Raw genomic sequence first — 55266 nt, forward strand, 5'->3', positions numbered from 1 at the left:
GCCGCGGTCCGTCACCGGTGACGGACCGCGGCGGGTTCCGTCACGGTGGTCGCGCTGTCGGCCGGCGGCGGCGAGGGGACAGGCGGCCCACGGGATTCAGCGGCCCGACTGCTGAATCCGTTCTCATTCCTCTATTGGACCTTCGGCACACGGTCCGGAGAGTGTGGAGGGCGTCCGGCGCGGCCGGGATCACCCCGCCCGGGGCGCCGGACGCCAGCCGTTCCGCACGACAGCCGGAAAGAGGTCACGAGCCCATGCACACCCGCCGTATCGGTGACGTCGAAGTGAGCGCGATCGGTCTGGGCGCCATGCCCATGTCCATCGAGGGACGACCGGACGAGGCGCGCTCCCTCGCCACCATCCACGCCGCGCTGGACGCAGGCGTCACCCTGGTCGACACCGCGGACGCCTACCACCTGCACGCCGACGAGGTCGGCCACAACGAGACGCTGATCGCCAAGGCCCTCGCCTCCCACGACGGGGGCCGGGACGTCCTGGTCGCCACCAAGGGCGGGCATCTGCGCCCCGGCGACGGCAGCTGGACCCAGGACGGCAGCCCCGCGCACCTGAAGGCCGCCTGCGAGGACTCCCTGCGCCGGCTCGGGGTGGAGGCCATCGGGCTCTACCAGTTCCACCGCCCCGACCCGCGGGTGCCCTACGCGGAGTCCGTGGGCGCGATCCGGGACCTCCTCGACGAGGGGAAGATCCGGATGGCCGGCATCTCCAACGCCGACCCGGACCAGATCCGTCAGGCGAACGAGATCCTCGGCGGCCGGCTGGTCTCCGTACAGAACCAGTTCTCCCCGGCCTTCCGCTCCAGCGAGCCGGAACTGCGCCTGTGCGACGAACTCGGCATCGCCTTCCTGCCCTGGAGCCCGCTGGGCGGCATCTCCCACGCCGGTGGACTCGGCTCCGCCCATGCCCCGTTCGCCCGGATCGCCGAGGCCCACGGGGTGAGCCCGCAACGGGTGTGCCTGGCCTGGATGCTCGCCAAGTCGCCGGTGGTCGTGCCGATCCCGGGCGCGAGCCGGCCCGGGACGATCCGCGACTCGGCCGCCGCCCCCGGCCTCACCCTCACCGCGGAGGAGCTCACGGAACTGGACGCCGCCTGACCGGAGAGGAGGGCCGGCGGGCCCGGCCGCGTGCGCCGAAGGCACCCTTCGGCGGCGCGGCGTCCCGGTTTGCCGGGTCATTCGTCGGTGGACGGTCCGTGTGCGGACTGGCATCGGCAAACGTCCGGTCCCTAGGATGGACTCCCTGTCCTGCCAGGCCAGTTGGCGCGGCACGAAGCTGGGGGAAAGATGCAGACCGGTAAGCAACTGTCCACGTCGATCGACGCCACGGTACCCACGGCCGCACGGATGTACGACCACTACCTGGGCGGCAAGGACAACTACGCGGCCGACCGGGCGGCGTGCGAGGAACTCGACAAGGTCGTTCCCAGCACCCGCCACCTCGCCGTGAACAACAGGCGTTTCCTGCAGCGCGTCGTGAGGGTGCTGGCGGCGGAGCACGGCATCCGGCAGTTCCTGGACCACGGCTCCGGCCTGCCCACCCAGGAGAACGTCCACCAGGTCGCCCAGCGTGTCGACCCGGCCTCGCGCGTCGTCTACGTCGACAACGACCCGATGGTGCTGGTCCACGGCCGGGCCCTGCTGGAGCAGGACGACCGCACCGCCGTCATCCACGCGGACATGCGGGAGACCGACGCGATCTTCGCGCACCCGGACACCGAGCGGCTGATCGACTTCTCCCAGCCGGTCGCCCTCCTCTTCAACTCGGTGATGCACTGCATCCCCGACAGCGACACGGACGGCCCCCTCGCGGTGATCCGCCGCGTCACCGAACGGCTCGTCCCCGGCAGCTACCTGGTGATGTGCCAGCTGGTCAGCGAGGACCCCAAGGTCCGTGAGTTCGTCACCGACTTCATGGCACAGGCGACCCAGGGGCACTGGGGCCGGGTGCGCCAGGAGAAGGACGTCGCCGAGTGGTTCGAGGGCCTTGAGATCCTCGACCCGGGCCTGGTGGAGGTCTCCACCTGGCGGCCCGACTCCGAGGTGGCGCCCCGCCAGGCCACGCACGAGTGGATCGAGTTCGGCGGCGTGGCCCGCCTTCCCTAGTCCTGGTGGCCGGCCGCCGGACGTGAAGACGCCCCTCCGGCGACCTCAGTGGTCCCGTGAGGGGCGTTCCGCACATCCGACACGTACTGCCTTGTATCCGCCGTGTGTCCGAGGGGCGCTCACTCGCCGTAGCGCTGCTCCAGGGTCTGGCGCAGCAAGCCCAGGGACTCCCGGGGTTCGAGCGCCTCGTCGGCCAGCCGGTCCAGGGCGAGGCGGTACTCCTCCGTCTCGTCGCGGTCCTCCAGGAAGTTGGCGCTCTTGATGTGCTCCAGGTAGACCACGTCGGGCAGATCGAGACCGCCGAAGCGGAGGTAGGTGATCGGGAAGGACGGCGCCGACGCGTTCGTGACGTCCAGCGGCACGATCTGGACGGTCACATGGGGGCGCTGAGCCATCCTGATCAGGTGCTCGAGCTGGTCCCGCATCACCTCACGGCTGCCCAGGATCCGCAGCAGCACCGATTCGTCGAGGATCGCCCACAGCTGCGGAGCGTCCACCCGCTCCAGCAACTGCGTCCTGCGGGTGCGCAGTTGGACCCGGCGCCGCACCTCGCTCTCGGCGGCCGAGGGCAGACCGCGCTCCACCACCGCCCGGGTGTAGTCCGGCGTCTGCAACAGACCCGGCACGTACTGGATCTCGAACGTACGGATGGCGGCCGCCGCCTCCTGCAGGCCGACCAGACGGTCGAACCACTCGGGCATCAGCCGCTTGTCGTAGCGCTGCCACCACCCTGGTTCACCGGCGCGCCGGAGCAGCCTGAGGAGCACCGACGCCTCGTAGTCGTCGGTGCGGTACAGCGCCAGCAGGGCGCGGACGTCGTTCTCCGCGGGGGGCCGTCGGCCCTTGCCCGACTCGATGCGGGAGAGCTTCGCGGCACTGAACCCGAGCTCCCGTGCCGCCTGTTCCTGGGCAAAGCCGGCATCCTCGCGGAAGCCCGCCAGCTGCACGCCGACCAGCATCTTGAGCAGGGTCGGGGCCGGCTCGGGCCGGTCCAGGTAGGGCTGCAGACGGGAGATGCGATGCGACTCGGCGGACATCCTGACTCCCAGTGAAACCGGCACAGAGACGTCTTAGATTATCGCACTCGGCCGTGTCGCACCGCATCCGTCCGTACACACAAGGGAGTTGACCGCCGCCTCACAGCAGATGGTCGAACTCGCCCTCCTTGGCTCCGGCGATGAACGCCGCCACCTCGGCCGGTGTGTAGACGAGCGCCGGCCCGTCGGGGTCACGGGAGTTGCGCATCGCGATGGCTCCGTCGACCAGTGTGGCCACTTCGACACAGTTTCCCTCGGCGTTGCTGTGCCGGCTCTTCGTCCATCGGGCGTCCAGCGAACTCGCCCGCACCCCGTTCCGTACTGGTGGCATCGCAGTCTCCTTGCTGTTCACGTTCTTCGCCGGGCACGGTGCCCGGCCACCCCCGGTGGAACCGGCCGGGTTCCCCCGACCCCTCGCGTCCCACCCGTCTTTCGTGCAATTTCTCGTGCAATTGCACACGGGCGCTTTCAGCGTGGATAATAGCCACAGCGTCAACCCCACCGATGGCGCCCCGTCTTGACGTCGCATCAGGGAGATGCCGTGTCATCACCTGCGAACCACGTGCTCCGGCAGCCGGACCGGGCTGCGGCCGGAGCAGGTGGTGCGGCGGCCCCGGCCGGTGAACTCCTGCCGCGGCCGCGCTCGGCGGACCACGGTGGGCGCCCGCCCCTCGGACCGGCACCCGCGGGCCACCGCCCGGACGCCGCCGCGCTGCGCATCAGATGCAGCGGGGAGGGTTTCGCCCTGGCCCGGTCCTTCACCCGGGACACCCTGGGCTGCTGGTCGCTCGGCCACCGGAGCGACGACGCCGCCCTCGTGATCACCGAACTCGCGGCCAACGCCGTGGAACACGCGGTACCCCGCGCCCGCGCGGCCGAGGCGGAGGTGTGGCTGGGGATCCTGCTCGACCCCGCCCATGTGCTGCTCACCGTCTCCGACCCCGGTGAGAACCCGCCCGAGCTCACGGCCACCGACTGCTCCGATCTCCGGGAGCACGGCCGGGGCCTGTTCATCGTCGACACCCTGGCCGAGGAGTGGGGCTGGACCCTGAGGCCCCCGGCCGGCAAGACCGTCTGGGCCAGGCTGTCGACCTGCCCGCCCCCTCCGACATGACCGCCGCGGAAAGGCCTCACGCCATGCGCACCGCTCCGACGCATCAGCAGAGCACCGAGCGCACCGACCACCACGAGCCGCCGACCGGGGTGGCCAGGACCACGCCCCTGACGGCTCTCGGCCGGGTGCCGTGGCGCGAGATCCAGGACTCCACCGGCTGCGCGGCCGCCATCCCGCTGCTCCTCAACAGCGTGGCCTGCGGCGACCCCGACACCGCCCGGGCCGCCCTCACCGACCTGCGCACCCGCATCTGCCAGTACGGCTTCGTGGTGGAGCAGGCGACGGCCGCCACCGTGCCCTTCCTGTGGGAACTGGCCCAACTGCCCCACGTGACCTGCCGCGCGGAGATCATCCGCCTGCTCGGGAACATCGCCGACGCCCGGCAGTGGGAGAACACGGCCGCCGTCTATCCGAAGCTGCTCAACCACCGTGAGAACCACGTCGTGTGGGAGCGCAAGGCCCGCCAGGCCGTCCGGGACCGGCGCGGCGCCCTGCGGCGGCTGATGGCCGAGGACGATGCCGAGATCGCCCGCGCGACCAAGGAACTCGCCCGCACACTCGGCGAGTGACGCCTCACGCCGTCCGCGGAACCCCACCGGGGTACGCAGGCGCCTCGCCCCGTCCGCGCGACCTCGCCGAGGCAGGCAGGAGCCCCGCTCCCTGCGCCGTGCCCGCGCCCGTGCCCGTGCCCCGCGGAGCGGGTCTTCCGCTCTCCCGCGCCGTCCCGGTGCGGCGTGGCCCGCGGCCAAGCCCGCACCACCGCGTGGTGTAGTCCTGTCCTCCCAGGGAAGTAAGCGCTTGCCCTGAAGACGGCAACTGGGGAGGACCACCGCCGATGGCGTCGCCGCTCGACAGACCCCTCGACCACCGCTACCGAGGCGAACACCCGATACGCACCCTCGCGTACCTGTTCCGCGCCGACCGGCGCCGCCTGGCCGGAGCGGTCGGCGTGTTCACCGTCAAGCACAGCCCCATCTGGCTGCTGCCGCTGATCACCGCGTCCCTCATCGACACCGTCGTCCAGCACCAGCCGATCTCCCGGCTCTGGACGAGCACCGGCGTCATCCTCTTCATCCTGCTCATCAACTACCCGCTGCACCTCCTGTACGTCCGCCTCCTGTACGGCAGCGTGCGCCGCATGGGCACCGCCCTGAGGTCCGCGCTGTGCACGCGCATGCAGCAGCTGTCCATCGGCTACCACTCCCGCGTCAGCGCCGGCGTCCTGCAGGCCAAGGTGGTGCGGGACGTCGAGACCGTCGAGCAGATGGTGCAGCAGACCGCGGAGAACGGGCTCGGCGCGATCACCGTCCTGATCGGCGGCCTGGTCATCATCGGCGTGCGCACCCCGGAGTTCCTCCCCGTCTTCCTCGTCGTCGTTCCCGCCGCCGCCCTCGTCGTCGCCCGCCTCAGGTCCCGGCTGCGCACCCACAACGAGCACTTCCGTCACGAGGTGGAGACCCTCTCCTCCCGCGTCACGGAGATGACCCGGCTGATCCCGGTCACCCGCGCCCACGGCCTGGAGGGCAAGGCGCTGCGCCGCATGGACGGCACCCTGCGCCGGCTGCTGACGTCCGGGATGCGCCTGGACCTGGTCAACGGCCGCTTCGGCTCGCTGGCCTGGGTCGTCCTCAACGTGGTCGGCGTGCTGGTGCTGGCCGGCGCCGCGCTGGTCTCGTACTACGGCGTCTGGGGCGTCACCGCGGGCGATGTCGTCATGCTCAGCGCCTTCCTGACCACCCTGACCAACTCCACGACAACGCTGGCGGGACTCGCCCCGGTCATCACCAAGGGCCTGGAGTCGGTCCGTTCGGTCGGAGAGGTGCTCCAGGCGCCCGAACTGGAGGACAACGAGGGCAAGTCGCAGGTCTCCTCGGTACGAGGTGCCGTGACCTTCGAGGGCGTGGGCCACGCCTACGACGACAGCGGCCGGCCCGCCGTACGGGACTTCACCCTCTCGGTGACACCGGGGGAGACCATCGCCCTGGTCGGTGCCTCCGGCGCCGGCAAGTCCACCGTCCTCAACCTCGTCATCGGCTTCATCCGTCCGACCCGTGGCCGGCTGCTGCTCGACGGGACCGACATGAACGCCCTCGATCTGCGCACCTACCGGCGCTTCGTGTCGGTGGTGCCGCAGGAGTCGATCCTCTTCGACGGCACGATCCGCGAGAACGTCGCCTACGGCATGGACGACGCCGACGAGGAGACGGTGCGCGCGGCCCTGCGGGACGCCAACGCGCTGGAGTTCGTCGACCGGCTGCCGCAAGGCCTCGACACCCTGGTCGGCGAGCACGGGGCCCGGCTCTCCGGCGGGCAGCGGCAGCGCCTGGCCATCGCCCGCGCCCTGATCCGCGACCCCCGGGTACTCGTCCTGGACGAGGCGACCTCCGCCCTGGACACGCAGTCGGAGGCGCTCGTCCAGCAGGCGCTCGCCCGGTTGCTGCGCGGACGCACCACGTTCGTGGTGGCGCACCGCCTGTCCACCGTGCGGGGCGCCGACCGCATCGTGGTGATGGGGGACGGCCGGATCCGGGAGATCGGCACGCACGAGGAACTCCTGCGCCGGGGCGGAGCGTACACCGCACTGCACAGCGGGCAGGCCGCCTGACGGCGTACGCCGGCGGCGGGCGCGAGGCGAGCGGGTCGCGCCCGTCCACCGGCGTGGCGCGGGCCGCCGGCGCGGACGGCCGGGCGGGAAGTGATGGAATCGCGCCAATCGCCCGCCGGGCTGCGACGGAGATGAATGGTCCGCCGTCGTTCGGGCATACGCGGTGAAAACGCGAGAGAGGGGCGCTACGTGCTCGTTCCGGATCCGAAGGTCGTCAGAAAGCTGCTGACTCGTTACGCATCGCTGCGGATCGCTCAGGCGGAGAGGGAGAAGCAGGCGACGGCACGTGAACTGGAGGATGTCACCTACACGCTCTGCGTGATGATGGGGGCCACCGACATCCACGAGGCGGTCGCCAAGGCGGACAGCCTGCTCATCGCCGCCGGGCGCACGGCCCCCACCCCGTCGGACGCGGACGGGGAGGACGGGCTGCGGCTGGCCGTGTGACGCGCTGCCGTCCCCGAGCCGCCGGGCTCTAGGAGCGCGCCTCGGGGGCCGCGTCCGCCCTGGCGTGGAACGCGGCCCGGTACGCCTGCGGTGTGGTGCCGACCACCCGGCGGAACCGTTCGCGAAACGAGGTCGGGGAACCGAACCCCGCCTGTCGCGCGATCCGCTCCACCGGGTGGTCGCTGCTTTCCAGCAGGTACTGGGCCCGCCGTACCCGGGCCCGCAGCAGCCACTGCAGGGGAGTGGTGCCCGTCTGCTCGCGGAAGCGGCGGCCGAAGGTGCGCTCGCTCATGCCGGAGCGGGCCGCCAGCGCCGGCAGGGTGAGGTCCTGCGCCAGGTTGTCCTCGATCCACTCCAGGAGCGGCTCCAGCGCCGAACCCCGCGGCACCGGCGGGTAGGCGTGCACGATGAACTGGGCCTGCCCGCCCTCCCGTTCCAGCGGCATCACCGACATCCGGGCGGCGTGCGCGGCGACGGCCGACCCCAGGTCCCGGCGGATCATGTGCAGACACATGTCCAGGGCGGCGGCGGCCCCGGCCGAGGTGAGGATCTGCCCGTTGTCCACGTACAGCACGTCCGGCCGTACGTCGACGCGTGGAAACCGGCGGGCCAGCGCGTCGGCGGCCACCCAGTGCGTGGTGGCGCCGAGTCCGTCCAGCAGTCCGGCCTCGGCCAGCACGAAGGCGCCCACGCACACGGACGCGATCCGGGTGCCCGCCTCGGCGGCCTGCCGCAGCGCCGTCAGCACGGCGGGGGACGGCGGCGCGCCCTCCGGGGAGCAGCCCGGCACGATGACGGTGTCGGCGTCGGCCAGCGCCTCCAGCCCCCGGTCGATCCGCAGCCCGAAACCGCAGTCCGCGCGGACCTCCGGCGACTCGGCGCACAGGCGCACCCGGTAGGGACGGCGGCCGTCGGGCAGCCGCGTCCAGTCGAAGGTCTGCAGGGGCGCCGCCATGTCGAACGGCACCACGTGATCGAGAGCCAGGATCGCCACCGTGTGCATGAACGCCACGATAGGCGGATTCCCGCCACGTCCGTGCGCCCGTACGGAAACGGAGAAGTGCGTCCCACCTCACTGTTCAGGGCGTTGGCGGGAATCCGTTGGAACCTGTCGTTTCCGCCTCTGTGTGATCACTCGTCGGCTTCCTAGGGTGGGCCGGGCACCACCGACCGCAGCCCCGGAGGACACACCACCCCATGACCAAGTTCCTGCTGACCCTGCACGTCCTGGCGGCCATCGTGGCCGTGGGCCCCGTCACCGTCGCGGCCAGCATGTTCCCGCCCGCCGCACGCCGCGCCCACACCGGCGCCGACGGACCGGACGCGGTGGGGGTCGGCACCGTACGGCTGCTGCACCGCATCTGCCGTGTCTACTCCGGCCTCGGACTCGCCGTGCCCGTCCTCGGATTCGCCACCGCGGCCGCGATGGGCGTGCTGGGCGACGGCTGGCTTGTGACGTCCATCGCCCTGACGGCCGCGGCCGCCGGCGTCCTGGTCGCCTTCGTCCTGCCCCGTCAGGACGAACTCCTGGAGCAGTTGACCGCCGAGCAGCCCGTCGAGCGGGGCAGCACGGTCCAACTGGGCATGTTCACCGGCGTGTTCAACCTGCTGTGGGCGACCGTGACCGTACTCATGATCGTCCGTCCCGGCTCGACGACCGGAGCCTGAGCGCAGCGTACGTGTGGCGGTCGCGTCAAGACCTCCGCCGGAATTGGCCCTCTTGTGGGTGGGGGCGCCTACACTCGGCAGTCGTGCCCGTGCTGATGGGCAGTGACACGAAAGGCGCGTTGACGGGTGTTCCAGGATTCCCCCATCTACGACCGACTCGTCGCGGAGCGCGGCGACGTCCCCGCTCAGACCCGCAGGGAGGCCGAGCGCGTGACCAGGGAACTGGAGTACGTCATGCGCCCGCTGCAGTCCTTCGGCCCCGGCCCGGGCCTGCCCGCCGAACGACCGGCGTCCCCGGGCGCGGGATGGCAGCGGGCGGCCCTGCCCGGCCCGCGCCCGTACTGACCGGCACCCGCGCGCACCCCTGACCGCAGCCGTCCCGGGAAGCCGGGCCACCGCCGGCCCAGGCGACCGCCCGCCCTCCCGCCGGCCTCAGCGCACCGCCGTGTCCGCGCCGCCGGCCCGGGCCCGCGGCCTGGCTCCGGGACGCGCCAGCCACTGCGCGACGCTGCGCGCGATCGGCTGGCCCGTGTCCACCTCGACGAAGCCGAACTGTCCCGACTGATTGCACTCCAGGAACCACCAGGTGCCGTCCGCGTCCTCCGCGAAGTCGAAGGCACCGTAAGCCAGTTCCGCGTCCCGGACGTACGCCCGGACGGCGTCGGCGACGCGCTGCGGAACATCGGCGGGCCGCCAGGGCGCGGGGTTCACGGCGAACCGGACGTCCACCTCGGCCGGATCCGCGTCCTCGGCGGTCGCCTTGCGGGCGGCCAGCAACCGGTCGCCCACCACGGTGAGACGGATGTCGGCCCGCTTGGCGATCCGCCGTTGCAGCAGCGTGGGACCGTAGGCGACGGCCGAGAAGTCGGCGTCCGGAGCGATCCGGCTGGTCGGGACCGCGCGGGGCGGATCCTGCGGATGGGCGCCGGAGACCGGCTTGACCACCAGGTCCGGGTAGCGGTCCGCGAACTCGCGGGCCGCCTGCGGGAACGTCGTGATGAGCGTGGCCGGCACGGGCAGGCCCGAGCGCTGCGCCAGACGCAGCTGCCAGGGCTTGTACCGGGCCCGGCGGGCCGCGTCGGGGTGGTTCATCCAGCGCGCGTCGCTGCCCCGGAGCATGCCGTAGAGCGCCTGGGAGGCCTCCTCGGTCAGCCAGGAGGAGGGCGCGGCGGCCCGGGCGGCCGGCGCGCCGGGCCTGCGCACCCAGACGGAACGCAGCCCGTCGACGCTCACCAGGCGGCCCGCGGCCGACAGATGGCCGCGGAACGCTCCGTGCGCGTACTCGCCGGACAGCCCGACCCCGCCGGTCAGGTCGGCGGGATCGAGCCGGACCACCGGAGTCGCGGACGCGTTGAGGTGCACGACCACCATGTCCGCGGTCACGTCCTCTTCGCTGGTCAGAATCAACACGGTCATCGTCGCGAGCCCGTGTTCAGTCGTCGAAGTGCGTCTTGGAGCCCGCGGTGGACGTCGTGGTCCCCAGGTCCCTCATCAGGGCGCGGTCGCAGGCCGCGATCCGCCCGTCACGGAGCACGTTCAACTGCAGCCCGGAGTCGTAGACATACGGGGTGGTGGTCTCCCACTCCGCTGCCGGACGTGCGTAGTTGAGCGCGAACGGTTGCATCGTCTCTCCCTCACCGGTGCTGCTCGATCGGAACGGCGGTCGCCCCGCGGCCCCCCTTGGTCCGCCGACTTCTCGGGCTCCCAGAGACTTATACGAATCGAACGGGTGAATGGTTTCGTCACGGTGCGTCATCACATCCGGCTGGGGGCCTCGGAGCCGGCCTTGCCGGGGGAGGCGCGCAGGGTACGCAGCGCCAGAAGCAGTACGCCGATGTCGTCCAGGTACACCGGGTCGGGCAGCAGGTCGACCGGCAGTACGAAGTACGCCAGGGCACCCCAGAAGACCCAGCGCGGGCCGGTGGGGAGTCCCGCTCGCCGCAGACCGCGCCGGGCCCGTACCAGCCGCACCAGCAGGACGATGGCGGCGGCCAGTGCCAGGGCGGCGAGGATCGCGACGCCGACGAGCACTGCGGTGGTCGTGTCCACGGGCGGATCCTCCTCGTCAGGGCGGGCCGCGTGGTGCGTCCGCCTCTTCCCGGATTCCCGCTCCCGGCCCCGGTATTGCCTGCCGAACGCCGTCCGGTCCGCCGAAGGGGGAGCGGCCGGCGTGTGACGCGCCGGCGGGCGCCGCCCTCATACCGGTGGGTCACCCGAGTGGCACGCCGGGTCGGGGGCGCCTAGTAATGGTCAACGTAACGTCGTGTGTCGCACGTCGGGGGTGTCACACGCGGCCGCACCCATCCCCTGGAGCGACCCATGACCACCGGCCCTTTCTCACCCGAGTCGAATCCCACCGCCATACCCCCCTCCGAATCGACCGGCACCACCGGCCGGGCCGTTTCCGAGCACGGCGACCCGGTCGACGAACTGGTGCGTGCCGCCGTGGCCGACCGGCCCCTGGAGGACATCGCCCACCTCATCACGCTGCTGGAGCAGTCGCCCGAGTACGCGGAGGCGACGGTCTCCGCGCTCCGCGCGGTCGGCGTGGACCGGTCCGTGGAGGACGTCACCCGGCTCGTGACCCTGCTGACCCGGCCGCCGCGGGACGTGGCCAGCGCGGACGAGGCGATCCGCGCGGCGGCCGAGTGCCGCCCGGTCGGAGACGTGACCCGGCTGCTGGCGCTGCTGCACCGGACCCCGCTGGAACCCCACTGCGGCGAGGAGGCGGTGCGCGCGGCGGCCGCCGGCCGGCCCGTGGAGGAACTCGTCGACCTCATCGGGCGGCTGGCCGAGGAGCGGCAGACCGTCGCGGACCTGCCGACGTCGGAGCAGCTGCTGCGGGAGGAGCCCGCGCAGCCGTCCGGCGTGACCGGCGGCCCGCTCGGGCTCGGCGTGATGGCCGCCCGGCCCGCACGCCCGGCCGACTCCCGCCGGGCGGCCCGGCCCGCCTTCCGCCCGACCCGGCTCGCCGTCCTGGTGCTCGTGCTGTGCGGTCTGCTCAGCTTCCCGCTGCACCGGGACGACGCCTCCGTCCGGGTCTACGGATTCGCCCTCGGCGTGTCCGTCCTGTGCGTGTTCCTGGCGCTCCTGCTGGCCGTACGGCCGACCCTGCCCACGCTCGTCGCGGCGGTCGTGGTGCCCGCGGCGCTCGCGGCGGGCCAGTTGTTCGAGGGCAGGCTGGTGCACTCGGCCGGACTGTCCCGGGCCCTGGAACTCGCCCTCGCCCCGGCCTGGCTCGCCGGTACGGCCGCCGTCGTCGCCTCGCTGTCCGCGCTGACGGCCCTGTTCGCCCGCCTCGCGGCGCAGCCTCCGCGCCGCGAACCGGTGCTGCCGCTGGCGGAGGCCAACCGCGTGGCCGACTGACCTCGCCTACCGGTCCGTCGTCCCCTCGCCCCGGTCCGCGAGTGCGCTCAGCACCCGGTCCGGGGTGAGCGGCAGTTCGCGCAGCCGGACACCGGTCGCGTGGTGGACGGCGTTGCCGATCGCGGCCGCGGTGCCGACGATGCCGATCTCGCCGATCCCCTTGCTGCCCATCGGGTTGAGATGGGGGTCGTCCTCGTCCACCCAGTGCGCTTCCACGTCCGGGACGTCCGCGTGCACGGGCACGTGGTACGACGCCAGGTCGGACTCCGGGAAGTCGCCGAACGCGGCGTCCGTCGTGGAGCCCTCGGTCAGCGCCATGCCGAGGCCCATGGTCATCCCGCCGACGAACTGGGACCGCGCGGTACGGGCGTTGAGGATGCGTCCGGCGGCGTACACCCCCAGCAGGCGCCGGACCCGGACCTCGCCGGTCACCGGATCGACGGCGACCTCGGCGAAGTGCGCGCCGAACGCGTGCCGCGCCCAGGGGCTGTCGGCGTCGGCCTTCCCGGCCGTGTCGGCGCGGACCGCGAGCCCCTCCCCGGGCAGCGGCCCGGTGTGCCCGGCCAGGCGTGCCGCCAGCTCCGTGCATGCCTGGTGGACGGACCAGCCCCAGGAGGCGGTGCCCGACGAGCCGCCCGCGAGCGGGGCCGCGGGCAGATCGCTGCTGCCCACCTGGATGTGGACCCGCTCCAGCTCCACGCCGAGCGCGTCGGCCGCGATCTGCGCGAGGACCGTACGGGCTCCCGTGCCGATGTCCGTGGCGTTGACCCGGACCAGGAACTCCCCGTCGGGCAGCGCGCGGGCCTCGGCGGTCGACGGCGACACCATGACGGGGTAGGTCGCGGCGGCCACGCCCGAACCGATGAGCAGCGGCCCGTCGCGCCGGGAGCGGGGGCGCGGGTCGCGCTTGGACCAGCCGAAACGGCGGGCGCCCTCACGCAGGCACTCCACGAGATGCCTGCTGCTGAAGGGCTTGCCGCTGCCGGGCTCGGAGTCGGGTTCGTTGACGATCCGCAGCTCCACCGGATCCATGCCGAGCGCGCCCGCGAGCTCGTCCATCGCCGACTCCAGCGCGTACATGCCGGGCGCCTCGCCCGGGGCGCGCATCCAGGACGGTGACGGCACGTCGAGCGGGACCACGTGGTGGAGGGTGCGCAGGTGCGGTGTGGCGTACATGACGCGCGCGGGTACCGCGGCCTGTTCCACGAACTCCTTCACGCGCGAGGTGTGGGTGGTGACCTCGTGGATGACCGAGGTGAGCCGGCCGTCGGCCCCGGCCCCGAGGCGTACCCGGTGCAGGGTGGGGGCCCGGTGTCCGACGACGGTGGGCAGGAAGCGCCGGGGCAGGGTGACGGTGACGGGCCGTCCGGTGTGCAGGGCGGCCATGACGGCGAGCACCACGTCGGGCCGGGGCGTGCCCTTGGACCCGAAACCGCCGCCGACGTGTTCGGCGACGACCGTGATCCGCTCCTCGGGCAGCCCGAACAGCGCGGCCAGCGTGGCGCGCACGAGCGTCGAGCCCTGGCTGGAGTTGTGCACGGTCAGCCGCTCGCCGTCCCGGTCGGCGGTGGTGGCGTGCGGCTCCATGGGGTGGTTGTGCAGCGGCGGCACCCGGTAGCCGACGTCCACCCGTACGGCCGAGGAGCCGAACGCGGCATCCGGCTCGCCGCTCTCGGTACGGGCCGGGTGGCCGCCGTTGGCCTTCTCGGGGACGTACGCGCCCGGGTGCGCGGCGGTGAGGGTCACGTCGTGGTCCTCCACGGCGTAGCCGACGCGGAGCGCGGCGGCACCGGCGCGGGCCGCCTCCGGGGTCTCGGCCACCACCAGGGCCACGAACCAGCCGCGGTGGGGGACCCGCGCGTCCTGCAGCACGGCGAGCGTGGGATCGTCCGGCTCGGACAGCCGGGGCGCGTTCTCGTGGGAGAGCACGGTCAGGACCCCGGGCACCTCCAGCGCGGCGGCGGTGTCGATGGCGGTCACCCGGCCGCGGGCGATGGTGGCGGGCACCGGCCGGGCGTAGAGCCGGCCGGGCCGGGGCCGCTCGGCGGCATAGCGGGCGGCGCCGGTGACCTTCTCGCGCCCTTCCCTGCGCTCGGCGGGCGCGCCCGCGGCGGTCGGGACGCTGGCCATGGAGTCCTCCTCGGGGTGGAGCGGATTCAGGTCCTGGCCGCCGCGGTGAGCCGGCCCAGGACGTCCAGGGCGAGACCGCGGGCCAGCGGCACCTTGTAGGCGTTGTCCCGCAGCGGCCGCGCGGCGGACAGTTCGAGGTCGACGGCGTGCTCGAAGGCGGCCTCGGTGGGCGCCGCGCCCACCAGCGCCTCCTCGGCCCGCCGGGCCCGCCAGGGCCGGTGCGCCAGCGCGCCGAACGCGATCCCGGCCCGCGTGACGACACCGTCCTCCACCTGCACCACGGCGGCCACGGAGGCGAGCGCGAAGGCGTACGACGCCCGGTCCCGGGCCTTGCGATAGGCGGACGGCACGCCCGCGGTGGCCGCCGGGAGCACCACGCCCGTGACGATCTCGCCGGGCCGGATCTCGGTGTCCCGCTCCGGCCGGTCCCCGGGCAGCCGGTGGAAGCCGGCCGCCGCGACACTCCGGGCGCCCTCGGGGCCGTACAGCTCGACGCGGGCGTCCAGGGCGGCCAGCGCCACCGCCATGTCCGACGGGTGGGTGGCGACGCAGTACGGCGAGTGGCCCAGCACCGCGTGATCACGGTGCACGCCGTCCAGGGCGCCGCAGCCGCTGCCCGGCTCGCGCTTGTTGCACGCCTTGGCCACGTCCTGGAAGTAGGGGCAGCGGGTGCGCTGGAGCAGGTTGCCGCCCGTGGTGGCCGCGTTGCGCAGCTGTCCCGAGGCGCCCGCCAGCACCGCCTGGGACAGCGCGGGCCGGCGGTCCCGGACGGCGGGATGGGCCGCGAGGTCGCTGTTGCGGACCGTCGCGCCGATCCGCAGCGACCCGTCGGGCAGTTCCTCCACCGTGTCGAGCGGCAGCCGGCTGATGTCGACGAGGGCGGCGGGCCGCTCCACGCCGAGCTTCATCAGGTCGACCAGGTTGGTGCCGCCTGCGAGGTACCGGGCGCCGGGCCGGGCGGCGAACGCGTCGGCGGCCTCCTCCAGGCTGCCGGCCCGGACGTAGTCGAAGGTCCTCACGGGATCACGTCCTGGACCGCGTCGACGATGCGCGGATACGCCCCGCAGCGGCAGAGGTTCCCGCTCAGCCGCTCCCGGATCTCGTCCCGGTCCAGCGGCACGGGCCCGCCCGAGGGCGTCGCCGGGTCGGTGACGTGCGAGGGATGGCCGGCCGAGGCCTCGGCGAGCACGCCGAGCGCGGAACAGATCTGGCCCGGGGTGCAGTACCCGCACTGGAAGGCGTCACGGTCCAGGAAGGCCCGCTGCAGCGGATGCAGGTCCTCGCCGTCACCGGCGAGCCCCTCCACGGTCGTGATCTCGCAGCCGTCCAGTGTGACCGCGAGCAGCAGACAGCTGTTGAGCCGCCGCCCGTCCACCAGGACCGTGCAGGCGCCGCACTGGCCGTGATCGCAGCCCTTCTTGGCGCCGCACAGATCGAGATCCTCGCGCAGGACGTCCAGCAGGACACGCCGGTGGTCGACGGTCAGCGTGTGCGGTTCGCCATTGACGCGGAGCGTCGTCTCGGACCGGTGACGGGGTGCTGCCCCGTCACGTGGAGGGTGGTGACTGCCCATGTCGTAGGTGCCTTCCGGGACGGACCGGTGCCGTCGCAACCGCGTATCCAGACCCGGGCGGCTCACACGTCCCGTGGGACTTCTAGGGGGTGCCCTTCGTCTTCGCGGCGCCCTTGAGGCGTTCCAGGGTGCGGGTCAGCTGCTGGAGCGGGGACGCGGCGGGCGTGGCCGGCGGCTGCGGCGGTCCGGGCAGGGCGGCCACGGTCTCGCGGTACGCGGCCAGCGCCTCGTGGGCCCGTTCGGCGGCCTCCCGGTACAGGTCCCGGGACTTCGTCATGGCGTCCAGCGCCTCGGCGTACAGGGCGACGAGCTCCCGCTCGCGGGCCAGCTCCTCCTCCACCGTCAGCAGATGCCACTGCTCCCGCAGTGCGGTCACGGCGTCCTGCGCCCCGTCCGGCAGCGGCCTCGGCGACGCGGCGAACCGGGTCACCGCGTCGACCAGGTCGGACGGCTCGGAGCCGTCGAGGAAGACACTGCGTACGGCGAACTCGTCGGCGTCGCCGCGGCCGGCCGGACCGGGCCCCGCGGGCAGGACCACGGCGCCGCCCCGCGGCACCTGCACGCCGCACTCCTTCAGGGCCCAGTTCACGGCGCGCAGCTGCTGCGGAGCGGCGCGGTGCTCGACCACCCGGTGCCGCAGGCTCTCCGGGAACAGCGGGGTCAGCGGCCTTCGGCCGCGGTCGTCCGGTGTCATCGCCTCGTGCACGACGACGTGGATGTTCCAGCTGCCGCGCACGGCGTCCCGGAACAGCCGCCGCATGGCCTTGTCCTCGGCCGGGAGGCGGTTGACGTCCCGCAGGCGCAGCCCGGTGGGGACGTCGTGGTCCCACTCGGCATCCGGCGTGTCGGGCCAGAACACGGCGGCGGGGGAGGGCCACCGCTGGTCCCACGTGTCTTCCGCCTCCGCCGTCAGCACCCACTCCACCCCGGTGTCCGCCGCTTCGGGGGCGAGGGTGAGTCTGGCCCGGACGGTCACGCCCTCGGGAACCCGCCAGCGGGCTTCGAGGACCCGCTCCGGGGCGGTTTCCGCCTCGGACGGCTCCAGGAAGTCGTCGATGGTGCCCGCGTCCTTGAGCCGCTGCAGATGGCCGCGGAGTGCGTCCAGCGGGGCGGGCCCCGGGTGGCGGCCGCGGGCCAGCCACACCGTGGAGGGAAGGGCGGGACGGACGGTGGGGGAGGTCGGCATGAGTCCATCTGGGGTGGGGGCAGGAGCGCCTTTCAGTATCGCTGCCCACCCGTGCCGACGATCACCCGGGGTCCCCCGACCGGACCGGCCGCGCCCAGCCGCCCCGCGGTTGACTCCGGCGCCCCGCCGAGCCGGCCGGTCACGCCGGCCGGCTGCGCGGCGGGCGTCACCACAAGGAGTGACCTCATGCAGGTGGATCTCTCCGGGCGGACGGCCCTGGTGACCGGTTGCTCCCAGGGCATCGGAGCGGCGATCCCCGCCGGACTCGCCCGTGCCGGCGCCCGGCGCCCGGGTGGGCGACGAGAGCGTGGAACGGCCGCGGACAGAGGTGCCGGGCGGGGAGTTCGTGGCCGTCGCCGCGGACCTGCGGCACCGAGGAGGGCGCGGCCAAGACCGCTGGAGATCAGCGACGACGAGTGGCGGCGCTACTTCGAGACCGACGTCCTGGCGGGCGTCCGGCTGATCCGCGCCGACCTGCCCCGGATGCGGGAGCGCGGCTGGGGACGGATCCAGTGCATCGCCGGCGACTCGGCCGTCGTCGTGCCGGCCGAGATGTTCCGTAGCGCGCCGCATGGGCCGCACCGCAGACGGGGCGTGCGCCCCGCACCCGGGGTGCGCGCCGGTCACTCCAGACGGCGGGCGTTCACTCCTGTCCCTCGGGAGACGGACCCCGCACAATGGCTGACCGAACAGGGCCCGCCCACCATCCGGGGCGGGCCCTGTTCACGGCGCGGGGTTCACCGCGCGGGGCGGTGCGGCTAGTCGCGCGTGAACGTTCCCAGACCGTTCTCGTCGAAGGCCTCGACGGTGACCCGGGCCGCCTTCCCGTCCTTGACGTCGCGGAAGGTGATGCCGGACGGACCGCTCGCGTTCTCGCCCACCGTCTCGAAGCTGAAGGTGTCACCGTCGTAGTGGGACAGCCGGAACGTCGTCGGTTTCGGTCCCAGCCGCAGCGTGAGGGTGTCGTCGGCCGCGGTGACGGTCAGCGGGCCGTAGTAGTCGTTGGCGTAGGTGCCGGTGTAGACGGTGGCCGCGCGGGCGGCGCCGGCGTCCGCCGGGGGCTTGGCGTAGTCGGTGGGGGAGCGGGCCGCCTGCTGCTCCTGCTCGTAGACCTTGCCGGCCAGGTCGAGCCAGTCCGCCGTCGGCCTGCCGTGCTGGGCCGTGTCCAGGAAGTTCAGCGCGATGGAGTCGGCGAGGCCCACCGCCTCGCCGTTGGTGAGCACGACGATGCCGAGTTGTTCGCCGGGCAGCATGGTCACGTTGGTGTTCGCGCCCAGCGCGAAGGCACCGGAGTGGCTCAGCCGCAGGCGGCCGAGATCGTCGTAACTCACGTTCCAGCCCAGGCCGTAGAAGCCCGCGCGGCCGGCGGGTGCGGGCGGCGGATTGGAGACGACGGCGGGGACGTGCGTGTGCTCCAGCGGCTCGGCCGGGATGATCCGCTCGTCGCCCAGCTCGCCGTTCGCCAGCTGCAGCCGCAGCCAGCGCGACATGTCCCGCGCGGTCGAACTCGCCCCGCCCGCGGGCGACTGGGCGTCGGCGTCGCGCACGAACCGGGGCTCCCAGGTGCCGTCGGCGGCCTTGACGTGGGTGACGGCCTTGTTGCGGGCCGCGGCGAAGTCGTCGAAGCGGGAACTGGTGGAGTTCATGCCGGCGGGACCGTACAGCGTGTCCTCGGAGAGCTTCTCCCAGGTCGTGTCCTTCGCGTCGGCGACGGCCTCACCGGCCGCGGTGACCCCGAAGTTCGTGTAGGCGTAACTGTCCCGGAACGGCGTCAGCGGCTCGTACCGCATCCGGCCGAGGATGTACGACCGGTCGTAGCCGAGGTCTTCCAAGAGGTCCCCGGCGTGGTCGGGCAGCCCGCTGCGGTGCGCCAACAGATCGGCGACGGTGACGTGTTCGCTCACCCATCGGTCCTTGAGCGCGAAGCCGGGCAGGTGCTCCGCGACCGGGTCGTCCCAGTCGATCACCTTGTCACCGACCGCGCCGGCCACCACGGTCGACGCCAACGGCTTGGACAGGGAGGCCAGTTGGAACACCGTGTCCGGGTCGACGGGCGCGGACTGCCCGGTCCGGCGCTCCCCGAACCCCCGCAGGTGGACGACCCGGTCCTGATGGACCACGGCGACCGCGACGCCCGGCACGCCCGTCTTGTCCATCCCGTCCCGCACCGAAGCGTCCAACGTGCCGACGGCGGCGTCCACGTCCGCCCGGGTGAGCTGGGGCGGTGGCTGCGGTGGGGGAGCGGCGGCGACGCCGGGCACGGCCTGGCCGATCAGCAGGAGCGGAGCCAGGGCCGCCGCGGCGGCCGCCGTCCCGCGGTGGTGGTGGTTCGTCCCGCGTCGAACACCCATGCAGACCATTGAAGTCCAGGTTCGGGGCGTTGTCCTGTCGGGCCGTCCCGACCTCGGCGGAGGCCGCCGCGTGGCGGTGTGGATGTCCTGTCTGACCGCGTACGGGGCACTCGCCGAGGTCGGCGGGGCGCGCCCCGGCGACACGGTCGTGCTGACCGCCGCGTCCAGCAGCGTGGGACTGGCCGCGATCGAGGTCGCCCACCGGATCGGGGCGGTGCCGATCGCCACCACCCGCACCGCCGCGAAGCGGGACGCGCTGCTGAAGGCCGGGGCGGCCCAGGTGATCGTCACCGACGAGGAGGACGTGGCGGAGCGCGTGCTCGACGCGACCGCGGGACGCGGGGCCGAGTTCGTCCTCGACGCCGTGGCCGGCCCGGGCGTGATCGGCCTGGCCGAGGCGGTCGCTCCCGGCGGCACGCTCTTCGTCTACGGAGTGCTCAGCGGCGAGCCGACCCCCTATCCGGGGATCACGCTCGGCATGCCCGCGCTGAACATGCGGACCTACACCGTGCACGAGACGACCAGGGACCCCGTACGCCTGCGCCGCGCCGAGGCGTTCGTCGCCTCCGGCCTGCGCACCGGCGCCTTCGAACCCGTCGTGGACCGGGTGTTCGGCCTGGACGAGATCGTCGAGGCGCACCGCTCCATGGAGGCGGGCGGCCAGGTGGGCAAGATCGTCGTCACGGTCTGACCGGCCCCGGGCATGCCGGAGGGTCCGGGGCGGACCCCGGACCCTCGGGTGTCATCGGCCGGCGCTCACGCGCCGCTCTCCCGGAGCATGTCCTCGCGCTCGACGATCTTCACGCGCTCGCGGCCCTGCGGCTCGCCCAGCGCCTTCTCGGCGGCGTCCAGCTTGTACCAGCCCTCCCAGGTGGTGAAGCGGACCTCGCGCTCGGCGAGGAACGCCTCCACGGCCTCGGGGGCGGGCGAGGCGGGCGTCTGCAGACGGCCGTTCGCGTAGTCGTCCAGCAGGTTCGACACCGTCTCGTTGGCGTCGCCCTTGGTGTGCCCGATCAGGCCCACCGGACCCCGCCGGATCCAGCCGGTGACGTACGTCGACCGCAGGTGCTCGCCGTTCTCCTGGACGACCCGGCCGCCCTGGTCCGGGACCGTGCCCGAGTCGAGGTCCCAGGGCAGCTTGGGCAGCTTGTCGGAGAGGTAGCCGACCGCGCGGTAGACCGCCGTGACGTCCCAGTCCTTGAACTCGCCGGTGCCCTTCACGTTGCCGGTGCCGTCCAGGGCGGTGCGCTCGGTGCGCAGGCCGACGACCTTGCCGTCCTCGCCGAGGATCTCGGCCGGCGACTCGAAGAAGTGCAGGAACAGCTTGTGCGGGCGGTCGCCGACGTCCCGGATCGCCCAGTTCTCCAGGGTCTTGGCGACCATGTCGGCCTGCTTGTTGCCGCGCCGGGTCGCGATCGAGCCCTCGTCGTAGTCGATGTCCTCGGGATCGACGATGACCTCGATGCTCGGGGAGTGGTCCAGCTCGCGCAGCTCCATCGGGCTGAACTTCGCCTGCGCGGGGCCACGGCGGCCGAACACGTGGACCTCCAGCGCCTTGTTCGCCTTCAGGCCCTCGTGGACGTTCGGCGGGATCTCCGTCGGCAGCAGCTCGTCCGCGGTCTTGGCGAGGATGCGCGCCACGTCCAGCGCGACGTTCCCGACGCCGAGCACCGCGACCTTCTCCGCCTCCAGCGGCCAGGTGCGCGGCACGTCCGGGTGGCCGTCGTACCAGGACACGAAGTCCGCGGCGCCGTACGAGCCGTCGAGCTCGATACCGGGTATGGACAGCTCACGGTCGGCCGTCGCGCCGGTGGAGAAGATCACGGCGTCGTAGAACGCGCGCAGGTCGTCCAGGCTGATGTCGGCCGGGTAGTCGACGTTGCCGAAGAGACGGATCTGCGGCTTGTCGAGCACCTGGTGCAGGGCGCTGACGATGCCTTTGATGCGGGGATGGTCGGGAGCGACACCGTAACGGATCAGGCCGAACGGGGCCGGCATCCGCTCGAAGAGGTCGAGGGACACACCGGGTTCGGCGGCCACGTCGGACTTGAGCAGTGCGTCGGCGGCGTAGATCCCGGCGGGGCCGGCTCCGACGATGGCTACCCGCAGGGGGCGGGGCATGATCAGTTCCCTTCGAGTGGCGACAGATCGACTCGACGGGAAGCCTAAGCTAAGGCATGCCTTAGTCGGTACGAGGGTCCAGTCTATGAGCTCATAAGGCGAACCTATGAGTGGCGTGGCAGCGTCTGCTCGGCCCAGATGACCTTGCCCGCGGGCGTGTAGCGGGTGCCCCAGCGCTCGGCGATCTGCGCGACGAGGAACAGGCCGCGCCCGCCCTCGTCCGTCATGGCCGCGTACCGCAGGTGGGGCGAGGTGCTGCTGCTGTCGAAGACCTCGCAGATCAGCGTGCGGTCGTACAGCACGCGGACGTGGATGGGGCCGCCGCCGTAGCGGATGGCGTTGGTGACGAGCTCGCTCAGGATCAGTTCCGTGGTGAACGCCAGCTCGTCCAGGCCCCATTGGGCCAGCCGGCGGCTGACCGAGGCGCGGACCTCCGAGACGGCCACCGGGGCGGACGGCACCTGCCACTCTGCGATCCGGTCGGCGGGCAGGGCCCGGGTACGGGCCACGATCAGGGCGATGTCGTCGCTGGGCTTGGCCGGCAGCCGGGAGTCGAGGACCACCCGGCAGGTGTCCTCCGGCGACCGGCCGGCCCGCTCCAGCGCACCCCGCAACAGGTCGAGACCCACGTCGATGTCGTGCTCGCGGTCCTCGACCAGCCCGTCCGTGTAGAGCACCAGCCGGCTGCCCTCGGCCAGTTCGAGGTCCACCGTCTCGAACGGCAGACCGCCGAGGCCGAGCGGGGGACCGGCCGGCACGTCCGGGAACTCCACGCTGCCGTCCGGGTGGATCAGGGCGGGCGGCGGATGGCCGGCGCGGGCCACCGTGCACCGCCGGGAGACCGGGTCGTACACGGCGTACAGGCAGGTCGCGCCGGTGACCGGGGCGTTCGTGCCCTCCTCCGCCTCGTCCTGGTCGATGCGGGAGACCAACTCGTCCAGCAGGGCGAGCAGTTCGTCCGGCGGGAGGTCCAGCGCGGAGAAGTTGTGCACCGCCGTGCGCAACCGTCCCATGGTGGCCGCCGCGTGCAGCCCGTGCCCGACGACGTCCCCCACCACCAGCGCCACCCGGGCCCCCGACAGCGGCAGCACGTCGAACCAGTCGCCGCCCACGCCCGCCTGCGCCGGCAGATACCGGTAGGCGATCTCCAGGGCGTTCTGCTCGGGCAGCCTGCGCGGCAGCAGACTGCGCTGCAGTGCCACCGCCATGCTGTGCTCGCGCGTGTAGCGGCGCGCGTTGTCGATGGAGACGGCGGCCCGGGCCACCAGTTCCTCGGCGAGGGCCACTTCCTCCGTGTCGAACGGCTCGGGCTTCTCCGACCGCCAGAAGTTCGCCATGCCCAGCACCAGACTGCCCGCCCGCAACGGCACCGTGATCAGCGAGTGGATGCCGTACTCCACCACCTGGGCGGAACGTTCGAGGTCCTGTGCCTGCCAGCCCGCGGCCTCGCCCAGCCGCGGCTCGACGACGGCCTGCCCCGTGGCGAGGCTGCGGGCCTGCGGGGCGGAGTCGACGAGGCGGATCTGCTGGCCCACCGGATACAGCGGGGCGTCCCTGCGGATCCCGCTCAGCGCGGTACGGCGCAGGGTGCGCGCCGTCTCCGGCTGGCCCCCGCTCAGCACGGAGTCGAACAGGTCCACGGTGGCGAAGTCCGCGAACCGGGGCACGGCCAGCTCCGCCAGTTCCTCGGCGGTACGGGTGACGTCCAGACTGGTCCCGACGGCCGCCCCGGCGGCGTACAGCATGTTGAGGCGTTCGCGTGCCGCCTCGGCCCGGCCGGAGAGGGCACGCAGCTCGGTGGAGTCGCGCAGGGTGGCGACCGTGCCGGGCGGGCCGCCCTGGCTGTCGGTGGTGCGCTGGTTGATCGCCAGCAGCCGGTCCTTGACCAGGTGCACCTCGTCGGTGGCGACCCGCCCGGAGGCCAGCAGGCCGGCCGTGTCGGGCGGCAGGGCCAGGTCCTGGACGTGCCGGCCCTCGGCGTCGTCGGGCAGGTCGAGCAGCCGGTGCGCCTCGTCGTTGGCGAGCAGCAGGGTGCCCTCGCCGCCGACGATGAGCACGCCCTCCCGCACCGCGTGCAGCACCGCGTCGTGGTGCTCGTACATCCGGGTCATCTCGTGCGGGCCCAGGCCATGGGTCTGCCGCAGCAGCCGGCGGCTCACCAGCGCGGTGCCCGCCGTGGCCAGGACGAGGCCCGCCGCGGCGGCGATCAGCACCAGCGGCAGCTGCCGGTTGGCCGCACCGCCCACGTTCTCGGTCGTGATGCCCGCCGACACCAGGCCCACGACCGAGCCGTCGGCGTCCTTGACCGGGACCACCGCCTGCACCAGCGGGCCGATGGTGCCGTCGATCTCCTCGGTGACGGTGCGTCCGGCCAGCGCCGGCGCGAGGGTGCCGACGAACGTCTTGCCGATGCGGTCCGGCTTGGGGTGGGTGTAGCGGACGCCGTCGGTGTTCATGACGACGATGAAGTCCACGTCCGTCGCCTTGCGGGCCGCCTCCGCGCGCGGTTGCAGGACCGCCGTCGGGTCGGCGCTCCGCAGCGCCTCCACGGTGCCCGGCGCGTTCGCGAACGTCTCGGCGACGGCCACCGAACGGTTACGGGCCTCGGTGGTGCTGTCGTGCCGGACCTGGAGCACCAGCGCGACCACCGCGGCCACGACCAGCAGCAGCACGATCACCACTTGGAGGACGAAGACCTGTCCGGCGACGCTGCGTCCGCCGACCGCCGACCGCAGTTCGGCCGCCGGCCCCTGCCGCTCCCCGTCGGCGCCGCGCCCCACCGCGCCGACGGGCCGCCCCCGGTGTCCGGGCGCCCCCGGAGCGCGGTCGGGCACCCGGCGCGGGCGCGGACCGCTGGGACGACGGGTCGACCGGGCCCCGGATCGACCCACGAGTCGGACCATGTGCCATGTCTACACTGCCGGGCCGCATGAGGCGAGGGGCGTCACACCGCGTGACAGCCGGGCCCCGGTTGCCGCGGGGCGCCCGGCCCCGACCCTGCGCGTTCACCGCGCGGTGCGGCGGGCGGGTGGGCAGCGGGGGTGGTGTGCCGGTCGGTGGCGGGCCGCAGGGCGATGTCGTCGGGGCGGGCGGCGGCGGGCAGCGGGGTGGTGTGGTCGGGGCGGTCGGTGGCGTGCCGGGTGGCGGTGGGCCGGTGGCCGGGCATTCGGGTGGGGCGGGGGTGGGGTGGTTTCGGCCGGGTGGGTGGCAGAGCGCTGGTGGCGTGTCTGCGCGTTCACTTCGTGGTGCGGCGGGCGGCGAGCAGCAGGGCGATGTCGTCGGGGCGGTCTGCGGCGTGCCGGGCTGTCGCGGTGAGCCGGTCGGCCAGGGCTGCCAGTGACCGGCCGCCCGGCCGGGCGGCGGGCGCGCCCGCCTTGGCCAGGGCCACCCGCAGGGCGCTGATCCCGTCGTCGATGTCGCCGCCGGGCCGTTCCACCAGCCCGTCCGTGTACAGCGCCAGCACCGCGCCGATGTCCATCCGCAGCTCCGTCACCGGGTAGCGGGCCCGCGGGTCCACACCGAGCACGACCCCGCCGGGCAGGTCCAGGACGTGGGTGCGGCCGTCCGGCTGGCGCAGCAGCGGCTGCGGATGCCCCGCCCGGGCGGCCCGGGCCACTCCGGTGGCGGGATCCAGACGGACGTAGCAGCAGCTGGCGAACAGCCCGGGGTCGAGGTCGATGAGGAGGTGGTTGGTGCCGCTCATCACCTCGTCCGGCGGCCGGTCGCCGAGCGCGAAGGCCCGTACCGCGCTGCGCAGTTGGCCCATCGTCGCCGCCGCCTGCACACCGTGTCCCTGCACGTCGCCGATGACCAGCGCCAGACCGTCGCCGGCCTCGATGACGTCGTACCAGTCCCCGCCCACGTCCATTCCCTGGGTGCCGGGCAGATAGCGCCCGGCGGTCTCCACCTGCGGATGCGCCGACAGCCGCTGGGGGAGCAGGGCCTGCTGGAGCCCCCGGGCGAGCGCGGCCTCCGTCTCGTAGCGCCGCGCCTTCTCCATGGCGTGCGCGATGAGTCCGGCCAGCGCGGTGAGCACCGTGCGTTCCTCGGTGCTGAAGCTGCGCGGACGGTCGAAGCCGAGGATGCAGGAGCCGACCGGGCGGCCGGAGGCGATCAGGGGCAGGAAGGCGCGGGCGCCCTCCGTCGCGTCCAGCGGCAGGCCGGGATAGGCCGCGGTCAGCTGTTCCATCGAGTCGAAGAACAGCGGGCGGCCGGTGGTCAGCGTCTCGACGCCGGGCATCCGGGCGTCCAGGCCCACCCCCTCGAACGGGCTGAGGAACCCCGGGGGGAAGCCCGACTCCCAGGCCAGGTACAGATGCCGTTCCTGCAACAGGTAGATGGCGAGCCGCCGGCCGCCGAACGCGGGCAGCAGCTCGCGCATGACGACGGCGGACACCTGACGGGCGGTGACCGCCTCGGTGAGCGCGATGGCGAGGACGATGGGCCGGTACCCGGACGCCAGCGAGGCGGGGCCGGACGCGTCCGGCGGCCCGGGCACGAGGCCGCCGGGAGGAGTGTCCGGGGACATGTCCGGGGACATGGCGTCCGCGGGCATGGTGTCAGTGGGAACGGCGTCCGGGGGCACGGCGCCGGTGGGAACGGCGCCGGTGGGCACGGCGTCCGCCACTCGGCTCGCCGGGCGGACCACGCAGGTCAGCCGGTCCTGGCCGGGGTAGACGGAGACGGACAGCCAGTCGCCCTCGGACGGCCGGTCGGCGGGCTCGGGATCGCGTTCCGGCGGCCGGCGGACATGGAAGTGCACCGGGTCCGGCGCCAGCAGGGCCGCCCGCAGATGATCCTCCACGTCGGGCCGGCCGATCCACGGCACGGCCTCCCACAGCGCGAGCCCGAGCAGCTCGGTCCGGGACCGGCGCAGCAACCGCGCGGCGCGCGGATTCGCGTAGACGATCAGACCGGCCCGGTCCAGACAGAACACGCCGTCCGGCAGCAGGTCGGCCGCCGCGTCGGCGGTGGCGCCGGGGCCCGGGTCGAGGACGACGCCCTTCACGATCCCCGTCCCGGCCCACGCGCCCGACAGGACGGCCGCGTCCTCCGCGCTCCACAGGTCCATCAGCCGCAGCGCACCGTCCGTGTTCCGCAGGTACAGCGGCAGGGTCGGCGGGCGTCCGGTGGCCGTGGCGCGCAGCGCGGCCAGCACGAGATGCGTGTCGGAGGGCGCCACGGCGTGCGCGAACTCCTCCGCACTCCCGGGGAAGCCGGCCGGGTCCACACCCAGCAGGGTGTGCAGGCCCTCGTCCACGGTCACCTCCGCCGTGGCCGGATCCCAGGCGAAGCGCCCGAGTCGCTCCACGGGAGGGCGGGTGGCGGACGGACGTACACACAGCGGATCGCCGTCCCAGACGACGGCCTGCTCGCCGCCCTCCAGGGCGCGCAGCGCGGACCCCAGCTCCTGGGCCAGCCGGGTCATGCGGTCCCGGGCGGTCAGCAGGTCGGCGGCGTCCGCGGTGGCGGGCCGCAGGACGGTGAGGACACCGAACGGTTCGGGCCCGTCCCCGACCGGCACATAGAGGGAACCGAACGGGAACGGCAGGCCCGCCGCGAACTGGGGGTAGCGGCGCATCGTCTCGGTGGCGTTCGGCAGGACCACCTGGACGCCCAGCCGATACGCGTCCGAGACGGGGAACGGGCGCTCCACGTGCAGCCGCCACCAGGGGCGGAACAGGGGGCCGGGCAGCCCGGCGAGCACCGCCAGCCGCAGCAGCCCGGGCGTACCGGACCGCAGGTAGATCCCGCCCGCGTGGCCGCCGGCGGCGCTGATCGCCTCCGTCGAGACGTCGATCAGCAGCTCCGCCAGCCGTCCCGGCGTCGGAGATGCGTCCGCGGCGCTCCCAGTCATCGGCCCTACCTCGTCCGTGCGCCGTCACGCGGGCGACGACACAGCCAGAATGCGCCCCCCGGCCCCCGGCGCGCATCCGCTCGGACGGAACATCGGCGCACGACCTGCCCCGGGTGCTCACGTGACACATCCCGCCCCGAGCGAGCGCCCGGTCCGCGCCGGACACGAGTGGGCAGCCGCCACGGTGTGAGCGGACGGCCCGGCGCCGGGACAAGGGCGCCGGGCCGCCGGAGGCCACGTCCTGGTCACGGTGGCCTCACATCTTGATGGCCGCCCGGTGATCCGCTCATGATGAAGGCATGACGACTGGCTTGCGGGCCATGACCCGACTTGCGGACTGGCCGGACCTCGTGGAGGCCCGGCCCAGTTGCGGCAGGGGTCGTGCACTGCGCACCCACGGCGCCGAGATCGCGCACTTCCACTCGGACCGCACGGCCGACGTACATCTGTCGGCACCGGCCATCCGGCGCCTGCGCGGCGACCTGAAGGGCTCGACCGCTCTTCGCCTGATACCCGGCTCCGCCTGGGTGACGGTCTGCCTGGAGTGCGAGTCGGACATCGACCTGCTGATGACGCTGGTGAGCGTCGCCCTCAAGGCCCATCAGGGGAGCCCGGCCGGTGATCCGGCGCCCTCCGCCCGGTGCAACGACCACCGCCATGTGGCGATCACGTGGTGAGCGCCCGGTGACGGCCTGTCAGCCGTGGAAGTTCACGTAGCCGTTGCGGTCGGGATCCGAGCCGCTTCTGGTGTACGCGTGCACGTCGGCCCGGCTGCCGGAGGGTTTGTAGAAGTAGATCGTGTCCTTGTCGTTGTTCCACATGAAGTTGCAGTTCTGCCGGTACACCACGTTGTCCGCGTCGGAGTCGGTGCCCCTGCCGCCGCGCAGCTTCACGTGGTCGCCGGGCTGCAGCGAGTGGCCGGCGGTGAAGGCGAAGCGGTTGCCGGTCGCGTCCTTGACCACATACCCCTTGAGGTTGACGGTCGTCGAGGACGAGTAGTTCTTGATCGTCAGGTACTCGTCCTCGGTGTTGCCGGTCGTGCAGTTGTTGGAGTCCGAGCCGGGCGCGTCGTACTGGACGCCCTTGAGCTTCAGGGCCGAGGAGTACTCGGCGGCCTGGGCCGGCGCGGCCGCCACGGCGGCTATCAGCCCGGCGGTGGCGGTCGCCGCCAGGACATGGCGCATACGCATGGGAAATCCCCCCAGTGGTGCGAGTGGAGCGGCAGCAGCCTACTTCTTCGGTGAACGCCGTATGGCGGATTCGTGCAGAAAGGGTGAAGTGAGCTGATCCGTGCGCTGCGGGATACCCATGGGAGGGAGGAAGGCCGACAGGGAGAGGAGCCCGGGTGAGCACCGAGACGAAGGCGGGCGGCCCGGCGGGAGACCCGGCGGACGCAGGCGAGGGCGCCGACCCCAGGCGGTGGAAGGCCCTGTGGGTGACGCTGGCGGCCGGGTTCATGACCCTGCGGGACGTTCCGGTGCGGATGGCGGGCGTGGCGGGAGGCGCCCTGCAGACCGGGCAGCGGCTGGGCGGAGCCGTCGGTACGGCCGCCCTGCCGGGCCTGTTCTACCTGGTGCTGAGCGCCGGCCCGCACGACTACCGGTCGGCGGTCGCGGTCGCCGTGGGCTGCGGCATCGCGCCGGTGCTGGGCGCCCTCGCGGTGGCGGTGCACGACTGGCTGCGGGACCGGAGGGCGCGACGGGATCCGTGCCCGCCCGAGGTGTCCCACAGTCCCGTGCACGCGAGTCAGGGCTGACCGCCGGCCCGCGCGGGTGCGGCGATAGGGTCCCGGCATGACGCAAGCCGACGTGGGAATCCTGTACCCCGGCTCGATGGGAGCGCGGGTGGCCGCGCAGGCCGTAGCGGCCGGCGCCAGGGTCTGGTGGCCGGCGCAGGGACGGTCGGCCGCCACCCGGGAGCGGGCCGCAGCGCTCGGACTCACGCCCGCCGCGAGCACGGCGGAGCTGACCGCCGAGTGCGGGATGATCCTGAGCGTGTGCCCGCCGGCCGCCGCCCTCGACGTGGCCCGGCAGGTCGCGGCCACCGGCTTCGACGGCGTCTACGTCGACGCCAACGCGGTCAGCCCCCGCCACATGGAACAGATCGCCCAGGTGATGGAGACCAACGGCGCACGCGTGGTGGACGGAGGCATCACCGGGCCGCCGCCGCGCGAGGCCGACACCACCCGGCTGTACCTCTCGGGCGACGACACGGCGGTGGACACGGTCCGGACCCTGTTCGACGGCACCCTGCTGACCCCGGTCGTCCTGGCCGGACCGGCCGGCCGGGCCTCGGCGCTCAAGCTGGCCTTCGCCGCCTACAACAAGATCTCCTACGCGCTCGCCGCCGAAGCCTGCGCCCTCGCCGCCGGCCACGGCGTCCTCGACGACCTGCGCGACCTCGCCGCGCACCTGCTGCCCGGCACCCCGCTGGCCAGCCCGGAGCAGCTGGCGAGCGCGGGCGCGCGGGCCTGGCGGTGGGAGCCGGAGATGCGGGAGATCGCCGAGACCTGGCGGGGCGGCGGCCTGCCCGGCACCTTCGCGGACGCCGCGGCGCACACCTTCGACCGGTGGCAGGCCCACAAGGACGACCGGAGCGTGACGAGCGACCGGCTGATCGCCGACCTCTTGCCCCCGCGGCCGGACCAGGCACCGTGACCGAGAGGGCTTTGCGGGCGCCGGCCGGACGACCGGGCCACGCCCCGAAGCCCGCGACACGGCCGGAACGGACATCCGTACGCACCGATCACCCCGTCGGGTGGAAGGCCGGGCCCGACCGGTCGCCGGCCGCATGGGCACGGACCTTCGGGGGAGGACACCTGAGCGCCACCGCAGCCGAGGGACGAGGAGACCGACGGTGACCCGAGCCGTCTTCACAGCCGATTTCGACTCGCCCCGCCAATGGGTCGCGGGCCGCTCCTGGGCCTATCCCGACGGCGGCCCCGTGAACCCGGACGACGACAAACTGGACCACCTCACGGCCGGCCCCGCGTACTCCCGGGGCGGCACGTTCCGGGCCACGCGCCGGCCCGACGGACTGTGGGACACGGGACTGCTGACCACCGAGGAGAGCGAGGAGGGCTTCACGGTACGGGCCGGAGACCGGCTGGAGACCCGGGTGCGGCTGCCCACCCGGACGGGCGCCTGGCCGGCCGTGTGGACCTGGCGCGACGGCGGCCAGGAGATCGACGTGTTCGAGTACCACCCCGACCACCCCGACCTGCTGGAGTTCTCCAACCACGTACGGGGCGGTCACCTCTACCACCGCGACGCGGCCGTGCGTCCCGGCGGCTGGATCGACCTGGCGGTGCGGTTCGGCAGCGCCGACGTGACGTGGTCCCTCAACGGCGTACCCGTCTTCTCCGACGGGCGCGGGGTGGGCCGGGACTGGTCCGCTCACCTCATCGTGAACCTCTCCGTGTGCGCGGGCCGCTACCACCCGCCGCCCGAGCCGGCCGTCGACGAGATGTCCTTCGAGGTCGCGAGCCTGGTCGTGCACCGCGCCGAGCACCCCTGACGCCGTATGCGGTACGCCGTCGCCCCGGTCAGTCCCACAGCGGATACGTCACCACGGGCGCCAGCCGCTCCGGCCTGCCGTCGGGGTAGGTGAGCGTCATGCGGCCGTAGTGCCGCAGGTCCGGGTCCTTGTCCCAGCGCTCGGGCCGGTCGAGCCGGACGACGACCGGATACGAGCGGAAGGTGCCCTCGGCGCAGTACGGGTCGCAGTCGTTGACGAGGTTGCGGCCCCTGGCCATCGCCTTGTCCGCGTCCCAGTGGGACCAGCGCAGCGAGGTCAGCCGGCTGTTGCCGTCGCCGCAGGCGAGCATGAAGTCGGCCGGACGCACCTGGGCCTGCCAGAAGCAGTCCACCAGCACGGTCCGCGGGGACCGCTGTTCCACGGACCGCGCGGCCGACGGCGCCGCCTCGGGAGCGGCGGAGGCCGGACCCATGGCCGCCACGAACACCACGGCGGCACTGAGCGTCGCCGCCTTCGTCACCCCATGTGTGCGCATGTCAGCTCCCGCTGGTTCCCGCGTCCTGTCGGCCCGCCTGTACCGACGCTACGACCACGCCGGGGGACGCACCACTCGAACGGAGCAACGACGAGAGCCCTGCCGCACCGCGGCGGACGCGGTGCGGCAGGGCTCGGTGTGCGCGAGACCGGGCCGGCTAGCCGGCCGTCACCTCGTCGGTCACGTCCGTGACCTTCCAGCGCTGGTTGGAGCCGGAGTTGGGCTGCCACGTCGTGACGGCCGCGCCCTCGTTCGTGGCCTGGCCGCCGACCTCCAGGAGCCGTCCGGTGGCCGCGTTGACCAGGGTCCAGGTGCCGTCACCGGTGGTCGACATGATCCACTCGGTGGCCGCGTCCCGCTCACCCGTGTCGGGCTCCACCACGGGCACGTCGTTCCGTACGGCCAGCCGCTCGCCCTCCGCGGGGTTGCTGAAGACGTACCGCTGGCGGGCGCCGGTCTCGCCGTACCGGGCGCTGAGCTGCCACTGCTGGGCACTGCTGCCGTTGCCCGTGCCGATGACCAGGTTCGTGCCGTCGGCGCCGACGGTCACCGCCTTGCCGCTCTGCACGCCGGTCAGCGTGTAGGTGTGGCCCTTGCTCAGCAGCGGGGCGTCCTTCGCGACACCGGAGACACCCTTGACGGCGAAGGAGGTCACCGACTGGGCGGGCACGGTGAAGGTGGCCTTGCGGTCGCTGACCTTGACCGGGGCCTGCGGCGCGAGCTTGCCGTCGGCGCTGGTGACGACCGGTGTGACGGTCGCGGAACCGCTGACCTTGCGGAACTTCGACAGGTCGATGGTGACCGTGCGCGGTGCGGTGGTGCTGTTGACGTGGACGAGCGAGGCGCCCTTGCCGTCGGCGGTCACGGCGGCGGCGCTGGAGGTGTCGTCCACCTTGATCAGCTTGTCGCCGGGCTTGATGAAGTGCGTGAAGTTGCGGGCGGTGTCGAACTTGGTGTTCGTGTAGATCGGGCAGGACTCCAGCGTGTCCTTCGAGGTGCAGCTGAACGAGAGCTGGATGCTGCCCCAGTTGCCGCCCTTGGCGGACTCGCCGCCCGGCTTCATGTTGTCGTAGTCCTCGACCGGCTGCCAGAACACCCAGGCGCTGGGCTCCAGTTCACGCAGGTCGTTGACGATCTGCTGGGCCAGCCCGAGACCGGGCCGCATGTCGGTGAAGCTCTGCCCGTCGCCCCAGTCGCCCTCGACCTCGCTCATCCACAGCGGCTTGTCCGCGGCCTTGGCGAGGTCCCGCGCGGTGGTGCGCTGCCCGGTGCCGTAGGTGTGGACGTTCAGCTGGTCGACCAGGTCACGCGAGGCCTGCGAGTAGGCGTTCCAGTTCTGGGCGAACAGGGACGGGTTGGTCTCGTCCATCGCCGAGATCTCCGCCTTGACCTTCGCCTTCTTCAGCTCCGGCGCCAGCGCGGCGAGCACTTTCTGCTGGAGCTCGGGGCCGATGTGCGCGCCCTCCTGACGACCGCCGACCGGCTCGCCGTCCGCGCCCAGACGGGTGCTCCAGTAGCCGGTGTTGGGCTCGTTGAACGGGTCGACGGTGTCGACCTTGATGCCCTCCGCCTTCTCCAGCCGCTTGGTCGCGCCCGCCATGTAGGCGGCGAAGTCGTCGACCGACTCGGTCTTCAGCTGGTCGGCGTTGGCGTCGAACCCACCGGAGACGTAACCGCTCTCGGTCATGAACCAGGGCGGGGAGTTGCTGAACGTCTCCCAGTGCGTGATGTCCTTCTTGATGCGCTCCACCCACCAGCGCTGGGTGGCGTCGGCGTCCTTGTTCCAGTCGGCCGGGTCGTCGGCGCTCCACCAGTCGGTGTCCTCGCGGGTGGTGCCCGCGGGCGCCTTCCACCATCCCTCGACGGCGCCGCCGGCGCGCAGGTAGTCCTTGACGTCGGGGGCGTTGCCGCCGCCGATGTTGTAGCGGGCGATGTTCAGCGCCAGGCCGTCGTCGCCGAAGAGCAGCTTCGCGAGCTTCTCGCGTATCTCCGGCGGGTAGTCGCCGGTGGCGTTGGCGAACCAGACCAGGCTGGTGCCCCAGCCCTCGAACTTCTCCTGCTTGTACGACGGGTCCGGCTGCACGGTGACGGAGGTCGCGGCCTGGGCCTGTGCGGGGACGCTGAGCAGGGCGGCCCCGGTGGCCAGGGCCGTCAGTGCGGCGGCCCCGAGGGACCGTCTGCTGCGGGTACGGCGTGCCATCGTGTGCTCCCAACTGGAGTGTGGTCGCTGTGATGACCCCTCCTGCCACGGGGCGGGAGGGGACGGTCCTCGGACGGATGTGTGCCGTTCGAGGGGTCGCGGGTGCGGGTGCTGTGCGGTGCGGGTGCTCAGCCGGCGGGCTGCCGCAGGACGGCGACGTCCCTGGGACCGAGGGTGAGCGTGCCGTCGTCGGCGCCGCCGACCAGGACCTCTCCGGCGAGCCCGGTCACCGGCACCGTGGCGTCGGTCCGGTTGACCAGGAACAGGAACCGGCTGTCGGCGCTCCGGCGCACGGTCAGCTCGACCAGGCCGCGTACCTCCGCGGGCAGTTCGCTCTCCACGCTGGCCGGTTCGAGCAGGCGCGGCAGCAGGGCGGTGAGCCCCTCGACGCCGAGCCGCGTGGACACGTAGGAGGCCGAACCGCCGCCGGTGGGGCGCCGGGTGACGGCGGGGCGGCCGGCCTGCGCGCCGGTGCGGTAGCGGGCCAGGATCTGCGTCTGCGGGTCGGTGACCGTGATCCGGTCGGTCCACAGACTGCCGGTGCTCGCGTCGTCCAGCTCGACCGTGTCACCGGCGAGCAGCGGCCCGAACTCCTCGATGCGCAGGCCGAGCAGGTCGCGCAGGGCTCCCGGGTAGCCGCCGAGCCAGACGTGGTCGTTCTCGTCGACGACCGCCGAGAAGTACGTGGTGATCAGGTGGCCGCCCTGCTCGGCGTAGCGCGTGAGCTCCTTGGCGAGATCGGCGGGCACCATGTGCAGCACCGGGGCGATCAGCACCTGGTGGCGGGACAGGTCGGCGCGGGTGGTGACGAGGTCGGCGCGGACACCGAGGGCCAGGAGCGCCGAGTACCAGTCGAGGGCCTCCTGGCGGTAGTCCAGCAGGGCCGTGGGGTGGGAGTCCTGCTCGCTCGCCCACCACGACTCCCAGTCGTACACGATCCCGACCCGGGCCGGCTCCCGGTCCGAACCGGCGACGGGGGCGAGGGTCCTGAGCGTGGCGCCGAGCTCCGCGACCGCGCGGAACAGGTCGCTGTCCGCGCCGGCGTGCGGGACCATCGCCGAGTGGTACTTCTCGGCGCCGGCCGCCGACTGCCGCCACTGGAAGAAGCACACCGCGTCGGCGCCGTGCGCCACGTGCAGCAGCGAGTCGCGGGCCAGGTCGCCGGGCCGCTTGGCCACGTTCACCGGCTGCCAGTTGACGGCGCTGGTGGAGTGCTCCATCAGGAACCAGGGCCGTCCGCCCGCGATACCGCTGGTGAGGTTCGCGGAGAAGGACAGCTCGTCGCGGTCCTGCGGGCCGGGGTGGACGTAGTGGTCGTTGGAGACGAAGTCGATCTCCTCGGCCCAGTCCGGGTAGTTCATGCCCTTGGTGCCGCCCATCACCATGAAGTTGGTGGTGACCGGCACGTCCGGGGTGATCTCGCGCAGGATGTCCCGCTCGGCCCGCAGGTAGTCCTTCAGCGCGTCCGAGGAGAACCGCTTGAAGTCCAGCTGCTGGGTCGGGTTCGGGTGCGAGGCGGTGAGCCTCGGCGGCAGGATCTGCTCCCAGTCGCCGTAGCGCTGCGACCAGAACGCCGTGCCCCAGGCGTGGTTGAGCGCCTCCAGCGTGCCGTAGCGGGCGCGCAGCCACACCCGGAAGGCGCGGGCCGCGTCGTCGGAGTAGTCGTAGATGTTGTGGCAGCCCAGCTCGTTGGAGACGTGCCAGGCGACCAGGGCGGGATGGTCCCGGTAGCGGTCCGCCATCGCCCGGACCAGGCGCAGGGCGTGCTCACGGAAGACCGGCGAGGTGGGCCGCCAGTGCTGACGGGCGCCCGGCCACACCGTCTCGCCGTGCGCGGTGACCGGCAGGATCTCCGGGTGGGCGGTGCTCAGCCAGGGCGGCGGGGACGCGGTGGCGGTGGCCAGGTCGACCCCGATGCCGCCCGCGTGGAGCAGGTCCATGACCTCGTCGAGCCAGCCGAAGTCCCAGGCGTCCGCGCTCGGCTGGAGACGGGCCCAGGAGAAGATCCCCACCGACACGATGGTGACGCCGGCCTCCCGCATCAGCCGGACGTCCTCCTCCCACACGTCCCGGGGCCACTGCTCCGGGTTGTAGTCGGCGCCGTACGCGAGGCGGGAGACGGGGGCACCGTCCGCCCCGCGCCGCCCGCGGGACAGGAGGGTGGAGATCATGATGGTCCTTCCGGTGGTGCACGGGGGGCGGCGCGGGGTCCACCGCGCCGCCCGGCGTCCTACTTCTCGACGGTGAAGCCCTGCTCGTTGCCGTACTTGACGGAGGCGTCCTGCCAGGACTTCAGGCCCTGCTCCAGCGTGGTCCCGGAGACGTAGGCCTTGCCGACGGTGTCGTTGAAGATCGAGTTGGCGTACTGCTGGAAGGGCAGGTACGACCAGTCGTCGGCGACGTTCGCGGCGGAGTCGGCGAAGATCTTGTTGGCTTCCTGGCCGCCGAAGTAGTCGAACTTGGTGCTCTGGAACTCCGGGGACTGAAGTTCCGCGGTGGTCGCCGGGAAGGCGCCCTGCTTGACGCGGGTCTGCACGCCGTCGCCGGCGTTCGCGTACTCGGTGAAGGCGTAGGCGAGTTCCTTGTTCTTGCCCAGCGCGGGCAGGGCGAGCGAACTGCCGCCGTTCTCCGCGCTCGCCTTGTCGCCCTTGGTCCAGGCCGGCATCGGGGCCGCGCGCCAGTCACCGGAGGCGTTCGGCACGCCGGTGACGAAGTTGGCGGGCATCCAGGCGCCGCTGGCCAGGGTGGCGATGGTGCCGTCACCCAGACCCTTGTACCAGTCGTCGGTCCAGCCGTTGATGGGCGCGAGCAGCTTCTCGTCGATCAGCTTCTGCCAGGTCTCGGTGTACTTCTTGGCGCCCGCGTCGGAAAAGTCGATCTTCACGTCGGTGCCGTCGACCTGGTAGGGGCGCGAACCGGCCTGCCAGAGAAGGCTGGTGGTGAAGCCCGCGTCGCCGGCGTCGTTGGCGATGTAGACCTTCGGGTCGGCCTTGTGCAGCTTGCGGGCCGCCTCGACGTACTCGTCCCACGTGGTCGGGACGGCGACCTTGTACTTGTCGAAGACCTTCTTGTTGTAGTACAGCGCCATCGGGCCGGCGTCCATCGGAAGGCCGTAGACGGCCTTGTCCTCGGTCACGGCGTTCCACGGACCGGGGCTGTACTTGGAGGCGAGCTTGTCCGCGCCGTAGGGGGCCAGGTCGGTGAGGCCCTTGGTGAGGGCGTACTGACCGAGCGCGAAGTACTCGACCTGCGCGACGTCGGGCACGCCCTTCTCGGCCGATATGGCGTTCGACAGGGCGGTGTAGTGCTTGTCACCGGACCGCTCGCTGACGAGGTTGACCTTGACCTTGGGGTACTTCTTCTCGAAGTCGGCGGCGACCGACTTCAGCGTGGGCTCCCAGGCCCACACCGTGACCGTGCCGCCCTTCTTCAGGGCCGCCTGGATGTCCGAGGCGGAGACCGCCTTCTGGCCGGAGTCCTCGTCGGAGCCGCCGCAGGCGGTGGCGCCCAGGGCGAGGGTGGAGAGGAGGGCGATGCCGCGCAGCAGGCGGCTCGTCTTTCTGCGCATGGAGGTGCTTCCACTTCTTCGTGGGTGGGACGGGGTGAGGGTACGGATGACGCGGTGTGGGGCTGAGGGGCGGCCGGAGGTCCGCGGGGTCACTCCTTGACGCTTCCGGCCGCGAGCCCGGACTGCCAGTACTTCTGCAGCAGCAGGAACGCGGCGATCAGCGGCACGATGGTGAGCAGTGAACCGGTGATCACCAGGTTGAAGATCACGTCACCGCCGATCGTCTCCGCCTGGGAGTTCCAGACGCTCAGGCCCAGGGTCAGCGGATACCAGTCCGAGTCCTTGAGCATGATCAGCGGCAGGAAGTAGTTGTTCCAGGTGGCGACCGTGGTGAACAGCAGCACGGTCACGATGCCGGGAGAGAGCAGAGGCAGGGCGACGGTGAAGAAGGTGCGCGCCTCGCCGGCCCCGTCGATGCGGGCGGCCTCGAGGAGTTCGGTGGGGATGGCCTCGGTGGCGAAGACCCACATCAGGTAGAGGCCGAACGGAGAGACCAGCGACGGGATGATCACCGCCCACGGGGTGTCGGTGAGGCCCATCTTGCTGAACATCAGGAACGTGGGCACCGCGAGGGCGGTGCCGGGGACGGCCACGGCACCGATGACCACGGCGAAGACGCCGCGCTTGCCGGGGAAGTCGAACTTCGCCAGCGCGTAACCGCCGAGGACCGCGAGGAAGGTGGCACCGCCGGCGCCGAGCACCACGTACATCAGGGTGTTCAGGAGCCAGCGGGTGAACACGCCGTCGTCGTACGTGAACGTGTCACGGATGTTGCTCCACAGGGCGAAGTCGTCGCTGAACCAGAGCCCGCTCGAGTCGGCGAGGCCCGCCTGGGTCTTGGTGGCGTTGATGGCCAGCCAGATCAGCGGCACCACGGTGTAGAGGACCACCAGGGAGGTCAGCACCGTCAGCAGCACGCTGCGCTTGGGCCGCCCGGCGGAGTGGGGCTTGCGCGTACCGCGCAGCCGCGGCGCGCTCGTGCCGGGGCCGGCGGGCCGGACCGGCACGGAGGGGGAGTCGGTGGTGACAGGGGTGCTCATCTGGTCACGCTCCCTTGCGCATGCCGCGCAGCTGCACGACATAGGCGATCACCATCGTGATCAGCCCCATGATGATGGCCACCGTCGCGGAGTAGTTGTGCTGCTGGCCGTTGAAGGACAGCGAGTACGTGTAGAAGTTCGGGGTGAAGTCGGTCGTGATGGCGTTGCGGGCCAGCGGACGCAGGATGTTCGGCTCGTTGAAGAGCTGGAAGCTGCCGATGATGGAGAAGATCGTCGCGATGACGAGGGCGCCGCGGATCGCGGGCAGCTTGATCGCGGTGATGACGCGGATCTGTCCGGCCCCGTCGATCTCCGCCGCCTCGTACAGCGACTGCGGGATGACCCGCAGCGCCGAGTAGAAGATCAGCATGTTGTAGCCGACGAACTCCCAGGTGACGATGTTGCCGATCGACGCCAGCACCAGGTCGGGCGAGAGCGGGTCCGGCAGGGTGACGCCGAACGCCTCGTTGATGTCGCCGACCAGCCCGTACTTCGTGCCGTACATGAAGCCCCACATCAGGGTGGCGACGACGGCGGGCACCGCGTACGGCAGGAAGATCGAGATGCGGAAGAAGCTCTTGCCGTACAGCCGCCCGCTGTCCAGCGCCAGCGCCACCAGCAGGGCGATGCCCAGCATGATCGGCACCTGGATGCACAGGAAGAGCGAGACCCGGCCGAGCGAGGCCCAGAACTGGTCGTCCTTGAGGGCCTGCGTGTAGTTGTCGAGGCCGACGAAGGTGTTCCCGCCGATGAGCTGGTTGCGATAGAGGCTCAGATAGACCGAGTACACGATCGGAGCCAGGAACACCAGGGCGAACACGGCCACGAAGGGACCGATGAAACCCCACCCCGTCCAGGAGCGGCGGTCCCGTTTCGCCGGGGGCGGTGCCGGCCGCGCCTGGGCGGCCGCCGGCGGTTGCAGCGTCGTCATGTCGTTCCTCGCTCGTCCACGTCCTGGAACTGGCGGAGGCGGCCTGGCCCCCGTGACCGGTGCCGCGCCCACCGCTGACGTCTACGCGGACATCAAGCCAACCGGAAAAGCGGTGAGCTGTTATGTTTACGTAAACATCCGATGGCGGCATGTCTACACTGCCCCGTTGACGGGGGTCAAGGGTCCCCGGGGTAACGGTGACGTGATCAGCGGTGGAGAGGTGGCGGACGGCGAGTGGACACGGCTGAGGCAACGCCGGCGAGCGTGCCCGGACCGGCCGCGGAAGCGGTCGGCGGGCCCGTGGACGTGAGCGGCGGCGGGCCGAAACGCGCCCGTGGCCGGACCCGGGGCCACGGACGGGCCAGCGCCTCCATGGCGGACGTGGCCCGGCTGGCAGGCGTCTCGTCGCAGACCGTGTCCCGGGTCTCCAACGGCTACGCGGGTGTGAACGAGGAGACCCGCCGGCAGGTCCTCGCGGCGATGAAGGAGCTCGGCTACCGGCCCAACAGCGCGGCCCGCGCCCTCAAGCGCGGCGAGTTCCGCACCATCGGCGTCATCACCTTCTCGCTGTCCACCACCGGCAACGTGCGCACACTGGAGGCCATCGCCAACTCCGCGGCGCACGAGGGGTACGCGGTGACGCTGCTGCCGGTCGCCGTACCGACCCAGGACGAGGTGCGGGGCGCCTTCTCCCGGCTGGAGGAGCTCGCGGTCGACGCGGTGATCGTCATCATGGAGGTCCACCTCCTGGACGCGGCCACGGTGACCCTGCCGCCGCACGTCCAGGTGGTGGTGGTCGATTCCGACGCCGGCGACCGCTACACGGTCGTGGACACCGACCAGGCCGGCGGCAGCCGTGCGGCCGTCCGCCATCTCCTCGGCCTGGGGCACCGGACCGTATGGCACCTGGGCGGGCCCGAGGGCTCGTTCGCGGCCCAGCGCCGCGCCGACGCCTGGCGCGCGGCCCTCGCCGAGGCCGGCCGTGCCGCGCCGCCCCTCGTGCGGGGCGACTGGTCGGCGGAGTCCGGCTACCGCGTCGGCCTCGAACTCGCCGCCCGCGAGGAGTGCACCGCCGTCTTCGCGGCCAACGACCAGATGGCACTGGGCCTGCTGCGCGCCCTGCACGAGCGCGGACGGCACGTGCCGGACGACGTCAGTGTCATCGGCTTCGACGACATCGCCGAGGCGAGTTCCTTCCTGCCGCCGCTCACCACCCTCCACCAGGACTTCGCCGAGGTGGGCCGGCTGTGCGTGGAGGCGGTGCTGCGCAAGGTGCGCCAGGAGGGGCCGGAGCGGGGGACGACGCTGGTGCCGACCCGGCTGGTGCTGCGGGCGAGCACGGCTCCGCCGCCCGGAAACCAGGGGCGGGTTTGAGGGACGGGTTCTGGGGGGCGGGCTCTGATGGGTGGTCCTGGGGGGTGGTCGTTGATGACGGGCTCTGGCGGGCGGCCTTGGGGACGGTCTCCGGCGGGCGGGTCTGAGGGACGGGGGCCTGAGGGGCGGGCCTGAGAGACGGGTCTGACACCCGGGCGGCGTCGGTCGGGGCGGCCGTCGGGCCTGGTCCGGTGTGGCCGAGGCCACGTCACCGACTAGGTCCGGGCCATGCCCGACTGGTCTGACCTCGGGCTACCGTGCTGTGCAGTCTCCCTGTCCCCACCGCAACAGTTCGGACGGCCGTGCTCGCAGATCTCTCTCCTCTCATAGCGGCGACCGCCCAGTGGCTGACACGCGCCTACCCGTCGGGCGGCGGCGCGCTCGCCTCCGCGCTGTGCGAGGTGCAGGCCCGGCAGGCCGTGACCGTCGCCGCCTGGCTGCGGTATCCGACGCCGATGGACGCCGCGCTGGTCCAGATGGCAGGACCCGGCGGCTCCGCCCGGCTGGACTGGATCACCGGCGGTGACCGGACGGGCGCCCTGGACGAGGACGCGGACGAGGACGCCTGGCGGACCTGGGTCGACGAGGTCGTCGCGAGCTGGGCGGCCTGCCTGCTCACCGACCCGGATCTGGCCGCCCTCGCGGTCACCGCGGTCGCCGCGGTCGCCGAGGGCGGCCACACGGCCGCCGGTGCGGCCTTCGAGTTCCGCCGCCTGACCGCACCCGACGAGACGGACCGCCGGGCAGCGGCACTCCTGCGCCACCCCGACCTCCTCGCCCCCGTGGCCGAACTGCACCAGGGGCAGCTTCTGGCGTGCCTGGGGCCGGGACAGGCACTGATCGCTTGACGGCGGGGTGGGTGTGCCGGCCGCTCGACGGCGGGATGGGCCCCTCGCTCAGGTAGGGACGCGTGCTGGTCGCCGGGGTCGGAACGGGTGCCCTGCGCCCTTGTGACGACGCGTTGCCCGGCGCTTGGCCGTGGCGTGGGTCGGCTGTGCCCGGGACCTGGGCCGCTCCGGGGGCCGTGTCTCTCAAGGTCGGACGTGCGTGTTGTCCGCTCTGTGACGGAGCGGTGCTCGGGGCTTGGCCCTGGTCCTGGGGCGGGTCGGCCGTGGCCGGGACCAAGGGGCCGGTGGGGACATGCCCCTGAGGTTGGGACGCGTGTGCTGTCCGCTTCGTGACGGAGCTTGCCCGGCGCCTGGCCCTGGCGTGGGTCGGCTGTGCCTGGGACCTGGGGCCGGTCAGGGGCACGTGCCTGAGGTGTGACGGAGCGGTGCTCAGTGCCTGGCCCTGGTCCTGGGGGCGGGTCGGCCGTGGCCGGGCCAAGGGGCCGGTCGGGGGCATGTCCCTGAGGTGTGACGGAGCGGTGCTCGGTGCCTGGCCTTGGTCCTGGGGGCGGGTCGGCCGTGGCCGGGGGCCAGGGCCGGTCGGGGCATGTGCCTGAGGTCGGGACGTGTGTCGACCGCTTCGGGGCGGAACGCTGCTCGGTGCCTGGCCGCCCATAGGCCCGGAGGTACGCGGGGCCTACGGGCGGCCGGAGCGGGTGTGCGGGGTCCGGGACCCCGGTCGGCCGGGGTGGGCGCGCGGGGTCCGGGACCTGTCGGCCGGGGCGGGCGCCTGCCGGCCACCAGGTGGGGTGACGCCTCTGCGAGCATGCCGCCGTACCGCTCAGGCAGCCGTGCCCAGTGCCGCCCGGACCGGCAGGTCGCCCTCCTCCGTCCTCAGGACCACCGCGGTCGTACGGCGGGCCCGGAGCGCGAAACCCGCTCCGATCGTGCCGGCGATGGTCAGCCCGCCGAGGACGAGGGCGCCGCGGGCGCCGGCCAGTTCCATGAGGAGTCCGAGGGCGGGTGGTCCGCCGAGGCCCCAGACCGTACCGATGCTGCCCCACACGCCGAGGACGCGACCCCGCAGACGGGCCGGCGGGTCGGTCTGCAGGACGGCCGTGCCGGCGGTGTCGGAGACGGACTCCACGACCGCCATCGGCAGGACGAGCACCAGCAGCACGGCGATCGACGGCGACAGCCCCGCCGCCACCTGAAGCAGGGCGCCCGCGGCCGCCAGAGTGCCCACCAGCCGTACGGAGGGCCGGCGCAGGCGGGCACCGAGCACCGCGCCGAGGATCCCGCCGACGGCGAGCACCGTGGAGACCGTCCCGAACGCCTCGGCACCGCCCGCGAGGGGGCCGGTGACCAGCACCGCCAGGGTGAGTCCGTAGTTGCGGCCGAAGACCGAGCTGATCCCGGTGACACCGGCGAGCGCGACCAGGCGGGGCCGGCGGGCGAAGAACACCACCCCCTGCCGTACGGTCATGCCGGAGCCCGTGTCGCGCGGCACCGCGGCCGTACCCGCCGTCGCCCCGGCCTGCCGGGCGGCCCCGGGCGCCGGGCGCAGGAACGGGACGACCGAGGCCACGAAGAGGAACGACAGACCGTTGGCGGCGTACGCGGCGGCCGTGCCGAGGAAACCGATCGTCACGCCGGCCAGGGCCGTCCCCACGAGCCGGCCGGCGCTGTGCACCAGCGCGCCCACCCCGATCGCGGAGGGGACGTCCTCGGGCGGGACGAGGTCGTTGCCCAGCAGGGCGCAGGCCGGTCCGTCGACCGTGGCGACGACACCGGTCACGGCGGCCAGGACGAGCAGCGTCGTCAGGTCCAGCCGGTCCAGCGCCACGAGCACGGCCATGACGAACGCGACGGCGCCCAGCAGCGCCTGGCTGACGGAGGCCGTCAGCTTCCGGGGCCAGCGGTCGACGGCCGCGCCGCCCACCAGGCTCATCAGCAGGGCGGGTGCGGCCTGCACGGACATGGACAGTCCGGTCGCGGCGGCCGATCCGGTGATCTGGAGGACCAGCAGGTTCTGGACCGTGAGCTGCATCCAGGTACCGGCGTTGGACACGAAGTTCGCGACGGACCACCAGCGCATGCTGCGGTGCCTCAGGGACCGCCACGGGGAACGCGAGGGGCCCTTCGGCGACGGGGAGGCGGATTCCGGCGCAGGGGAGAGCGGGGCAGGGGTGAGGGAGGAAGACACAGTGCGGCACTCGGAGACGAGTCGGAGACTCAGGCAGGGGTATCGGCGGGAGACGGGAACGCCGGCTGCGCTGCGCGGTCGGTCCGAAGTGCCGGGACACGGCGCGCTCATGGTGCCAGAAGGGACCGGTGAGTGGACTCCGGCGAGCCCCGCGCCGCTGCCGCTCCCGCCGCCAAACGGCAGCCGACGGGCGGGACTTGGCCCTCCGAGTGTGGTTGATCACAGTACGAGGGGCCCGTCGCCGTCGCGACGGGCCCCTCATCGTGTGCCTCGGGCGCGTCAGCCCTGCTTGCCGCGTCCCGTCAGGGCGTCACGCAGCCGGTCGACCAGCCCGGCACCCGGTGCCAGCAGTTTGTTCGCCGGGGGCTTGTCCGGGGCGGACGGGTGCGGCCGGGTCGGCGCCACCTTCTTGGCCGTCCGCACCTTGTCCCCGAGATCGTTCAGCGCCTCCGCCGAGCAGGCGAGGCGCAGCTCGGGGAAGAGGTTCTCCTCCTCGTCGGCGATGTGGGAGCGGATCTCGCTCATCAGCATGCCGACCAGCCGGTCGAACTCGGGGTCGCCCGGCTCGAAGCCCTCCAGGTCCTTCATGATCTGCTCGGCCTCGGCGTGGTCCTCGAGCTCCCGGTCGGCCAGGGCGTTCCCGTCCGCCAGGTGCTCGCGCACCGCCGGGTAGAGGTAGGCCTCCTCGGCCACCGAGTGCCGCACCAGCTCCATGGTGACCTGGTCCGCGTACACCTTGCGGTCCTTGTCACCCGACGGCAGCGACTCGATCCGGCCGAAGAGCTCCTCGACCTCCCGGTGGTCGGTCACCAGCTCGTCGACGACGTCTCCTCCGTGTCCCATGCCTTTCACCTCCAGCCAGGGGGTGGCGGCTCCGGAGCGGGCCCGCCACCCGGCCCGAGTGCCCCTGACGGGGCGTCCTAGGCCTGGTCACAGCTCACGCCCGGACCGGCCGGAGCCGCCGGGGCCCCGGGTGCCGCGGATGCCGCGGGCAGGGCGCCTCGACGGAGGCATCCGTACGGTGTCCGGGCACCCCGCGCTCGCCGGAGCCGTCACGTACCGGCGCGAGGCGGGGGGTGTGGAGCGGGGCGGTCGTTGGAACCCGGACCGCGACACCGCCGCCGTACGACCCGGGAGGCCCACGTGACCGACGCCGTCGACGAACTGCTCGAACGCGTGCGCGAGGAGGTGGCGGTACGGGCGGAGCGGCTGTGGGAGGTCGCGCGGACGCTGCACGCGGATCCGGAGTACGCCTTCGAGGAGCACCGGGCCGCCGCGCTGCTCGGCGCGGAGCTGGAGCGGGAGGGCTTCGCCGTCGAGCACGGCGTGGCCGGACTGCCCACCGCCTTCACCGCGCGGGCGGGTGCGCGTTCCCGGCCGGCCGTGGCCCTGCTGCTGGAGTACGACGCGCTGCCCGGTCTCGGGCACGCCTGCGGCCACAACCTGATCGCCGCCGCCGGACTCGGTGCCGCGCTCGCCGCGCGGGCCGTGCTGGACGGGCACGAGGGCACGGTGTGGGCCGTGGGCACACCCGCCGAGGAAGGCGGCGGCGGGAAGGTCACCCTGGTGGAGGCCGGACTGTTCGACGGGATCGACGCCGCGCTGATGTTCCATCCCGGCGTGCACAGCTGGCAGTGGGCGCCGCTGACCGCGCAGGCGCAGTACCGGGTCGGCTTCCACGGGCGGGCCGCCCACCCCACCGGAAACCCCGCGGAGGGCATCGACGCCCTCGCGGCGCTCATCCAGCTGTTCAACACCCTCGCCGTGGTCGGCCGGCGGCTGCCGGAGGGCTCGCACGTCCAGGGCATCATCACGGACGGCGGCCGGGCGACGAACATCGTCCCCGAGTACGCGGAGGGCCTGTTCGGTCTGCGCGCGGCGACGACCGAGGCCCTGGAGGACCTGGCGGGGGAGCTGCTCACCTGCGCGCACGGCGTGGCCCGGGCGACGGGCACGACGGCCGCGGTGGAACGGGTCACGCCCCGCTACGAGCACTTCCGCGACAGCGCGGTGCTGTCCGGGCGGTTCGCCCGGCACCTGGAACACGCCGGCCTCACGGTGACGCCGCCCGCGCCGGGCGTGTACCTGGGCTCCTCCGACATCGGCAACGTCAGCGGGCGCGTGCCGGCCATCCACCCGTTCGTGGCGATCATGGATCCGGACGGCTCCGACCACACCCCCGAGTTCGCCGTCGCGGCCGCGTCCGCACGCGGCCGCGAGGTGCTGACGGCGGCGACGGAGGCGCTGGCCCGCACGGCCGTGGAGGTCCTGCTCCGGCCCGACGTACGCGAGAAGGCGTGGGACGACCACGCGGCCGGCGCCGGATGAGGCGGGGCGGCGGCCGTCAGGCGGCGGTGGTGTGCAGCTGGTACACGTTGAACGCCCGCCGGATGACCGGCTGGGCCACGTTCCGCACCCGGACACCACCGGCCGTCATCCCGTGTTCGGTGCCCGCGTGGGCGTGGCCGTGGACGGCGAGGTCGGCGCCGGCCGTGTCGATCGCCTCGGCCAGCAGGTAGCTGCCGAGGAACGGGTAGATCTCCGGCGGCTCACCGGCGAGCGTGTCGGCCACGGGGGAGAAGTGCGTCAGCGCGACCCGCACTGCGCACCCCTGCCCCGCCAGATCCTCCAGAGCGGTGCGCAGTCCGTCCGCGCTGCGCCGGGTGCAGCGGACGAACTCCTTCATCAGCGGCTCGCCGAACTCCCCGGCGCTGCGGCCGACGAACCCGCCGCCGAAGCCCTTGGTCCCGGCGATCCCGAGGCGGGTTCCGCCGCACTCCACGACCGTGCCCTCGCCCTCCAGCACCGTCACACCCGCCTCCTGGAGGATGCCGGTGACCTTCTCGGGCTGCTCGTCGTGGTGGTCGTGGTTGCCGAGGACGGCGATCACCGGCACCGGCAGCCCCGTCACCTCCTGGGCCACCACCCGTGCCTCCTCCGGTGTGCCGTGCCGGGTCAGGTCCCCGGCCAGCAGCAGCAGGTCGGCGCATTCGGGCAGGGTGTCGAAGGCGGGCCGCAGCAGGCCCTGGCTGTCGGGCCCCATATGGATGTCTCCCACGGCGGCGACGCGGATCACGACAGCTCCTCGGCATGATCGGGGGAGGCGTTGTCCGCCACCACGACGTCGGTGTGCACGGCGAGTCCGGCCAGCTCCTCGTGGACGGTCCGCAGCAGCGTCTCCCGGCACTGCGCGGACGGGACCGTGCCGGTGACCACGACCGCTCCCGCCCGCACTTCGGCCCGTACGCCCAGCTCACCGAGTTCCTCGGCGGCGAGCCGGTCGCGCAGGTGGGCGACCCGGTATTCGACGTTCTCGACGTTCTCGGTGCTCACGGTGCTCACGGTGTTCTCGGTGTTCTTGGCGTTCTCGGTGTTCACGGTGTTCTCGGCCACCCCGCCCGGGTCGCCGGGGCGGGGTACGGCGGGCCGGGGCTCGCTCATCGCTGCTCCTCCTTCGGCCTGGGCTCGATGACGCCCAGCCGTTCCAGGAAGTAGAAGAACGCGTCGGGCATCGGGGCGTCCCCGCAGGCCTCGCGCACCGCGTCCCAGTCGACCTTCTCGCGCAGGGTGCGGGCGATGGGCAGGACGGCCCCGAAGTCGCAGTGGTGCTCGGAGAACGCGGCCAGCAGGCTGTGCACCAGGTCGGTCGGTGCCAGTACCGGCATGAACACCGAGTCGACCGACAGTTCGTGGGCCCGGTCCAGCATCTCCGTCGTGACGGGCTGGTGCGCGAGTTCGAAGATGAGGTCGACCTGCTGGCCGAGGCAGTTCGCCTTCAGCAGCCAGTCCTCCGGCGGTGTGAACACCTGGAGTCCGGCCTCGCGGAGGGTCTCGGCGACGGCCTCGGCGTCCTCGGGCCGGATGCAGAAGTCGACGTCGTGCTGGAGGTTCTGGGTGCTGCCGTGCGCGTACACGGCCACGCTGCCCGCGAGCGCGAACGGATGCCCCTCCCGCTTCAGGATCGCGCCGACCTGTTTGGCGGCCTGCAGGATCGCCTGGTTGCGGTCGAGGGGCAGATCGCCCGTGAGTACCTGGTTCTGAGGCACGAGTTCAAGATCTCCTGTCGCCAGCCGCAGCTCGGCGACGCCGGCGCGCTGGTCGAAAGCGTTGTCGTCGGCGTGCGGCGCCATCGCTGTCCCCTTTCTGGTCGTCCCGTCGCCCGGCCCGCGTCCGGGGCCGCGGGCGCGGGACCATGACGGCGGGCCCCGGGTACCCGGCGTGCCGCCTTCGACACGAGCACGGTGGCGCGGAACGTCCCGTACACCCCGCGGCCACGGCGGCGCGGACGTCCGGAACACCGCGCGAGGTGCCGGGACCGGCCTTTCGGGACGGAGGATCCGGGCACCCGGACCGTATGGACAGCACGGACAGGAGCAGGAGCAGAAGCAGGCGGCAGCCGGCTTCGCCGCCGGAGGAGTACGCGGTCGTCGAGCGGCTCGTACCGGCCTGGCTGCGGGAGACGGAGCGGCACGACGCCGCGGCGGCCCGCGAGGCCCGCGCCGGGTGGGAGCGGGGGTCACTGCCGGCCGGGGCCGCCGAGGACCTGGCCCACTGGGTCACCGCCCGGGTCACCGACACGGGCTTCAACGAGGACGAGGGTCCCTCCGTCGAGGGTGCCGTCCGGATCACCCCGGCGGACAAGGAAGCGGTCCACCGCTGGCTGACGGCGCAGGGGCACCCGCTCTGACACCAGCCGGCCGGCAGACACGGCACACCGCGCCGACGGAGCACGCGCACGCGGCACACCGCGCCGACGCGGCACGCACACGCGGCACACCGGACGGTTTCGCGCCCTGCGGCGACCGGACGGCTCAGAGATCCCGCGCGGGTGTGACGGACCCCGATGGCCGGGTACTCGGAGTGTCCGGCTGCGACCGGCCGGCCGGCGACTGCCGCACCGTCCGGTCTCCTGTCACCGCAGCCACGAGTCGAAGGAGCCCACGAACATGACGGACGTCTCGAGCAAGGGACCCGCCCCCGACGACGACCGCGAGGTGCTCACCAACCGGCAGGGGCACCCGGTCTACGACAACCAGAACCAGCGCACGGTCGGCGCCCGCGGCCCGGCCACCCTGGAGAACTACCAGTTCCTGGAGAAGATCAGCCACTTCGACCGGGAACGCATTCCGGAGCGGGTCGTCCACGCCCGCGGGGTGACGGCGTACGGCTACTTCGAGGCGTACGGCGCCTGGGGCGACGAGCCCATCAGCCGCTACACCAGGGCCAAGCTGTTCCAGGAACGCGGCAAGCGCACCGACCTGGCCGTCCGCTTCTCCACCGTCATCGGCGGCCGGGACTCCTCCGAGGCCGCCCGTGACCCGCGCGGTTTCGCCGTGAAGTTCTACACGGAGGACGGCAACTGGGACCTGGTCGGCAACAACCTGGGTGTGTTCTTCATCCGGGACGCGATCAAGTTCCCGGACGTCATCCACGCCCTGAAGCCGGACCCGGTGACCTTCGAGCAGCAGCCCCGGCGCATCTTCGACTTCATGTCGCAGACGCCCGAGGCGATGCACATGCTGGTCAACCTGTTCAGCCCGCGTGGCATACCGGCGGACTACCGGCACATGCAGGGATTCGGCGTCAACACCTACAAGTGGGTCAACGAGGCCGGCGAGACCAAGCTCGTCAAATACCACTGGATGCCGAAGCAGGGCGTGCGCAGCATGACCGAGGAGGACGCCGCGAACGTCCAGGCGGAGGGTCTCGGCCACGCGACCAAGGACCTGTACGAGGCGGTGGGGCGCGGCGAGTACCCGGAGTGGGAACTGCTCGTCCAGATGATGGACGACCACGACCATCCGGAACTCGACTTCGACCCGCTGGACGACACCAAGACCTGGCCCGAGCAGGAGTTCCCGCCCAAGCCGGTCGGCAAGATGGTGCTGAACCGGATGCCGGAGAACTACTTCGCGGAGAACGAGCAGATCTCCTTCGGCACCGGCGTCCTCGTCGACGGCCTGGACTTCTCCGACGACAAGATGCTCGTCGGCCGCACCTTCTCCTACAGCGACACCCAGCGCTACCGGGTCGGCCCCAACTACCTCCAGCTCCCGGTGAACCAGGCCAAGAACGCCAACGTCCGCACCAACCAGCGCGACGGCATGATGGCCTACCACCAGGACGGCGCGGGCGAGAACCCCGACGTCAACTACGAGCCCTCGATCAGGGGCGGCCTGCGGGAGGCCGAGTACCCCACGCACGACGAGCAGGGGCCGGAGATCGTCGGGCGGCTCACCCGCAAGCGCATCCCCCGCACCAACGACTACATGCAGGCAGGTCAGCGCTACCTGCTGCTGGAGGACTGGGAGCGCGACGACCTGGTCGGCAACTTCGTCAACCTGCTCTCGCAGTGCGACCGGCCGGTGCAGGAACGTATGGTCTGGCACTTCCTGCTGGTCGAGAACGACCTGGGACTGCGCGTCGGTGAAGGGCTCGGCATCAGCCCGGAGGACGTCGCCGGGCTCGAACCGCTCGCGTCCCAGGACCTGACCGACGAGGACCGCGAACGCCTGGCCAACCTGGGCAAGAACCCGCCGCGTGACGTCGAGGGGCTCACCATGACCCACTGCGTCCCGGACGAGCGGCACGTGGTGACGCGGTGATCTGAGCCGCTGACACGCAGATGCGGGGCGCGGGCCACGAGGGCCGCGCCCCGCACCTGTGGCCGGGTCGCGGTGCGGTGGATCAGACAGGCAGCATCAGACAGGCAGCTTGGCGCGGACCCGGCCGGCCGCGGTGGCGGGCCGCGCCGTGGCGCGGACCGAGCGGCGCACCAGGTGGGCGTCGCGGCGCAGGCCACGGGCGGTGTGACGGCTGCGCCACCACACGGAGGGACGGCCGCCGGTGTCGTCGGCCGCGATGAGCAGACCGCCGAGCATGGAGAGGTTCTTCATGAAGTGGATCCGCTGCTGGGCACGCTCAGAGGGGTCCTCGGCCTCCCAGAAGCGGTGTGCCGCCAGGGTGGTCGGCACGAGCGTGGCCGCGATGGCCAGGGCCGCCGGCCGGGGTACGCGTCCCATCCCGAGAAGGACACCCGCCACCACCTGCACGGCCCCGTTGAGCCGTACCACCTGCTCGGTGCGGTCCGGCAGGGCGGAGACCCGTTCGGTGACCGGGCGTACGACGGGCTCGGCGGCCGGGGCCACCTCCTTGGGGTTGCGTACGGAGTTCAGGCCACCGGTGACGAACATGGAGGCGAGCAGGGGACGGCCGGCCAGGCGTAGGAGACTCATGGGCCCTCCTGGGGCGATCGGATGTCGGACAGGGACAGCGGTGCGGGGGGCCGGGTTCCCCACCGGGACCCGGCTCATTCGACGCCTCTGACGGACACGGACGGCCGACGCGGCCGATCCGGTCGCCACGGGCTCGGTTCCGGCTCGGTCCCGGCTCGGTTCCGGTTGGGTTCCGGCAGACCGGGAACGCGTCCTGCCGAACGCCACGACCGGATGGACGGTGTGCCCCATGACCGAGTACGAACGTTCCCGCACGATGCCGGCCCGGCCCGAGCAGATCTTCGACCAGGCGGCCCACGTGGACCAGCTCGACGAGTGGCTGCCGGGGACGCTGCACGTGCGCGCCGGCGACCTGCCGGCCGTCACGGTGCACGAGGACCGCCACGACGAGGACACCCGCGCCCTGTTGCAGGTCCGGCCCGAGCAGTTGCGTCTCGAATGGGGCACCCGCGACCAGGGCGGCTACGCCGGCTGGCTCCAGGTCGCGGGCCTCGACAGCGGGGCCAGCGAGGTGACCGTGCACCTGTCGTTCTTCGACGACAGCCACGACCCGGGCCGACAGGACGTGCACGACGCCCTCGACAGCAGTCTGCGGCGCCTGGAGGAGCAGGTGCGGCTGCACGTCGACGATGTCGACGACGCGGCGGGCTGACTACGGGTTGACCGCTGACTACGGGTTGACCGGGGCCCGCCCCTACGGATTGACCGAGGCCCGCCCACCGCGGCCCCTCCGGCACCGCCCGCCGTGAGGCTCGCGAGGCGGACAGCGGGTGTCCGGCCCTGCCCGTGCCGCTCACCGGCCGGGGGCGTCCGCCCCTTCGACGGCGGGCCGCCGCTCGTCCTTCAGCGCCCGGTCCATGTGCCGCAGCCGGCGGATCTGGACCCCGCCGAACCAGGCCATCCACCCCAGGAAGCCCCCGCAGAACAGGGCCAGTGCCACGGTCGCCCGGGGCTCGGCCGTCAGCGCCGTGCCCACCACGACGGCGGCGCACAGCGCGCACAGCAGCACCAGGGCGGCCCGGCGGTGACGGGTGCGGTGCAGCCGTTGCCCGACCAGCTCCCGCATGGCCCGCCGCTCCTCGGGAGCCGACGGCACGTCACCCTTGCGCAGCTTGGCGTCCAGGGACACGACGTCCTCGGACGAGCCGCCGATCGCACGCTTCTCCCGGGTCCGCACGACCAGCAGGACGATCACGCCGCCGATCGACGAGAAGGCGACCCGCGGCAGCACCGACGCCGCCGAGTTCCCCGGAAAGAGCACCAGGACGACCGCGGCGGCGCACAGGACGGACAGCACGACCTGGAGCCACAGGTTCCTGGCCAGCAGCACGTTGAGTTTCTCCACGCTGCTCGCCCCGCTAGAGCCGCGTCCGGCGCCGGATCGCCGTGACCCGCAGGGTCAGCGCCACGGCCAGTAGCACCCACGCCACCGTGCAGTACGCCCACGCCGTCGCGCCGCGGGCCAGGCCGACGGAGCTCCAGACCGCCCACAGGGCGAGCACCGCGCACAGGGCGGTCCACGCGATGTCTGCGACGCGGGTACGCAGCTGCGCGCGCTGCCCGGTCCCCGGTTCGAGTGTGCCGAGGCCGGTACTTCCCGGCTCTTCCCTCACCGTCACGAGCCCATCCCTTCCCTCGCACGTCTGTGGACCTTTCGTGTACCCGACAGGATGTCCACCATGCGGACGAGGGCGGGCCGTCGGCTGTTCCACGGGGCCCTCGGCGTACGTCCGTTGTCCCAGACGGGGCCGTCCGCCCCGCCCGGTCGGGCGAGTGGGGTTCCAAGATCTCGTGGAAGGTTTCTGTGAATTCCCGGGATCGTTGAACACCCGGGGGCCGGCGTGCGTATGGGGCGGGGGATGTCCATGTTCGACCGGTCGACAGGCGCAGGAGTTACTTCCGTGGGACGCAACAGGCGCAGACGCCCGACAGGCGCACGACGTGCGACCTCTGCCGCAGTGGCACTCATGCTGGGTGGTGGTGGATTGGTTGCCGTCAATGTGTACGCATCCGCCACCGAGGGAGGCGATGGCGAGGGGCAGCCGAGTGCGCAGGCTCCGAGAGCCGCCACCGTCGACTGCCCGGACGTCGGCGCCGAGTTGACGACTGTGCCGGACGAGGCGCGGGTGGACGTCGACAAGGAACTCGCCTTCCTGGACCAGCAGATCGCCGAGGCCTACCAGCGGCTCCAGGACCCGGCGACGGCCGCGCGGTTCAGCAGTGACGACGCGGTCGCCGAGGGGATCACCGATCCGCTGGGGGAGGAGCGCGCCGCGACGATCGAGCGGATCGCCGCCGCGATCGACCGGGTCGGGGACCGCCCGGAGGGGCTCGACGCCCTGGCGCCCTGCACCCTGCGCAAGGCCGAGAACCAGGACGCCGGAGCGGACGGCGGTCAGGAACAGGACGAGGACGCCCAGGGCGGGCAGGGCCAGGACGGCGGGCAGCCGGGCAACGGCGGTCAGGCCGGCAACGGCCCCGTCGCCGGCGACTACGCCGACATCACCACCGTCCAGCCCGCCGCACAGAGCCCGCAGGCCCAAGGGGGCGGCTCCCGCGGCACCTTCGCCACCAGCTGCGGAGTGAACGAGAACGGCCTGTTCAACTCGGACAACGTGATCGTCGCCCCGGGCGTCTCCAACGGGGCGCACCACTTCCACGACTACGTCGGCAACCAGTCCAACGACGCCTTCGCGAGCGACGACGACCTGGCGAACGCCGAGACGAGTTGCGTGGACCAGGACGACAAGTCGTCCTACTTCTGGCCCGTGTTGCGGTTGCAGAACGGCACCCAGGAGCAGGACGCCGACGCCCCCGGCGGCGGTGTCGAGGGCAACGCCGGTGAGATCGTCACCCCCAAGCAGGCCACCCTCACCTTCGTGGGCAACCCGCGCAGCAAGGTCACGGCCATGCCGCGGCTGCTGCGCATCATCACCGGCGACGCCAAGGCGTTCGTCAACGGACCCGCCAACGCCAACGCGTCCTGGAGCTGCACCGGGTTCGAGGACCGGCAGTTGAAGGACAAGTACCCGCTGTGCCCGCAGGGCAGTGACGTGGTGCGCACCTTCAGGTTCCAGAGCTGCTGGGACGGACGCAACATCGACAGCGCCAACCACCGTACCCACGTGGCCTTCGCGCAGGCGGACGGCTCCTGCCCGGCCGGCTTCCAGGCGATCCCGCAGCTCGTGCAGCGCATCGTCTACGACGTCGACGCGCCGAGCCTGCGGGACGGTGGCCGGACGACCCCGCTGTTCGCCGTGGACTCCTTCCCCGAGCAGCTGCACAAGCCCGTCACCGACCACGGCGACTTCATCAACGTCTTCGGCGACGACCTGATGGGGGAGATGGTCGACTGCATCAACGACGGCCGCCGCTGCGACGCGGGCGCGGACGGAGACGGGGGCGCCGGCGGTGGCGCCGGCGGTGACACCAGCGGGGACCAGGGCTCCGGCCCCGACGAGAAGCCGACGCAGCAGCCGACGGAGCAGCCGACGCCGCCCGCCTCGGACGCCCCGGGCGCGGGGAACGGCGACGCCGGGTCCGGCGGCGCGGGCGGCGAGCAGACCGCGCAGCCCCCGGCCGCCACGCCGAGTGCCACCGCGTCGGAGAGTGACACGCCCGCCGAACCCGCCGGCGGCAACCCCGGCGGCGGCAACCCCATCGGCGACAACCCGAAGGCCGACACCTCGCCCTCGACCGCCCCGACCGTGAGCGCCGCCTCGACCGAGCCCGAGGACCAGGTGGAGGCCCAGGACATCGGCGAGGCGGTCAGCTCCCGGGCCCCGACGGTCGGTGCCGTGGCGCAGCCTTCCGCGGACTCGGGGACCGAACCGCAGGCGGCCGGGGGCAATCTCGCCGAGACCGGTACGCAGTTGTGGCCGGCCGCGGCCGGAGCAGTACTGCTGATCTGCGGTTTCGTTCTGTTCCTGCGCACCAGGCGCGGGTCCGCGTGAGCCGTGGACGGCGGTACCCGTGAGCCGTGGACGGCGGTACCCGTGAGCCGTGGACGGCAGTACCCGTGAGCCGTTGGCAGGAGCGGCGTACGGGAGCGGCGTTCACTCCCACGGATCAGTAGCCCGAGCCGTGGGAGCGGGTCGCGGGTCAGATGGAGTCCGTGCACATATCCATCACCGCGGCCCTGAGCCGCTCCCGTCTCCTGGCGGCCGGCGTCCTGCTCGCCGCCTGTTCCGTCCACCTCACCCCGCCCGCCGCCTCCGCGGCGGGCGAACCCACCCCCGCCCGCGGCTCCGCCTTCATGGGCATGGGCGTCGAGGCCCACGACGGCCGCGGCGGCCTCC

General features: G+C 72.8%; 51 protein-coding genes and 2 pseudogenes (1 of these 53 only partly in view). 23 read left to right on the forward strand and 30 right to left on the reverse strand.

The window, feature by feature from the left end; all coding sequences use genetic code 11:
• Window positions 1-254 precede the first annotated feature (254 nt).
• Together ACWD0J_RS05990 and ACWD0J_RS05995 are read left to right on the forward strand one after the other, a co-directional pair.
• The gene (locus ACWD0J_RS05990; RefSeq protein ID WP_451494535.1) at window positions 255-1112 is read left to right on the forward strand and encodes an aldo/keto reductase; all 858 of its coding nucleotides are present in this window, start codon (window positions 255-257) and stop codon (window positions 1110-1112) included.
• Between the two features lie 189 nt (window positions 1113-1301).
• Window positions 1302-2120 carry an SAM-dependent methyltransferase gene (locus ACWD0J_RS05995; RefSeq protein ID WP_451494536.1) on the forward strand — a complete coding sequence of 273 codons (819 nt, stop codon included), beginning with the start codon at window positions 1302-1304 and terminating at the stop codon, window positions 2118-2120.
• A gap of 119 nt (window positions 2121-2239) precedes the next feature.
• Here the strand turns inward: ACWD0J_RS05995 and ACWD0J_RS06000 are convergent, their stop codons facing one another.
• Both ACWD0J_RS06000 and ACWD0J_RS06005 read right to left on the reverse strand, forming a co-directional pair.
• A complete protein-coding gene (locus tag ACWD0J_RS06000) occupies window positions 2240-3157 on the reverse strand; it encodes a helix-turn-helix domain-containing protein (RefSeq protein ID WP_451494537.1) in 918 nt (305 codons plus the stop codon).
• A 100-nt stretch (window positions 3158-3257) separates the two neighbouring features.
• The gene (locus tag ACWD0J_RS06005; RefSeq protein ID WP_451494538.1) at window positions 3258-3488 is read right to left on the reverse strand and encodes a DUF397 domain-containing protein; all 231 of its coding nucleotides are present in this window, start codon (window positions 3486-3488) and stop codon (window positions 3258-3260) included.
• 210 nt (window positions 3489-3698) lie between these two features.
• Between ACWD0J_RS06005 and ACWD0J_RS06010 the strand changes: the two genes are divergently transcribed.
• The 4 genes from ACWD0J_RS06010 to ACWD0J_RS06025 all read left to right on the forward strand — a co-directional run bounded on the left by ACWD0J_RS06010 (window position 3699) and on the right by ACWD0J_RS06025 (window position 7323).
• On the forward strand, window positions 3699-4271 hold the full coding sequence (locus ACWD0J_RS06010) for an ATP-binding protein (RefSeq protein ID WP_451494539.1): 573 nt from the start codon (window positions 3699-3701) through the stop codon (window positions 4269-4271).
• Window positions 4272-4294: 23 nt separating this feature from the next.
• Window positions 4295-4840 (forward strand): hypothetical protein, encoded by a 546-nt coding sequence (locus ACWD0J_RS06015; RefSeq protein WP_451494540.1) that lies wholly within the window; start codon window positions 4295-4297, stop codon window positions 4838-4840.
• 266 nt (window positions 4841-5106) lie between these two features.
• Entirely contained in the window at window positions 5107-6876 is a 1770-nt protein-coding gene (locus ACWD0J_RS06020; RefSeq protein ID WP_451494541.1) for an ABC transporter ATP-binding protein, read from the forward strand.
• Window positions 6877-7065: 189 nt separating this feature from the next.
• Window positions 7066-7323, forward strand: a complete 258-nt coding sequence (locus ACWD0J_RS06025) for a DUF5133 domain-containing protein (protein WP_451494542.1) — start codon at window positions 7066-7068, stop codon at window positions 7321-7323.
• Between the two features lie 28 nt (window positions 7324-7351).
• Here ACWD0J_RS06025 and ACWD0J_RS06030 read toward each other — a convergent pair whose 3' ends face one another.
• Complete coding sequence (locus tag ACWD0J_RS06030; protein ID WP_451494543.1) at window positions 7352-8326, reverse strand: GlxA family transcriptional regulator; 975 nt, start codon at window positions 8324-8326, stop codon at window positions 7352-7354.
• A 194-nt stretch (window positions 8327-8520) separates the two neighbouring features.
• Here ACWD0J_RS06030 and ACWD0J_RS06035 point away from each other — a divergent pair, with 194 nt between their 5' ends.
• On the forward strand, window positions 8521-8991 hold the full coding sequence (locus tag ACWD0J_RS06035; protein ID WP_451494544.1) for a hypothetical protein: 471 nt from the start codon (window positions 8521-8523) through the stop codon (window positions 8989-8991).
• Window positions 8992-9117: 126 nt separating this feature from the next.
• The gene (locus ACWD0J_RS06040) at window positions 9118-9336 is read left to right on the forward strand and encodes a hypothetical protein (RefSeq protein ID WP_451494545.1); all 219 of its coding nucleotides are present in this window, start codon (window positions 9118-9120) and stop codon (window positions 9334-9336) included.
• A gap of 87 nt (window positions 9337-9423) precedes the next feature.
• Here the strand turns inward: ACWD0J_RS06040 and tgmB are convergent, their stop codons facing one another.
• From tgmB to ACWD0J_RS06055, 3 genes are all read right to left on the reverse strand, one after another.
• The gene (gene tgmB / locus ACWD0J_RS06045; protein WP_451494546.1) at window positions 9424-10407 is read right to left on the reverse strand and encodes an ATP-grasp ribosomal peptide maturase; all 984 of its coding nucleotides are present in this window, start codon (window positions 10405-10407) and stop codon (window positions 9424-9426) included.
• A gap of 16 nt (window positions 10408-10423) precedes the next feature.
• The gene (tgmA, locus tag ACWD0J_RS06050; RefSeq protein WP_451494547.1) at window positions 10424-10615 is read right to left on the reverse strand and encodes a putative ATP-grasp-modified RiPP; all 192 of its coding nucleotides are present in this window, start codon (window positions 10613-10615) and stop codon (window positions 10424-10426) included.
• 131 nt (window positions 10616-10746) lie between these two features.
• On the reverse strand, window positions 10747-11040 hold the full coding sequence (locus tag ACWD0J_RS06055) for a DUF1232 domain-containing protein (protein WP_451494548.1): 294 nt from the start codon (window positions 11038-11040) through the stop codon (window positions 10747-10749).
• 270 nt (window positions 11041-11310) lie between these two features.
• On the opposite strand from ACWD0J_RS06055, the gene ACWD0J_RS06060 reads away from it, so the two are divergent.
• The gene (locus ACWD0J_RS06060; protein WP_451494549.1) at window positions 11311-12357 is read left to right on the forward strand and encodes a hypothetical protein; all 1047 of its coding nucleotides are present in this window, start codon (window positions 11311-11313) and stop codon (window positions 12355-12357) included.
• Window positions 12358-12363: 6 nt separating this feature from the next.
• Here the strand turns inward: ACWD0J_RS06060 and ACWD0J_RS06065 are convergent, their stop codons facing one another.
• From ACWD0J_RS06065 to ACWD0J_RS06080, 4 genes are all read right to left on the reverse strand, one after another.
• Window positions 12364-14487: a xanthine dehydrogenase family protein molybdopterin-binding subunit gene (locus tag ACWD0J_RS06065; protein ID WP_451494550.1), complete on the reverse strand. Its 2124-nt coding sequence runs from the start codon at window positions 14485-14487 to the stop codon at window positions 12364-12366.
• Window positions 14488-14513: 26 nt separating this feature from the next.
• Window positions 14514-15506, reverse strand: a complete 993-nt coding sequence (locus tag ACWD0J_RS06070; RefSeq protein ID WP_451494551.1) for an FAD binding domain-containing protein — start codon at window positions 15504-15506, stop codon at window positions 14514-14516.
• Window positions 15503-16060, reverse strand: a complete 558-nt coding sequence (locus tag ACWD0J_RS06075; protein WP_451494552.1) for a (2Fe-2S)-binding protein — start codon at window positions 16058-16060, stop codon at window positions 15503-15505. Before ACWD0J_RS06075 ends, ACWD0J_RS06070 begins: the two co-directional genes overlap by 4 nt.
• A gap of 82 nt (window positions 16061-16142) precedes the next feature.
• Complete coding sequence (locus ACWD0J_RS06080) at window positions 16143-17246, reverse strand: hypothetical protein (RefSeq protein ID WP_451494553.1); 1104 nt, start codon at window positions 17244-17246, stop codon at window positions 16143-16145.
• A 186-nt stretch (window positions 17247-17432) separates the two neighbouring features.
• Between ACWD0J_RS06080 and ACWD0J_RS06085 the strand changes: the two are divergent.
• A pseudogene (locus tag ACWD0J_RS06085) lies at window positions 17433-17801 on the forward strand (SDR family NAD(P)-dependent oxidoreductase); the annotation flags it as partial.
• A gap of 203 nt (window positions 17802-18004) precedes the next feature.
• On the opposite strand, the gene ACWD0J_RS06090 reads toward ACWD0J_RS06085, so the two are convergent.
• Window positions 18005-19606, reverse strand: coding sequence for a serine hydrolase (locus tag ACWD0J_RS06090; RefSeq protein ID WP_451494554.1), 1602 nt, complete (start codon window positions 19604-19606; stop codon window positions 18005-18007).
• Here ACWD0J_RS06090 and ACWD0J_RS06095 point away from each other — a divergent pair.
• On the forward strand, window positions 19596-20288 hold the full coding sequence (locus ACWD0J_RS06095; protein WP_451494555.1) for a zinc-binding dehydrogenase: 693 nt from the start codon (window positions 19596-19598) through the stop codon (window positions 20286-20288). The two genes, ACWD0J_RS06090 and ACWD0J_RS06095, sit on opposite strands and share 11 nt — an antisense overlap.
• A gap of 65 nt (window positions 20289-20353) precedes the next feature.
• Here the strand turns inward: ACWD0J_RS06095 and ACWD0J_RS06100 are convergent, their stop codons facing one another.
• The 4 genes from ACWD0J_RS06100 to ACWD0J_RS06115 all read right to left on the reverse strand — a co-directional run bounded on the left by ACWD0J_RS06100 (window position 20354) and on the right by ACWD0J_RS06115 (window position 27575).
• A complete protein-coding gene (locus ACWD0J_RS06100; RefSeq protein ID WP_451494556.1) occupies window positions 20354-21718 on the reverse strand; it encodes an FAD-dependent oxidoreductase in 1365 nt (454 codons plus the stop codon).
• Window positions 21719-21822: 104 nt separating this feature from the next.
• A complete protein-coding gene (locus ACWD0J_RS06105) occupies window positions 21823-24621 on the reverse strand; it encodes a SpoIIE family protein phosphatase (protein WP_451494557.1) in 2799 nt (932 codons plus the stop codon).
• 41 nt (window positions 24622-24662) lie between these two features.
• Window positions 24663-24884, reverse strand: a complete 222-nt coding sequence (locus ACWD0J_RS06110) for a hypothetical protein (protein WP_451494558.1) — start codon at window positions 24882-24884, stop codon at window positions 24663-24665.
• Between the two features lie 69 nt (window positions 24885-24953).
• A complete protein-coding gene (locus ACWD0J_RS06115) occupies window positions 24954-27575 on the reverse strand; it encodes a SpoIIE family protein phosphatase (RefSeq protein ID WP_451494559.1) in 2622 nt (873 codons plus the stop codon).
• Between the two features lie 299 nt (window positions 27576-27874).
• Here ACWD0J_RS06115 and ACWD0J_RS06120 point away from each other — a divergent pair, with 299 nt between their 5' ends.
• Complete coding sequence (locus ACWD0J_RS06120) at window positions 27875-28252, forward strand: luciferase domain-containing protein (protein WP_451494560.1); 378 nt, start codon at window positions 27875-27877, stop codon at window positions 28250-28252.
• An 18-nt stretch (window positions 28253-28270) separates the two neighbouring features.
• On the opposite strand, the gene ACWD0J_RS06125 is transcribed toward ACWD0J_RS06120, so the two are convergent.
• Window positions 28271-28765, reverse strand: coding sequence for a lamin tail domain-containing protein (locus ACWD0J_RS06125; RefSeq protein ID WP_451494561.1), 495 nt, complete (start codon window positions 28763-28765; stop codon window positions 28271-28273).
• A 266-nt stretch (window positions 28766-29031) separates the two neighbouring features.
• Between ACWD0J_RS06125 and ACWD0J_RS06130 the strand changes: the two are divergent.
• From ACWD0J_RS06130 to ACWD0J_RS06140, 3 genes and pseudogenes are all read left to right on the forward strand, one after another.
• Window positions 29032-29331: pseudogene (locus ACWD0J_RS06130) on the forward strand (MFS transporter); the annotation flags it as partial.
• 37 nt (window positions 29332-29368) lie between these two features.
• Entirely contained in the window at window positions 29369-30232 is an 864-nt protein-coding gene (locus ACWD0J_RS06135; protein WP_451494562.1) for a DUF1932 domain-containing protein, read from the forward strand.
• 199 nt (window positions 30233-30431) lie between these two features.
• Complete coding sequence (locus tag ACWD0J_RS06140; protein ID WP_451494563.1) at window positions 30432-31091, forward strand: beta-glucanase; 660 nt, start codon at window positions 30432-30434, stop codon at window positions 31089-31091.
• A 28-nt stretch (window positions 31092-31119) separates the two neighbouring features.
• On the opposite strand, the gene ACWD0J_RS06145 is transcribed toward ACWD0J_RS06140, so the two are convergent.
• The 6 genes from ACWD0J_RS06145 to ACWD0J_RS06170 form a co-directional block, all read right to left on the reverse strand.
• On the reverse strand, window positions 31120-31587 hold the full coding sequence (locus ACWD0J_RS06145) for a hypothetical protein (RefSeq protein ID WP_451494564.1): 468 nt from the start codon (window positions 31585-31587) through the stop codon (window positions 31120-31122).
• A gap of 157 nt (window positions 31588-31744) precedes the next feature.
• Window positions 31745-33787, reverse strand: a complete 2043-nt coding sequence (locus ACWD0J_RS06150; RefSeq protein WP_451494565.1) for an RICIN domain-containing protein — start codon at window positions 33785-33787, stop codon at window positions 31745-31747.
• Between the two features lie 128 nt (window positions 33788-33915).
• Window positions 33916-35958 (reverse strand): beta-galactosidase, encoded by a 2043-nt coding sequence (locus ACWD0J_RS06155; protein WP_451494566.1) that lies wholly within the window; start codon window positions 35956-35958, stop codon window positions 33916-33918.
• A gap of 59 nt (window positions 35959-36017) precedes the next feature.
• Window positions 36018-37355 carry an ABC transporter substrate-binding protein gene (locus tag ACWD0J_RS06160; protein WP_451494567.1) on the reverse strand — a complete coding sequence of 446 codons (1338 nt, stop codon included), beginning with the start codon at window positions 37353-37355 and terminating at the stop codon, window positions 36018-36020.
• Between the two features lie 89 nt (window positions 37356-37444).
• Complete coding sequence (locus ACWD0J_RS06165; RefSeq protein WP_451494568.1) at window positions 37445-38395, reverse strand: carbohydrate ABC transporter permease; 951 nt, start codon at window positions 38393-38395, stop codon at window positions 37445-37447.
• 4 nt (window positions 38396-38399) lie between these two features.
• Window positions 38400-39326 carry a carbohydrate ABC transporter permease gene (locus tag ACWD0J_RS06170; protein ID WP_451494569.1) on the reverse strand — a complete coding sequence of 309 codons (927 nt, stop codon included), beginning with the start codon at window positions 39324-39326 and terminating at the stop codon, window positions 38400-38402.
• Window positions 39327-39698: 372 nt separating this feature from the next.
• Here ACWD0J_RS06170 and ACWD0J_RS06175 point away from each other — a divergent pair, with 372 nt between their 5' ends.
• Both ACWD0J_RS06175 and ACWD0J_RS06180 read left to right on the forward strand, forming a co-directional pair.
• Window positions 39699-40700: a LacI family DNA-binding transcriptional regulator gene (locus ACWD0J_RS06175; RefSeq protein WP_451494657.1), complete on the forward strand. Its 1002-nt coding sequence runs from the start codon at window positions 39699-39701 to the stop codon at window positions 40698-40700.
• Window positions 40701-41002: 302 nt separating this feature from the next.
• Window positions 41003-41548 (forward strand): hypothetical protein, encoded by a 546-nt coding sequence (locus ACWD0J_RS06180; protein WP_451494570.1) that lies wholly within the window; start codon window positions 41003-41005, stop codon window positions 41546-41548.
• A gap of 820 nt (window positions 41549-42368) precedes the next feature.
• Here the strand turns inward: ACWD0J_RS06180 and ACWD0J_RS06185 are convergent.
• Window positions 42369-43625: an MFS transporter gene (locus ACWD0J_RS06185; RefSeq protein ID WP_451494571.1), complete on the reverse strand. Its 1257-nt coding sequence runs from the start codon at window positions 43623-43625 to the stop codon at window positions 42369-42371.
• 387 nt (window positions 43626-44012) lie between these two features.
• Window positions 44013-44576: a hemerythrin domain-containing protein gene (locus ACWD0J_RS06190; RefSeq protein WP_451494572.1), complete on the reverse strand. Its 564-nt coding sequence runs from the start codon at window positions 44574-44576 to the stop codon at window positions 44013-44015.
• Between the two features lie 300 nt (window positions 44577-44876).
• Here ACWD0J_RS06190 and ACWD0J_RS06195 point away from each other — a divergent pair, with 300 nt between their 5' ends.
• Window positions 44877-46061 carry an amidohydrolase gene (locus tag ACWD0J_RS06195; RefSeq protein ID WP_451494573.1) on the forward strand — a complete coding sequence of 395 codons (1185 nt, stop codon included), beginning with the start codon at window positions 44877-44879 and terminating at the stop codon, window positions 46059-46061.
• Between the two features lie 16 nt (window positions 46062-46077).
• Here ACWD0J_RS06195 and ACWD0J_RS06200 read toward each other — a convergent pair whose 3' ends face one another.
• From ACWD0J_RS06200 to ACWD0J_RS06210, 3 genes are all read right to left on the reverse strand, one after another.
• Window positions 46078-46809, reverse strand: coding sequence for a metallophosphoesterase family protein (locus ACWD0J_RS06200; protein ID WP_451494574.1), 732 nt, complete (start codon window positions 46807-46809; stop codon window positions 46078-46080).
• The gene (locus tag ACWD0J_RS06205; RefSeq protein WP_451494658.1) at window positions 46806-47075 is read right to left on the reverse strand and encodes a BON domain-containing protein; all 270 of its coding nucleotides are present in this window, start codon (window positions 47073-47075) and stop codon (window positions 46806-46808) included. Before ACWD0J_RS06205 ends, ACWD0J_RS06200 begins: the two co-directional genes overlap by 4 nt.
• Before the next feature lie 95 nt (window positions 47076-47170).
• Window positions 47171-47863, reverse strand: a complete 693-nt coding sequence (locus ACWD0J_RS06210; RefSeq protein ID WP_451494575.1) for a nucleotidyltransferase family protein — start codon at window positions 47861-47863, stop codon at window positions 47171-47173.
• Between the two features lie 224 nt (window positions 47864-48087).
• Between ACWD0J_RS06210 and ACWD0J_RS06215 the strand changes: the two genes are divergently transcribed.
• Both ACWD0J_RS06215 and ACWD0J_RS06220 read left to right on the forward strand, forming a co-directional pair.
• Window positions 48088-48420, forward strand: coding sequence for a hypothetical protein (locus ACWD0J_RS06215; RefSeq protein WP_451494576.1), 333 nt, complete (start codon window positions 48088-48090; stop codon window positions 48418-48420).
• A 259-nt stretch (window positions 48421-48679) separates the two neighbouring features.
• A complete protein-coding gene (locus tag ACWD0J_RS06220; protein WP_451494577.1) occupies window positions 48680-50338 on the forward strand; it encodes a catalase in 1659 nt (552 codons plus the stop codon).
• Window positions 50339-50434: 96 nt separating this feature from the next.
• Here ACWD0J_RS06220 and ACWD0J_RS06225 read toward each other — a convergent pair whose 3' ends face one another.
• Entirely contained in the window at window positions 50435-50968 is a 534-nt protein-coding gene (locus ACWD0J_RS06225; RefSeq protein WP_451494578.1) for a DoxX family protein, read from the reverse strand.
• A 229-nt stretch (window positions 50969-51197) separates the two neighbouring features.
• On the opposite strand from ACWD0J_RS06225, the gene ACWD0J_RS06230 reads away from it, so the two are divergent.
• Window positions 51198-51620: an SRPBCC family protein gene (locus ACWD0J_RS06230; protein ID WP_451494579.1), complete on the forward strand. Its 423-nt coding sequence runs from the start codon at window positions 51198-51200 to the stop codon at window positions 51618-51620.
• 141 nt (window positions 51621-51761) lie between these two features.
• On the opposite strand, the gene ACWD0J_RS06235 is transcribed toward ACWD0J_RS06230, so the two are convergent.
• Together ACWD0J_RS06235 and ACWD0J_RS06240 are read right to left on the reverse strand one after the other, a co-directional pair.
• Window positions 51762-52313: a hypothetical protein gene (locus ACWD0J_RS06235; RefSeq protein ID WP_451494580.1), complete on the reverse strand. Its 552-nt coding sequence runs from the start codon at window positions 52311-52313 to the stop codon at window positions 51762-51764.
• A gap of 13 nt (window positions 52314-52326) precedes the next feature.
• Window positions 52327-52587, reverse strand: a complete 261-nt coding sequence (locus ACWD0J_RS06240) for a hypothetical protein (protein ID WP_451494581.1) — start codon at window positions 52585-52587, stop codon at window positions 52327-52329.
• A 348-nt stretch (window positions 52588-52935) separates the two neighbouring features.
• On the opposite strand from ACWD0J_RS06240, the gene ACWD0J_RS06245 reads away from it, so the two are divergent.
• Together ACWD0J_RS06245 and ACWD0J_RS06250 are read left to right on the forward strand one after the other, a co-directional pair.
• The gene (locus ACWD0J_RS06245) at window positions 52936-54921 is read left to right on the forward strand and encodes a DUF1996 domain-containing protein (protein WP_451494659.1); all 1986 of its coding nucleotides are present in this window, start codon (window positions 52936-52938) and stop codon (window positions 54919-54921) included.
• Window positions 54922-55073: 152 nt separating this feature from the next.
• On the forward strand, window positions 55074-55266 hold the beginning of the coding sequence (locus ACWD0J_RS06250) for a lysozyme (protein WP_451494582.1). Its footprint extends 644 nt past the window's final position; 193 of the gene's 837 nt are visible here — the first part of the coding sequence; its start codon is at window positions 55074-55076; its stop codon lies beyond the right edge, outside the window.

The organism is Streptomyces sp. NPDC003011, from assembly GCF_053591515.1.

Excerpts from the sequence above, each read along its gene's own strand:
- ACWD0J_RS05990 (WP_451494535.1), top strand. The coding sequence starts at position 255 with ATGCACACCCGCCGTATCGGTGACGTCGAAGTGAGCGCGATCGGTCTG.
- ACWD0J_RS05995 (WP_451494536.1), top strand. The coding sequence starts at position 1,302 with ATGCAGACCGGTAAGCAACTGTCCACGTCGATCGACGCCACGGTACCC.
- ACWD0J_RS06000 (WP_451494537.1), bottom strand. The coding sequence starts at position 3,157 with ATGTCCGCCGAGTCGCATCGCATCTCCCGTCTGCAGCCCTACCTGGAC.
- ACWD0J_RS06005 (WP_451494538.1), bottom strand. The coding sequence starts at position 3,488 with ATGCCACCAGTACGGAACGGGGTGCGGGCGAGTTCGCTGGACGCCCGA.
- ACWD0J_RS06015 (WP_451494540.1), top strand. The coding sequence starts at position 4,295 with ATGCGCACCGCTCCGACGCATCAGCAGAGCACCGAGCGCACCGACCAC.
- ACWD0J_RS06020 (WP_451494541.1), top strand. The coding sequence starts at position 5,107 with ATGGCGTCGCCGCTCGACAGACCCCTCGACCACCGCTACCGAGGCGAA.
- ACWD0J_RS06030 (WP_451494543.1), bottom strand. The coding sequence starts at position 8,326 with ATGCACACGGTGGCGATCCTGGCTCTCGATCACGTGGTGCCGTTCGAC.
- ACWD0J_RS06035 (WP_451494544.1), top strand. The coding sequence starts at position 8,521 with ATGACCAAGTTCCTGCTGACCCTGCACGTCCTGGCGGCCATCGTGGCC.
- tgmB (WP_451494546.1), bottom strand. The coding sequence starts at position 10,407 with ATGACCGTGTTGATTCTGACCAGCGAAGAGGACGTGACCGCGGACATG.
- tgmA (WP_451494547.1), bottom strand. The coding sequence starts at position 10,615 with ATGCAACCGTTCGCGCTCAACTACGCACGTCCGGCAGCGGAGTGGGAG.
- ACWD0J_RS06060 (WP_451494549.1), top strand. The coding sequence starts at position 11,311 with ATGACCACCGGCCCTTTCTCACCCGAGTCGAATCCCACCGCCATACCC.
- ACWD0J_RS06065 (WP_451494550.1), bottom strand. The coding sequence starts at position 14,487 with ATGGCCAGCGTCCCGACCGCCGCGGGCGCGCCCGCCGAGCGCAGGGAA.
- ACWD0J_RS06075 (WP_451494552.1), bottom strand. The coding sequence starts at position 16,060 with ATGGGCAGTCACCACCCTCCACGTGACGGGGCAGCACCCCGTCACCGG.
- ACWD0J_RS06080 (WP_451494553.1), bottom strand. The coding sequence starts at position 17,246 with ATGCCGACCTCCCCCACCGTCCGTCCCGCCCTTCCCTCCACGGTGTGG.
- ACWD0J_RS06095 (WP_451494555.1), top strand. The coding sequence starts at position 19,596 with ATGCAGACCATTGAAGTCCAGGTTCGGGGCGTTGTCCTGTCGGGCCGT.
- ACWD0J_RS06090 (WP_451494554.1), bottom strand. The coding sequence starts at position 19,606 with ATGGTCTGCATGGGTGTTCGACGCGGGACGAACCACCACCACCGCGGG.
- ACWD0J_RS06100 (WP_451494556.1), bottom strand. The coding sequence starts at position 21,718 with ATGCCCCGCCCCCTGCGGGTAGCCATCGTCGGAGCCGGCCCCGCCGGG.
- ACWD0J_RS06105 (WP_451494557.1), bottom strand. The coding sequence starts at position 24,621 with ATGGTCCGACTCGTGGGTCGATCCGGGGCCCGGTCGACCCGTCGTCCC.
- ACWD0J_RS06110 (WP_451494558.1), bottom strand. The coding sequence starts at position 24,884 with ATGCCCGGCCACCGGCCCACCGCCACCCGGCACGCCACCGACCGCCCC.
- ACWD0J_RS06115 (WP_451494559.1), bottom strand. The coding sequence starts at position 27,575 with ATGACTGGGAGCGCCGCGGACGCATCTCCGACGCCGGGACGGCTGGCG.
- ACWD0J_RS06120 (WP_451494560.1), top strand. The coding sequence starts at position 27,875 with ATGACGACTGGCTTGCGGGCCATGACCCGACTTGCGGACTGGCCGGAC.
- ACWD0J_RS06125 (WP_451494561.1), bottom strand. The coding sequence starts at position 28,765 with ATGCGTATGCGCCATGTCCTGGCGGCGACCGCCACCGCCGGGCTGATA.
- ACWD0J_RS06135 (WP_451494562.1), top strand. The coding sequence starts at position 29,369 with ATGACGCAAGCCGACGTGGGAATCCTGTACCCCGGCTCGATGGGAGCG.
- ACWD0J_RS06145 (WP_451494564.1), bottom strand. The coding sequence starts at position 31,587 with ATGCGCACACATGGGGTGACGAAGGCGGCGACGCTCAGTGCCGCCGTG.
- ACWD0J_RS06150 (WP_451494565.1), bottom strand. The coding sequence starts at position 33,787 with ATGGCACGCCGTACCCGCAGCAGACGGTCCCTCGGGGCCGCCGCACTG.
- ACWD0J_RS06155 (WP_451494566.1), bottom strand. The coding sequence starts at position 35,958 with ATGATCTCCACCCTCCTGTCCCGCGGGCGGCGCGGGGCGGACGGTGCC.
- ACWD0J_RS06160 (WP_451494567.1), bottom strand. The coding sequence starts at position 37,355 with ATGCGCAGAAAGACGAGCCGCCTGCTGCGCGGCATCGCCCTCCTCTCC.
- ACWD0J_RS06165 (WP_451494568.1), bottom strand. The coding sequence starts at position 38,395 with ATGAGCACCCCTGTCACCACCGACTCCCCCTCCGTGCCGGTCCGGCCC.
- ACWD0J_RS06170 (WP_451494569.1), bottom strand. The coding sequence starts at position 39,326 with ATGACGACGCTGCAACCGCCGGCGGCCGCCCAGGCGCGGCCGGCACCG.
- ACWD0J_RS06175 (WP_451494657.1), top strand. The coding sequence starts at position 39,699 with ATGGCGGACGTGGCCCGGCTGGCAGGCGTCTCGTCGCAGACCGTGTCC.
- ACWD0J_RS06185 (WP_451494571.1), bottom strand. The coding sequence starts at position 43,625 with ATGCGCTGGTGGTCCGTCGCGAACTTCGTGTCCAACGCCGGTACCTGG.
- ACWD0J_RS06190 (WP_451494572.1), bottom strand. The coding sequence starts at position 44,576 with ATGGGACACGGAGGAGACGTCGTCGACGAGCTGGTGACCGACCACCGG.
- ACWD0J_RS06210 (WP_451494575.1), bottom strand. The coding sequence starts at position 47,863 with ATGGCGCCGCACGCCGACGACAACGCTTTCGACCAGCGCGCCGGCGTC.
- ACWD0J_RS06215 (WP_451494576.1), top strand. The coding sequence starts at position 48,088 with ATGGACAGCACGGACAGGAGCAGGAGCAGAAGCAGGCGGCAGCCGGCT.
- ACWD0J_RS06220 (WP_451494577.1), top strand. The coding sequence starts at position 48,680 with ATGACGGACGTCTCGAGCAAGGGACCCGCCCCCGACGACGACCGCGAG.
- ACWD0J_RS06225 (WP_451494578.1), bottom strand. The coding sequence starts at position 50,968 with ATGAGTCTCCTACGCCTGGCCGGCCGTCCCCTGCTCGCCTCCATGTTC.
- ACWD0J_RS06230 (WP_451494579.1), top strand. The coding sequence starts at position 51,198 with ATGACCGAGTACGAACGTTCCCGCACGATGCCGGCCCGGCCCGAGCAG.
- ACWD0J_RS06245 (WP_451494659.1), top strand. The coding sequence starts at position 52,936 with ATGCTGGGTGGTGGTGGATTGGTTGCCGTCAATGTGTACGCATCCGCC.